Source organism: Deinococcus radiotolerans, from assembly GCF_014647435.1.
Lineage (GTDB): Bacteria > Deinococcota > Deinococci > Deinococcales > Deinococcaceae > Deinococcus > Deinococcus radiotolerans.
Map to the genome: position 1 here is coordinate 507081 of NZ_BMPE01000001.1, position 55314 is coordinate 562394.

Consider the following 55314-nt stretch of genomic DNA (forward strand, 5'->3'; position numbering starts at 1 on the left):
CTGGCCGCCGCCGCCATCGTGCGCGAGGCCCTGCCGGTCCTGATGAACCCCGCCCCGCCGGAGGGCGGCACCGGGCTGATCGGTCTGGGCGTGAACCTGGGCGCCAGCGCCCTGAACGCGCTGTGGGCGACAGTGCTGCTGCGCCACGGGCGGGCGCTGCGCTCCCCGGCGCTGCTGGCCGACGGCAGGCACGTCATGAGCGACGTGGTGACCAGCGTGGGCGTGCTTGTGGGCGTGCTGGCCGCGCGCCTGACCGGGCTGTACTGGCTGGACCCGCTGCTGGCGGTGCTGGTGGCGCTGAACATCCTCTGGAGCGGGTGGCTGCTCGTGCGTGACAGCGTGGGCGGCCTGATGGACGCCGCGGTCGACACCGACACCGAGCGGCGCATCCGGGCGGCCATGAGCACGGCGGGGGCGGGCGCGCTGGAGATGCACGACCTGCGCACCCGGCACGCGGGGAGCCTGACGTTCATCGAGTTCCACATGGTGGTGCCGGGCGACATGACCGTCACGGAAGCGCACGCCATCTGCGACCGGCTGGAGGACGCCATCCGGGAAACCACGCCCGACTGCTCGATCAACATTCACGTGGAACCGGCGGACAAGGCCAAGCATCACGGCGTCCTGGTGCTGTAAATCGTCCTGCAGCGCGCTGGCCCGGCCTGTCCTGCGCGGGGCCAGTTGCATGAACCGTACATGCAGCAGTGATTACGGCCGCGTTCCAGGGGCGCGCCTATACTCGCCGGGGTTTCAAGGGAGGACGTATGGGCGAACTGGACGTGCCGAACGACGCGCACATCCGCAGCGAGGTGGGGCCGACCCGGCCGCCGCGCGGGGCGCAGGTGCAGGTCATGGTGGACGGGGCCGCGCAGGCCGCGTGGGTGGGCGAGCCGCTGGTGGACGTGATCAACCGCGCGCAGATCGAGCTGGCGCAGGTGTGTTACCACCCGCAGCTGGGCCCCCTGCAGACGTGTGACACCTGCGCGGTCGAGATCGACGGCGTGCTGGGGCGCGCGTGCGGGACGCCGGTACGGGCCGGGATGGTGGTGCGCACGCAGACGAACGCGGCGCGCACGGCGCAGCGGGACGCGTACGACCGGATCGTGGCGAACCACGACCTCTACTGCACGGTGTGCGACAACAACAACGGGAACTGCACGGTGCACAACACGCTGGGCGTGCTGGGCATCGACCACCAGACCCGGCCCTTCCAGCCCAAGGGCTTCGAGAAGGACATGAGCAATCCCTTCTACCGCTACGACCCGGATCAGTGCATCCTGTGCGGCCGCTGCGTGGAGGCCTGCCAGAACGTGCAGGTGAACGAGACCCTCACGATTGACTGGGAGGCGGAGCAGCCGCGCGTGCTGTGGGACGGCGGCAAACCCATCGGCGAGAGCAGCTGCGTCAGCTGCGGGCACTGCATTACGGTCTGCCCCTGCAACGCCCTGCAGGAGAAATCCATGCTGGGCGAGGCGGGGCTGTTCACCGGGATTCCGCTGCCGGTGTGGAACTCGGCGATTGACGTGGTCAAGGGCGTGGAGGCCAGCGCGGGCCTAAAGCCGATCATGAACGTCAGCGAGATCGAGTCGGCCGCCCGGGACCGCTACATCAAGAAGACGAAGACGGTCTGCACGTACTGCGGGGTGGGCTGCTCATTCGACGTCTGGACGGACGAACGGCACATCCTGAAGGTCGAGCCTGGCCTGGGGCACGCCAACGGCATCAGCACCTGCGTGAAGGGCAAGTTCGGCTGGGACTACGTGAACAGCGAGGACCGCCTGACCAGTCCCCTCATCCGCGACGGGGACCGCTTCCGCGAGGCGAGCTGGGACGAGGCGCTGGCGCTGGTCGCGCGGCGCTTCACCGAGATCCGCGCGGCGAAGGGACCCGACGCGTTGGCGTTCGTGGCGAGCAGCAAGGCCAGCAACGAGGAAGCGTTCCTGGTGCAGAAGTTCGCGCGTCAGGTGATCGGCACGAACAACGTGGACAACTGCTCGCGCTACTGCCAGTCCCCGGCCAGCAAGGGCCTGTCCCTGACGGTCGGGATCGGCGGGGACAGCGGGACCATCAAGGACATCGAGAACGCCAGTCTGGTGATCACGGTGGGCAGCAACACCGCCGAGAGCCACCCGGTGCTCGCCACCCGCGTGAAGCGCGCGCAGAAGCTGGGGCACACGCGGGTGATCGTGTTCGACATCCGCGAGCATGAACTCGCCCGCCGCGCCGACGAGTTCCACCGCCCGAACCCCGGCACGGACTTCGTGTGGCTGGCGGCCGTCAGCAAGTTCATCCTGGACAACGGTCTGGAGGACAGGGACTTCCTCCATGAACGCGTGAACGGCCTGGACGAGTTCCGCGCGTCCATTGAGGAGTACACCCTGGAACGTGCCGAGCGCGAGACCGGCCTGAGTGCGGCGACGTTGGAGGCCCTGGCGCGGCGCATCGCGGGCGAGGAGCGGGTGTGCATCCTGTGGGCGATGGGCGTCACTCAGCAGTGCGGCGGGACCGACACGAGCGCCGCGATCAGCAACCTGCTCCTGATCACCGGGAACTACGGCCGGCTGGGGACCGGCGCGTACCCGCTGCGCGGCCACAACAACGTGCAGGGTGCGTCGGACATGGGCGCGCAGCCGGACGCGGTGAGCGGCTACCAGCGGATCGATGATCCGTTCGCCGTGCAGCGCCACGAGCGCGAGTGGGGCGTCACCCTCCGCCCCGAACGCGGCCTGGACAACACGCAGATGATCGACGCGGCCATCCGCGGGGACCTGCGCGCCCTGTGGATCACGGGCGAGGAGATGAGCCTCACCGACGCGAACGCCAACCACCTCCAGGAGGGCTTCGAGGCGCTGGAGTTCCTGGTCGTGCAGGACCTGTACTTCACGAACACGGCGCGCTTCGCGGACGTGGTGCTGCCGGCGGCGGCGTCGCTGGAGAAGGAGGGCACCTTCACGAACACCGAGCGCCGCATCCAGCGGCTGTACGAGGTCATGCCGCCCCTGAAGGGCACGAAGCCCGACTGGCAGATCTACACGGCGGTCGCCGAGCGCATGGGCCACCGCTGGGGTTACACGCATCCCTCGGAGATCATGGCGGAGATCGCGCGCCTCACGCCGCACTTTGCCGGGGTGAGCTACGACCGCCTGGAGGGCTACGACACGCTGTGCTGGCCGGTCGCGGAAGACGGCACCGATCAGCCGCTGCTGTACACCGAGCGCTTCAATTTCCCCGACGGGAAGGCGCGCCTGTACGCCGGGGAGTACCGGCGCCGCCAGCAGGCCCCGAACGAGACGTACGACCTGCACCTGAACAGCGGGCGCATGCTGGAGCACTTCCACGAGGGGAACATGACCTTCCGCGTGGCGGGGATCGCCGCAAAGGCCCCGGACGCGTTCGTGGAGATCAGCCCCGAACTGGCCGCCGAGCGCAGCATCCAAAGTGGACAGTGGGTGCGACTGGTCAGCGAGCACGGCGCGGTGAGGCTCCAGGTGCTCGTGACCGGGCGGGTCAGTGGGAATCAGGTGTTCGTGCCCATGAACGCCCGCAAGGCGGAGGACGCCGTGAACCGCCTGACCGGCTCGCAGGGCGACGCGACCACGAACACCCCGGCGTACAAGGACACCCGCGTGCGGCTGGACGTGCTGCACGACGTGGGCCCCAACCCGCTGCCCGCCACGAACCCGCGCTGGGGGCACCCGACGCCGCAGCAGGGCGTGGAGGTCGAGCGCAAGTGGGCGCGGCCCGACTACGTGTTCCCGGGCGGGCTGCTGCCCATGCACGGCGACAGCCTGAACGCGCGCGCCGACGCGCTGGGCGCCGATGACTGAGCGTTTCACACCCACGGAGGAGTCCTGAATGGCGAAACCACTCGAATTCACGCCCCGCACGCCCACCCCGCAGGAGCAGCTGCACACCGAGGTGGCGGATTCCACCGAGGCGCTGCTCGCGGGCCTGCACCTGCTGCGGCAGCTGCACGAGCACGGCGTGCTGGACGTCGCGCAGAAGACCGTCCGGGGCGGCGAGGGCCTCACGGCGTCGCTGCTGCACATCCTGGGCGGGCAGAGCAGCACTGCCCTGCTCCGCAACGTGACGGAACTCGGCAAGACCCTCTCGGAACTCGATCCGGGCGAGGTCAGCGTGCTGGGGCACGCGGTCACGGTGGGCGTGCACGAGGGCGCGCGGCACGTCGCGTCCGGGAAGGGCATCGGCCTGGGTGAACTGCTGGGGCTGCTCAAGGACCGGGACGTGCAGGTGGCGCTCGGCGCGATCTTCGCGCTCCTCAAGGGCGCGGGGCGGGCGCTGCGCGAGGCCAATGAGGCCGTGCCGCAGACCGCGAATCAGGCCGAGGTGGGCCGCTGACCCCAGACGGCGGGCCGGGCGGGGAGGCGACGACCGGCCTCCCCGTCGTGCTGTGGCGGAGCGGGGCGCCAGCGGAGCGGGTGGACGCCGTGGCGGTCGAGGAACCGCTGGAACTGCGCCTGCACACGCCGGACGGCCCGCTGCCGCTGGGGGTGCTGATGCGCACGCCCGGCCACGACCGCGAGCTGCTGCTGGGCTGGCTGGTCTCCGAGGACCTGCTGCCTGAGGTCTTCACTCTGGAACCCGATCACGAGAACCGGAACGTATGGCACCTGCACACGCCGGACTTCGCGAGGCTCGCGGCGGGCGCGCGGCTGGCCGTGTCGTCCAGCGCGTGCGGGGTGTGCGGGTCGGGCAGCGTGGAGCGCCTGATGGCCCGCGCCTCTCCCCCATCCTGGGCGGGCGGGCCGCTGGACGTGGCGTGGCTCTCGGGCCTGCCGAAGGTGCTGGTGGCGGCCCAGCCGGGCTTCGCGGCAACCGGCGGCCTGCACGGCGCGGCCCTGTTCTCTCGGGACGGCACGCGGCTGGCGGCGTTCGAGGACGTGGGGCGCCACAACGCCGTGGACAAGCTGGTGGGCTGGGCGCAGGCGCAGGGCCGCCTCCCGCTGTCGGACGCCACGCTGGTGGTCAGCAGCCGCGCGGGCTTCGAGATCGTGCAGAAGGCCGTCACGGCTGGTGTGGCGGTGGTCGTCACGGTGGGCGCAGCGACCAGTCTCGCGGTGGACACGGCTGCGGCCTTTGGGGTGACCCTGTGCGGCTTCGCGCGCGGCGACCGGCTGACCGTGTACGCCGGAGCAGACCGGTTTCCGGACTTCCTCCAGACCAGTTCTTCTCCAACACTCTGAACGTCTCCGAGCCTGGTGTGGAGGTCCCGTGCGGCCTTCTCAGGAGTGGAGGCTGGCCAGGACCAGCGCTCAGGCCAGGGGGGCGGTGAGGCCTTTCAGGGCGCGGCGCAGGTACGGCGCGGTGCGGCTGTCCTTGGCCTGCGCGACCTGTTCGGGTGTGCCCTGCGCGACGATCCGCCCGCCGTCGTCACCCGCGCCGGGACCGAGGTCGATGACCCAGTCGCTGGCGGCGATCAGGCCCAGGTCGTGCTCGACGAGCATCACGGTGTGCCCGGCGTCCACGAGGCGGCGCAGCTGCGCGTGCAGGCGGTCCACGTCGCTGGGGTGCAGGCCGGTGGTGGGCTCATCCAGGAGGTACACGGTGTGGCCGCGCGTGGCCTTCTGGAGTTCCGAGGCGAGTTTCACGCGCTGCGCCTCCCCGCCGGAGAGTTCCGTGGCGGGCTGACCCAGCCGCAGGTACCCCAGGCCGACCTCCTGCAACGTGCTCAGGGCGCGTGCCACGGGGGGCTCGTCCGCGAACACGTCGGCGGCAGCGTCCACGGTCAGGTTCAGGACCTGCGCGATGTTCAGGTTCGCCCACGTCACTTCCAGCGTGCTGTCGTTAAAGCGCGCGCCGTGGCAGACGGGGCAGGGCGCGTATACGGACGGCAGGAACAGCAGTTCCACCATGACCCAGCCCTCACCCTGGCAGTGCTCGCAGCGGCCGCCCTTCACGTTGAAGGAGAAGCGGCCTGGCCGGTAGTGCCGCCGCCGGGCCAGGGGCGTGGCGGCGAACAGGGTGCGGACGTGGTCGAACAGGCCGGTGTACGTGGCGAGGTTGCTGCGTGGCGTGCGCCCGATGGGACTCTGCGTGACCTGCACCAGCCGCTTCACGCTGGCCACGTCGCCGCCCAGCGTGCCGCCGGTGGGCGCGGGCGCGTCGTCGGCGCTCAGCAGGTCGGCGGGGTCGGTGCTGCCCTCCGGTGCGGGCGGCGTGACGCCCAGGTGCGCGCCCAGCAGGTCCGCGAGGGCCTGGGTGATCAGGCTGGATTTCCCCGAGCCGCTCACGCCGGTCACGGCGGTCAGGACGCCCAGGGGCAGCCGCACGTTCAGACCTCGCAGGTTGTTGCGGGTCACGCCCTGCACCTCCAGCCAGCCCTGCGGCTCGCGCGGCGCCGGGCGGGGTGGGGTGGGCGGCGCGAAGAGGTGGCGCGCGGTCTGCGAGGCCGTCACGTCGCGCAGCCCCGCGGGTGGGCCGCTGTACAGCACCTCGCCCCCGCCCTTACCGGCGGCCGGGCCGACGTCCACGATCCAGTCGGCGTGGCGGATCACGGCGAGGTCGTGCTCGACCACGAACAGCGAGTTCCCCCCGGCCTTCAGATCATCCAGGGCGCCCAGCAGCGCCTCGGTGTCGGCGGGGTGCAGCCCGGCGGACGGTTCGTCGAGGACGTACACCACCCCGAACAGGTTCGAATACAGCTGGGTCGCCAGCCGCAGCCGCTGGAGCTCCCCGGGCGACAGGGTGGGCGTGCTGCGCTCCAGGGTCAGGTACCCCAGACCCAGGCGCCCGAGCACCTCGATCCGCGCGCACAGGTCGCCCGCGAGGCGGGTCAGGGCCAGCGCCTCCTCCTGCGGGCGGGGCGGGCCACCGGGGCGGTCCGTGTCCCCCCGGGCGGCGGGGGCCAGCAGCTCGGCGGCGCGGCTCAGCGGCAGGCGTGAGAAGTCCGCGATGTCCAGCCCGGCGAAGGTCACGCCCAGCGCCTCACGGGTCAGGCGTTTGCCGTGGCAGACGGGGCACTCGCGGATCACCATGAAGGACGCCGCGCGGCGCTTCATGCTCTCGCTGCCGCTGGTCGCGAAGGTGTGCAGCACGTGCCGCCGCGCGGACGTGAACGTCCCCATGTACGACGGTTCGGCGCGGCGCTTCAGGGCCCGGCGGGTCTCCTCGGGCGTGAAGCCGGGGTAGACGGGCACCTGCGGCTGCTCCTCGGTGAACAGGATCCAGTCGCGGTCGCGCTGCGGCAGATCCCGCCAGGGCGTATCCACGTCGTAGCCCAGCGTCACGAGGATGTCCCGCTGGTTCTGCCCGCCCCACGCGGTCGGCCACGCGGCGATGGCCCGCTCGCGGATCGTCAGGGACGGGTCGGGCACCATGCTTGCCTCGGTCACGTCGAAGACCCGCCCCAGCCCGTGGCATTCCGGGCAGGCGCCCTCGGGCGTGTTCGGCGAGAAGCCCTCCGCGTAGATGATGCCCTGCCCCTCGGGGTAGTCGCCCGCGCGGGAGTACAGCAGCCGCAGCACGTTGTTCAGGGTGGTCAGGCTGCCGACCGTGCTGCGCGCCGACGTCACGCCCCGCCCCTGCTGGAGCGCCACGGCAGGCGGCAGGCCCTCGATACGGTCCACATCCGGGGTGCCCAGTTGATTGAACAGCCGCCGCGCGTACGGCGACACGGAATCCAAGTAGCGGCGCTGCGCCTCCGCGTACAGCGTCCCGAACGCCAGGGACGACTTCCCGGAGCCCGACACCCCGGTGAACACCACCAGCGCGTCCCGGGGCAGGTCCACGTCCACGTTCTTCAGGTTGTGTTCCCGCGCGCCGCGCACCTGCACGAAACCGTCACGGGGGGTGGGGGCAGACCGGCTCATCCCGGCATGATCACCGCCCGCCCACCGGGATGGGTGCGGGCCACCTTCAGCGCTTGCCCATGCTCTGGCGCCACACCAGCGCCACTCCCCTGCGGCCCACGTGGGTCAGAACGGGAAGAAGATCAGCTGTCCGGCGGTCTTCGGAGAGGTCGCGTACAGGCTGTCGGCCTGGGGCTTGCGGTAGTGCAGGTGGTCCACGCCGCCCAGCGGCCCGATCTGGCACTCGGGGGCCAGACCAGAGGTCTCATCCGTGCACGTCACCTCGTGCGGGGTGCCGTCCAGCGTGCGGAAGGTCCCCGTGCGCAGCTGCGCGACCGGGAAGATGTTCGCGCGGGCGAACGCCGCCTGCAGGGCCGCGTCACTCCGGAAGGCGGCCAGGGTGGTCCCCCGCCCGGCCAGGAAGCGCGTGAGGGCCTCCTCGCGCTCAGTGTCCCCGTTGTTGGGCAGCAGGACGCTCACGGGGCCGCTGACGGCGGCCAGGGTGGGCTGCATGGCGCGGCACATGATGTCACTGCGGGCGCGGGCGCAGGAGCGCACGTAGTCCCGCGCGTCCGTCGGAGAGTACAGGTCCAGGCCCTGCGGGTCGCACCCGGCCAGCAGCGGGAGCGTCAGGGCCAGCGGCAGCAGGCGGCGCGTCATGCCGCAGGGTACCGGGTCAGCGCAGTCCGGTCAGGTAGGTCTGGACGGCGTTCAGGATGTCGCCTTCCGCCTGCGCGCGGTTCACGTCCGGCTGTCCGTCGCCCTGCTGCGGGCCGTAGCGGCCGAAGAAGGCGTGCACCGCGCCGGGAATGACGGTCAGGGTGGTGCCGGGCGGCAGGCGGTTCAGGCCGCCGCGCACCGCCTCGGGGGCGGCCACGCCGTCGCGCTCGGCCAGCAGGGACAGGACGGGCAGCGCCTGGTCCTTCAGCGTCATGTTCCCGGCGGGGTACGCGGCCATCAGGATCAGGCCCGCGACCTTGCCGGGGTGCCGGGCGGCGTACTGCGCGGCCATCGCGCCTCCCAGCGAGTGCCCGGCGATCACCACGCGCTTCCCGCCCCCGTACGCGCCGATCAGCGCGTCGGCGCGGTTGGCGGCCGTGACGGCCAGATCGAGTGGGAAGGCCGGGATGACCGTCTCGACGCCCTGATCGGCCAGGGCGCGGCCCAGCCACTCGTACGCCTGCGGGCGCACCAGCCCGCCGGGGTAGAACACCAGCAGCGTCCGCGCCTCGCCATTCTGCGGTCGGATGCGGATGACCGGGCCGCCCGCCTGTTCCAGCGTCACGCGGGCCTCCCGGCTCTGCGGGGAACTGACCGCGTCCTGCCCCAGCACCAGCGGGGGCCGCACCGCCACCTGCCGCGCCGTTGCGATCACGTACCCGCCGAGTAGTGAAAGGCCCGCCACCAACCACGTGCGGACGCGCGGCGAGAGGCGGGCGGGTCGGCGGGCGCGAACGGGCGGCTCGGAGGTCACGCCGGTCAGCATAGGAGGGCGGGGTGCGGCGCGAGGGCAGCCGATCCCACAACCTCACCCGGAGGTGGGGTTACACGAAGGCGCTCAGGCCGGTGATGGCGCGGCCCACGACCAGGGTGTTGATCTCGTTGGTGCCCTCGTAGGAGTAGATGGCCTCGGTGTCCGCGAAGTGCTTCGCGACCCCGTACTCGAGGAGGATGCCGTTCCCGCCGAAGGTCTCGCGGGCCAGCGCGACCGTCTCGCGGCAGCGGGCGGCCGTGACGACCTTCGCCAGGGCGGCGTGTTCGTCGCGCATGTCGCCCGCGTCGGCGAGGTGGCTCAGGCGCAGGCACAGGGCGAGCATGCCCGTCACGTTGCCCAGCATGTGCACAAGGTGATTCTGGATGAGCTGGAATTCCCCGATGCGCTTGCCGAACTGCTCGCGGGTCTGCGCGTACGCGAGGGCCAGTTCGTAGGCGCCCATGGCGCAGCCTACGCCCTGCCACGCGACGCCCGCACGGGTGAGTTTCAGGACCTCGGCGGTGGTCCGCCAGCCCTGCACGTTCTGGAGGCGGTCGCTGTCGGGCACGGCGCAGTCGTCCAGGGTGATCAGGCCGTTCTCGACGATGCGCAGCGCGGTCTTGCCCTGGATCTTCTCGACGCTGTACCCGGGGGTGCCGGCGCGGACGATGAAGCCGCGCACCTCGCTGCTGTCCTCGTCCCGCGCCCAGATCACCGTGAAGTCGCTGAAGGTGCTGTTCCCGATCCATTTCTTCTGCCCGCGCAGGATCCAGCGGTCCCCGTCGCGGCGGCAGGTGGTGCGCATGCCCTGGCTGACCTGACTGCCGCCCTCGGGTTCGGTCAGGCCGAACGCGCCGATCACCTCCAGGTCCAGCATCTTCGGCAGCCACTCGGCCTTCTGCTCGTCACTGCCACCCAGTGCCACGGACGCGAACGCCAGTCCCGCGTGCACGCCGAAGAACACGGCGGTGCTGACGTCCACCCGGCACGCCTCCATCGTGATCAGGCCCTCCAGCACGGTCGCGTTGGGTGTGCGGGTGCCGTCCTCGTTCCAGATGCGGCGCAGCAGGTCCAGGCGGCGCAGCTCCGGGATGAGCTGGCGGGGGAACTCGTCGCGGTTCCAGTACTCGTTCATGATCGGCGCGACGTGCGCCTGCATGAAGTCGCGCACGTCCACGGCAGTCTGCCGCTCGTCCGGTTGTAGCGTGTTCAGCTGTCCCAGAAAATCACCGTCCGGCGCGGGCAGGTCCTCCGGGTCATCCTGCGGACCGCTGAGCATGCGGGTCAGCTGGCCCAGCTGCCGGTCGTTCAGGCGGGAGGCGGCGCCCAGCAGCGCGGGCAGGTCCACGCGCTCGCTCAGCGCGGCGAGGGCCTGTGGATCCAGGCCGGCCAGGAGGGCGCTCGGGTCAGGCGTGCTCGTCATGCTGTCCTTGTACCGCGTTCAAGGACGCCCGGACTGCGAGGACGCGCGCGGTTCCGCTTCACGTCACCTTCACGCACCCCCGGCGCGCGTACGATGCACGCGTGCCCAGCCCCGCCAGTGAACGCCCCACCCGGCCCCTCCCGCAGAAGCCGGCGGGGCACGTCGAGCTGGCCCGCTACTCCAGCCTGGGTCGCCTGTGGGCGCTGCTGGGCGGCGCGGCCCGCGCGGGGCGGCAGGTGACGCTGGTGCGCGGCGACAGCCCCGACCTGTGCCGCCGCCGCGTGAGCGGGTACGTGCTGCCCGGCGCGGGCATCTTCCTGGACGCCCACCGCACCGCGCGGCATCTGGAGGACGGCTTCGCGCCGCACCCGGCCCTCGTGGCGCTGCTCGCGGGAGACCCGGACCCGCTGCGCGCCGAACTGAACGCGCACTTTGAGCTGCGGGTGGATTTCACGCTGGCCCTGACGGCCTCGCGGGACCTGATCTGCCGCCCCGAGCTGCGCTTCGTACCGATCGTGGCGGGCCTGAGCGACCTGCCCGGTGACCTGCCGCTGGAGGTGCGCCGCCTGGGCCGTGACGAACTGCACCTGCTGGTGCAGCGGGCCTGCGGCCTGGCCTGAGTCCACATGAGGTCAGGCGGCCCCAGGGCATGATCCCGGGGCCGCATTCAGATAGTCGGGTCAGCCGTCGCTGGGGGTGCGTTTCTTGGGTTTGCTGGCCGCGAACGCCGCGAGGCGCGCGGTAACCTGCGGGGGCGTGCTGGTCAGCAGGTGGCGGGCGCTGGGGTGCGTCTGCGCGAAGGCCTCCACCCGGTCGAACATCGTGGTGAACACATCCTGCGGCATGTCGAGCGCGGGGGTCAGGCGCACGGTGCGTTTGCTGCTCAGCGAGAGGTTGGCCATGACGCCCCCCTGGTGCAGTTCGCGCAGCGCCAGAATGGCGGTCGCCTCGAATACCAGTTCCTTCAGCGCGCCGGGCAGCGGCACGCCCACCATGGGGCGGAACTGCATTGCGAACAGCATGCCCTGGCCGCGCACGGCCTCCAGCAGGTTCGGGAATCGGCCCTGTACGCGCTTGAGTCGCGCGAGGCCCTCCTGGCCCATCTGCGCGCTGCGGGCGGGCAGGTCGTTCTCGATCAGGTACTCCAGGCTTTTCAGGCCGACAGCCATGGCGAGCGCGCCGCCGCCGAAGGTGTTGCTGTGGCGTTTGCTGCTCAGGCCGCCCAGCATCTTCTTGTAGATGGGCGCGCGGACGATGGTGGCGCCCACGGCGGTCATGCCGCCGCCCAGCGGCTTGGCCAGCGTGATGATGTCCGCGTCGAGGCCCTGCGCGGCGGACTCGAACCAGTGGCCGGTGCGGCCCAGGCCGGTCTGGATCTCGTCCGCGATGACGGGAATGCCGTGCCTGCGGCACAGTTCGCCCACGCCGCGCAGGAACCCGGCGGGAGGAATGTTCACGCCGCCCTCGCCCTGGATGGGTTCCACGACCACGCAGGTCACGTTGTCCGCGCCGACCCGGCGGATCAGGCGGGTCAGGGCGTCCAGGTCACCGTAGGGGCTGGTCAGCGCGCCGGGCACCAGGGGGCGGAAGATGTCCTGGTACTCGGGGTTCGGCGTGAGGCTCAGGCTGCCGAGCGTCTTGCCGTGGTACCCGCTGGCGAACGAGATCTGGTACTTCGCCTTGGGTCGCCACGCCTTGGCGAACTTCAGGGCGCCCTCGATGGCCTCGGTGCCGCTGGAGCAGAAGAACACCTGACTGTCCGCGTGGCTGGGCAGTTCCCGCGCGAGCAGGTGCACGAGGTTGGCCTGGAGGGCCGCGCGCCACGGTCCGGTGGACTGCTGCGGGAGGCCCATGGCGCGGTTCTTCCGAAGGAACTCGTGCATGAACTCCGTGATGGCGGGCGGCATCTCCCCGAAGGGCATGGCGGCGTACCCGCTGGCGTTGATGCGGCGCACGCCGCGTTCGTCCTCCAGCTCCCATGGGGTGACGCGGGAGAACGGCCCGGCGAGACCCAGCACGTCCAGACCGTACAGGAGTTCCTCGTTGCCGTACTTCAGCTCCAGGCGGCGGACGTCCGCGCCGCTGAGGCGCTCGTCGAGCACGTCACGGGTCGAGATGAAACCGGGGGGCAGGGCACTCATGGCGGTCAGTCTAGAGCCCCCCGGCGTGAGAGGCGTCCCCGCCCGGTCATTTGCCGCCCGCCTCATCCCCCTTCAGGGCCGCGCGCAGGGCAGGCACGCCGCCGGGGTACGCCCGGGCGTCCAGCCCGTCGGCGCTCAGGTAGCGGGTGGCCAGACCGGAGCGCACGCCGCGCTCGCAGATCACGAGTAGCGGCCCCAGGTCCGGGGTCAGGCCGTGCGCGCCGTCCTCAATGGCCTGGAGACTCACGGGCCGCACGGGCAGCGCGGTCAGGTCACTCAGGGGTTCGGCGGCGCGCAGATCGTCGGTCCGCAGGTCGATCACGGTTACGCCGTCAGGCAGGGTCATGCGCGTAGGATACGCGGCTGGGGCACATTCCGACCCGTGCGCTCGGGTATGCTGGGCCGCATGGAAGATGTCACCCCACAGGAAGGACTGCGCCGCGTGCAGCAGGGCGCGCTGCTCGTGGACGTCCGCGAGCAGAACGAATTCGACGAGGTGCACGCTGAGGGCGCCCAGCTGATCCCCCTGAGCGAGTTCGAGGCCCGCTACGCGGAACTCCCGAAGGACCGTGAACTGGTCATGATCTGCCGCAGTGGCGCGCGCAGCGCCCGCGCGGGCGAGTTCCTGAAGGCGCAGGGCTACGGTCAGGTCGTGAACCTCGCGGGCGGCACGATGGCCTGGGTGCAGGACGGCCTGCCCAGCGTGCAGGGGCAGAACTGATGACGGCTCCTGAGAACGCACCCGCCCCGGCGGCCGGTCTGCCCAGCGAGGCGCAGGTGCTAGAGGCGCTGAAGGTCGTGAAGGACCCGGAAATCCCGGTGAACGTGGTCGATCTGGGTCTGATCTACGGCGTGGAGATTCAGGAGTCGGGTCTTGTGGACATCACCATGACCCTGACGAGCGTGGGCTGCCCGGTGCAGGATCTGATCCGCAGTGACGCGGAACTCGCGGTGGGCCGCTTGGACGGCGTGAGTGAAGTGAACGTGGAGTTCGTGTGGACGCCGCCCTGGGGTCCGGACAAGATGACCGAGGACGGCAAGCGGCAGATGCGCATGTTCGGCTTCAACGTCTGAACCCCACGAACTAATAAACCGCCCCAGCATTTGGCCGGGGCGGTTTGTCTGTTGGGTCAGTCGTCGTTGCGGGCGATGCTCAGCACGTTCAGGAACTGCGCCAGGGCCATGGCGAAGCCCGCGACGTAGGTCAGGGCAGCGGCGGTCAGGACGCTGCGGGCGCCGCTGGTGGCCTCGGGGCTGCCGCTCAGGCCGGTCTGGTTCAGGTAGGCCAGGGCGCGGCGGCTGGCGTCGAACTCGACGGGCAGGGTGATCAGGTGGAACAGCAGGGCGGCGCCGAAGAGGATCACGCCCAGCCAGATCAGGCCGGTGAAGTGCAGGAAGACGCCAGCCATGAACAGCAGGGGCGCGAGGTTCATGCCGAGGCTGAGGGGCACGGCCAGGCGGCCGCGGGCGACCAGGGCGGGCATGCGCACGCGGTCCTGGATGGCGTGGCCGACCTCGTGCGCGGCGACGGCCATCGCGGCGACACTGGGGACGCCGTACACGCCCTCGCTGAGGTTTACGGTCCTGCGCATGGGGTCGTAGTGGTCGCTGAGGCTGCCGGGCACGGCGTTCACGGGCACGTGGGACAGGCCGTTGGCGTCGAGCATCTGGCGGGCGATCTGCGCGCCCGTGAGGTTGCGGGGGTTGCGGACGCCGCTCCAGCGGCGGTAGGTGCGGGTCAGGGCGCCCTGGATCAGGAAGGACGCGACCAGCAGGATCAGGATCAGCGGGGTGTAGGGGCCGAAGAATTCCATGTCAGAGTGCCTCCTCCCTATATCTTAGCGAAGCACACTCAAGTTTTATGAAAATCCGTAGGACAGGATTGAGGTCTTTTTGAAGCACACACCGTGCTGCCCCAGGGTCTCTGACCTGACGCCGACTGCCCCTCTACGGCTGCCACCCCGCAGGTCAGACCCCAGCCTCCCACGAGGAGGTTCGCCTCTTGCGGCGCCGCAGCACTGGTTGAACAGCTGCGAAAGTCGGGCGGCGCGCCCCAGCGGGTGCTGGCACGCGCCGCCCGGACGTCCGGTTCAGCTGCTGGACGCCGCAGGGGCCGGGATGCCCTGCACGAAGAACCGCACGGCGGTGCGTTCCTCCTCGTGAACGTCAAGCTTCACGAATTCCGGCTGGGTGTACAGGTCGAGGTGGTCGCCCACCAGATAACCGCGGGCGATGGCGAGGGCCTTGACCGCCTGGTTCACGGCCGTCGGGCCGATCGCCTGAATCTCCACCTGCCCCTGCGAACGCAGTAGAGCGGCAATGGCACCGGCGATGGCGTTGGGACGGGACGTGCCGGACACGCGCAGGGTTTCCAAAATCATGCTCCTTTCCGACCTGCCGCCAGAAGCGGAGGTTGAAACAGTTTCATATTAAGCGTGGCAGTCCCCGCGCGACACCTGAAATGTGTCCCCCAATGGCAGCCCCCGTATGGGGGCAGTGCCGTGAGCCCGGTTCACTGCCGAGTGGACCATACCCACCTGAACCTGACAGGCGCCTGACACTGAATTGACCCTTACGTCACAACAGCGCGACATTCTCTGCGCATGACCTCACAGGACACGGGCACCGCCAGCTTCTGGCACCGACTTCTGGACACCAGACTCACCCGCCGCAGCGCACTGGGCAGCGCCGCCGCCACTGCCGCCGCCGTCACGCTTCCCCTGACCATCAGCGAGGCCGAAGCCGTGAACAACGGCGGCCCCAGCACCGTTGATCCCAAGACGGTCAAACCGCAGACCGTGCCGCCGTTCCGCACCATTCCCAGCGGGAACGCCGACGCCCTGACCCTCCCCGCTGGGTACCGTTACCAGCTGCTGGCCCCCTGGGGTGAGGTCTTCACGGACGCCGGGCGCGAGATCGGCTTCAACCACGATTACGTGGGTTTCTTCCCCATCGACCTGCTGGAGGGTAGCCAGAGCAGCACGGACGCGCTGCTGACCATCAACCACGAGTACGTGAACGCCCTGTTCGTCGGTGGTGACACGAAGAACCGCACACCCGCGCAGATCAGGGCCGAGATGGAAGCCATGGGCGTCAGCGTGGTGCGCGTGCGCAAGGAAGGCGGCAAGTGGGCCATCGTGCCCGACCCCCGCAACCGCCGCATCGACGCGCTGACCGACATCGAACTGACTGGCCCGGCACGTGGTTCGGCCGCCGTGAAGGGCGCCACCATGGTCAAGGGCACGGTCGGGAACTGCTCCGGCGGGCAGACGCCCTGGGGGACCCTGCTGACCTGCGAGGAGAACGTGGACGGCTACACGAAGTCCTGGGCGGGCAGCGGGTATGAGGCAATGCACCAGGGCTGGGTGACCGAGATTGACCCCTTCGACCCGAAGTCCACGCCCAAGAAACGCACCGCGATGGGCCGATTCCGGCACGAGAACGTCGCCGTGACCGTCGCCGCGGACGGCCGCGTGGTGGGCTACATGGGGGACGACATGCAGGACGCCTGCGTGTACAAGTTCGTGTCGCGCGGCAAGTACAACCCGAAAGACCGCGCCGCGAACCTGACGCTGCTGGAAGAGGGTGACCTGTACGTCGCGAACTTCGGCAACGGCAGCTGGGTGCTCCTGGACTACGACCGCAACAAGAAACTCCAAGAGGCCAAGGGCGCCGACGGCAAGGCCCTGTTCGCCAGTCAGGCAGACGTACTGGCCGACGCGCGCGCCAGTGCCCTGGCGGTGGGCGGCACCCCGGTCGACCGCCCAGAGGACATCGAGATTCACCCCCGCACCGGCGAGGTGTACATCTCGCTGACGAACAACAGCAAGCACGGCAACTACTTCGGGCAGATCATCAAGTTCCGCGAAGACAAGGACGACTGGACCGCGCAGACGTTCCTGTGGGAGGTGTTCGCCGTGGGCGGCCCGCAGAGCGGCTTCGCCAGCCCCGACAACCTCGTGTTCGACCCGTACGGGAACCTCTGGATGGTCACGGACAACAGCGACCTGAGCACCAACCCTATCAAGGGGTTCCACGGAAACAACGCCATGTTCTTCTTCCCCACCGAGGGCCCCAACGCGGGCAAAGCGTACCGCTTCGCGATCGGCCCGGTGGACGCCGAGATGACCGGCCCCGTCTGGTCCCCAGACGGCAGGACGCTGTTCGTGTCCATCCAGCACCCCGGTGAGGACAGCGAGAGCCTAGACAAACTCCGCTCGAACTTCGGCGCGAAGGCCGGCAGTAACGTGCCGCGCCCCACGCTGGTCGCCATTGAGGGCTTCCCCGGGTGGCGCGCGTGACGACCGGCCTGCCCCCCGTGAAAGCCCCGTGGATCGTGGGCCGCCCCGCGCTGCTGGAACACGCCGCCGCCGACTACCTGAACGAACTGGCCCGCCAGCGCCCCTGGACCCGCGCGCGCGCCGAGGAGCTGCTGGAGCGCCTGGAGGCCCACCTGGGCGAACCCGCCCCGCTGCTGGCCTACACGCGCCTGACGGGCGAGGCATGGCTGCGCAGCCTGCCCGAAGCCGAGCGCCCCGAGGCCGCCGAGCTGCTGACCGACTTCCGCGCGTACCTGCGCGACTGGGGCTGGCTGGATCAGGCCCGCCCGGTCAACCAGCCCGACTGACCCCACGCGTACAGGACGGCGCCCCAGCCACAGCCGGGGCGCCGTTCTGCGGCGGGTCACTTCGTGTTCAGGAAATCCAGGATGGCGCGCGCAATCGCCTGGGCCAGCACCTCGCGGTAGGCGGGGGTCGCCAGTTTCGGCCCCTCCACCGGGCTGGACCCGAAGCCCACCTCGATCAGGATGGCGGGCGTGGTGGGTGAACGGATCACGTAGAACGCGTCGGTCTGCACGCCACGGTTCACGGCGCCCGTCGCGCTGATCAGGCGCGCCTGCACCTTCTGCGCCAGCTGACGGCTGAACGCGATCTTCGCCTGCGCCAGGATGTCCCCCAGTTCCTTCTGTGCCGTGCCGGCCGCCTGCCGCGTGAGTTCCTCACCGACGCTGCCGCCACCGTTTTCCTGCACGGCAAGGCTGCGGTTGCCGCCTGCGAGCGGCTGCCCGAAGTAGTACGTCTCGATGCCCTGCGCGCCAGCGCCCGCCGAGTTCACGTGAATGCTCACGAACGCACTCACCGCGCCGTTGTTCGCGAGGCTGGACCGCGCGGCCAGGTCGCGTTTCTTGTCCGCGCTGAGGTGCTGGTCCGCGGTGCGCGTCATGACGACGTCCACCCCGTGCCGCGCGAGTTCCGACCGGGTCCGCAGCGCGACGTCCAGCGTCACGTCCTCCTCCTTGACCCAGCGGCTCACGGCGCCCGGATCAATCCCGCCGTGCCCGGCGTCCAGCACAATGCGCGGCCGGTTCGCCGCCGCCGTGGACGCCGGGCGCGTCACCGCGGCCGGGGCTGGGCGCGCCGCCGCGACCGGGCGGGCGGGCACGGCCGCGGCGGCCACGCTGCTGGGCACGTCGATGACCAGCCGGGCGGGCTGACCACTGCCAGCGGGCAGGACGCTGACCTTCGCGCTGGCGTGTCCCTTGGCCAGCGTGACGGTCACGGTGCGGCCCGCCACGGCGTAGGCCGTGACGCCCGACGCGCTCAGGGGGCCTTGTTCGGCCTTCAGGGCCGTGCCGAGGGTCACGGTGACACTCTGCGCCGCGACCTTGCTGGACGCCGTGGTCACGCCCGGCAGGTCGAACACCAGCCGCGTGTAGCCGTCATGCTGCCCCACGCGGGGCGCGGCGTGGGCGCTGCCCAGCAGCAGGCCTCCCAGCAGGAGGGTTCTCACGGTCCTGATCATGCGGTCCTTCGCGGGGCTGTTCACTGCCGGGAAGTGTACCGCCCGGCGCGCGTTTCCCGGATGGGAACGGCGTGCCGGGCGTCTCACACAGGCGGGCGCTGGGGGTGGTCACCCCGCCGGGTCGGTCAGGCGTTCGGTTTCAGCAGGTGCCCAAGGCAGTGGCCGTAACTGACGCCCTGCTGCGCGTCCAGCACGAGGTCCTGCACGCTGAATTCCTGTAGGACGCCCAGCATCGCGTCGCGCATGCGGGTGTAGATGGTGTTGCGGGCGTGACAGCGGGCCTCCTCCACGCAGGGCTCGTGCCAGTTCAGGCTGATGCATGACAGCGGCGCGACCGGTCCGTCGATGGCGCGCACCACCTCGCACAGGCTGATGAGGTGCGGCTTGCGGGCCAGGGCGTAGCCGCCGCCGATGCCCTTCTTGCTCTTCACGACGCCCTTGGCGGTCAGGGCGGCCAGAATGCGCACGAGGTACGGGCGGTGCACGCCGGTCGCCTCGCTGATCTCCTCGCTGGAGACCCAGCGGTCCAGGGCCTGCGACCCCAGGAATCCCAGGGCCTGGAAGGCGTACACGTCGGTGGCGGAAAGCCGCATGGGGCGCAGTGTACCGCGCCGTTAGCCTACCCGGGTGGGGTACTGGGCGCGCAGGTACGCCAACGCGACCGGATCGACCTGCCCGCCACTCACCCAGCGTTCCTCCAAATTCTCGGTGCCGAACAGCGCCCAGGCGGCTGCCTCTGTGTCGGCGTCCCAGGGACCGCCGGGCAGCGCGGTGGTGTGCCCCTGCGTCAAGAGCAGCGCCCGCAGCCACGCGAGTTCCTCCTCGGTCAGGGGTCGGGTGCTCTCGGGGCGGGTGAACAGCAGGTCGTGCAGGTCCAGCAGCCGCGCGAGTTCCCGGCAGGGGTCGGCGTGATCGTCCGCGCGGAGGTTCACCCAGTCGTCCGTCAGGCCACCGTAGCCGCGCCCCGGACCGGCGCACAGCAGGGCCGCCGACTGCCGCCCGCGCCGGTCCCCGCCCGCTGCGTCCCCGGCGTTCAGGGCGGCCAGCAGGCGCCGGGGCAGCGGCAGGGCCGATCCGGCCTCCCAGGCGGCGCGCATGGCCTCCACGACGCCCGGCCCGGCCAGGATGTTGCCCTGGATGGCGACGTCGGCGGCCGCGTACCCGCCCGCCCAGGCGTGGCAGTCCGGGCCCGTGAAGGTGACGCTGCTTCCGTCCGCGCCGACCAGCCCGAACTGACGCTGCGCGATGCCGGAGTCGGTCGCCTGGAAGTGCGCGCCCACGGCGGCGGCGTCCAGCCCGGTGTCCAGCAGACGCAGGCCCTCGGGGCCCAAGGTGGGATTCACGTAACTCTGCGTGGCGACGGCGCCCACGCCGCCGCGCACGAAGGGCACCAGCGCGCCCACGGCGAGGAACTTGCTGGCGACCGCCACACCCAGGTCGCCCGTGCGGGCGTCGCGGCCCACGATGGAAAAGGTCATGCGTGCAGGCTAGCGCCTCCCCGGCAGGGCGGCACTGTAGGCTCCGTGACATGACTGAGGGGACTGGGCAGGGCGGGCGGGGCGTGATCTGGGTGCTGAGCGGCAGCCCCGGCGCGGGCAAATCCAGCGTGGCACGGGCACTGCTGGCCCGCTTCCCGTTCGGGCTGCACCTGCCCATCGACGATCTGCGCGAGATGGTCGTGTCGGGCATCGCGCACCCGACGCTGGATCACCCGCCGGAGGCCGTGCGGCAGTTCGCGCTGGCCCGAACGGCGGCGGCGCAGACGGCCCGCCTGTACGCGCAGGAGGGCTTCGCGGTGGCCATCGATGACGTGCTGTGGCCCGCCGATCTGACGTTCATGGCGCGGCACTGGGAGGGCCTGGACGTGCGCCCGGTGCGGCTGTACACCACGCTGGAGATCGCGCACGAACGCAACCGGACCCGCACGAACAAGACGTACGACACGGCCACGCTGATCCCGCTGATCGAAGGGCTGTACCCGCAGATGCCCCCCGGGATCTACCGGGAGGCCGGTTGGGCGGTCGTGGACAGCAGCACCCTGACCCTGGAAGCCACGGTGGACGCCCTGCTGCGCCTGAAGTGGCCCGCGTGACGGAGTCGGTCGTGACCGGCACGTGGTTCGTGGTCCGCACCAGCCTGCCGCTGTGGCGCACACGGGACAATCCCAGCGTCACCTACGCGCCGCTCCCGGACGGCCGGGTGGTGGACACCGTGCGCTTCACGCGCCGGGGACGACCGGAGCTGATCATCGGCCTGGACACCCCACAGGCCGGTGGCGGCTGGGCGTGGCGCGGCGTGAGCCTCCTGACCCGGTTCACGGTCAGCCGCTGGCGGGTGCTGGCCGCCGGGGACGGCTGGGCGGTCACGGTGTTCGAACGCACGCCCTTCACGCCCGCGGGACTGGATGTGTACGCCCGCGCACCTGAATTGACTCCCGTGCAGCAGCGGGAGGTGGAAGCCGCCCTGGACGGCCTCCCGGCGGCGCAGCCGTTCCGCGCGGCGCTGTTCAGCCCCCGGCACGACGGACGCTTACGCTCAGCCGATGACGCTTCTGACCTTCGCGGCCATGTTCGGAGGGTACAGCACCGCGAACTGCCCGCGCTGGTCGGCCCACACGCGGTTCATGTCGTCGTAGCCCATGGCCACGTAGCCCAGCAGGGGGTCCATGATGAACACCTGCCGGGTCTGGTCGTTGTAGCCCATCAGGACCCGCCAGTGCGGGATGACCTGACCCTGCGCGGTGATGTGACTCTGGAGGGCAATGATGGGCAGGCCACTCCGGATGGCGGCCCGGGCGGTGTTCACGCTGCCGCCCGAGAACAGGCGCGCCTGCATCCCGACGCGCGGTGCGAAGTCCACAATGGCCTGCGCGGTCATGTAAGACCGCTCGGTGGGGCGGGTCAAGTGGCTCACGTCGGTCATGTTCACGCGCAACCCGAAGTACCCCAGCACCTGCGTGATGCTGGCCGGACCGCAGGCGTTGTATGACTGCCGGATCAGCGGCATGCCGCTCAGGACGTAGCCGGGCGGGGTGGGGGCCGCCTTGGTGGGCGCGGCGGCCTGCGCGGGCAGGCTCAGGGCGCAGGCGAGGAACAGCAGGCGGGCGAGGGGCACCCGCGCAGCATGCCACGCCTCACCTGACCGGAATGTCTCAAGACCGCATGAAGAAGGGAGAGGCCACGTGACCTCTCCGCTGTCCAGTGGGCTTACACCCGCGTGAGGTCTTTCGGGAGGGGCAGGAACTCGATCTCCGGGTGCTGCTCGGCGGTGTATTCCAGGTCGTAGCGGCTGCGGAACAGCATGACCGGGCGGCCCTGGTCGTCCTCGACGTGCCGGGCGAACCGGGCAACCTTCGTGGGGTCACCGGCCAGCCAGCGCACGAGCTGGTAGCTGGTGACGTGCATCTCGACCTCCACGCCGTATTCCTCCTGGAGTCGGGCCTGGAAGACCTCGAACTGGAGGGGACCGACCGCGCCCAGGTAGGGGTCGCGCGCGCCGTCGGTCGGGTAGAACACCTGCACGACGCCTTCTTCCGCCAGCTGCGTGAGGCCCTTCATGAACGCCTTGCGCTTGCCCACGTCGCGCAGGCCGATGGTGGCGAACGTTTCGGGCGTGAAGCGCGGGAAGCCGGGCAGGATCACCTTGGCGTCCACGCTGATCACGTCCCCGATCTGGAATACGCCGGGGTTCACGAGGCCGACGATATCGCCGGGGTACGCTTCCTCGACCTTCTCGCGGTCCTGCGCGAACAGCGTGTGCGCCTGCGACAGGCGCAGCTTGCGGCCCGTGCGGGTGTGCGTGACGTCCATGCCGCGCTCGAAGTGGCCGCTCATGACGCGCATGAAGGCCGTGCGGTCGCGGTGCTGCTTGCTCATGTTCGCCTGCAATTTGAAGATGAAGCCCGCAAAACCCGCCTCGGGGCTGCGTTCGCCCAGGTTCGTCTCGACCGGCCCGGGGGGCGGCGCGAGGTCCACGAAGTTGCTCAGGAAGTGCTCCACGCCGAAGTTGTTCATGGCGGAGCCGAAGAACACCGGGGTCAGCTCGCCGCTCAGGAACGCCGCCGCATCGAATTCCGGCATGGCGCCCTGAATGAGTTCCACGTCCTCACGCAGTTTCGCGGCGAGGTCCGCGCCGACCAGGGCGTCCAGTTTCGGGTCGTCCAGGCCGCTGGTCTGCATGGGCGCGCGGTGTTTGCCGCCGGACGTGCGCTCGAAGGCCAGCACCTGATGGGTCTGGAGGTCGTACACGCCCTTGAAGTCCGGGCCGTCCCCGATCGGCCACGTCAGCGGCACCGCCGTGATCTTCAGGATGCCCTCCAGCTGCTCCAGCAGTTCGAAGGGGTCCTGCGCGGGGCGGTCCATCTTGTTCACGAACGTGAGGATCGGAATGCCGCGGTTGCGGCACACCGCGAACAGCTTCTCGGTCTGCGCCTGCACGCCACGCGCGGCGTCCAGCACCATCAGGGCGCTGTCGGCGGCGGTCAGGGTGCGGTAGGTGTCCTCACTGAAGTCCTGGTGGCCCGGGGTGTCGAGCAGGTTGATGTGCCGCCCGCGGTACTCGAAGGTCAGCGCGCTTGAGCTGATGGAGATGCCACGCTGCTGCTCGATGCTCATCCAGTCGCTCTTGGTGTGGCTGCGGCCCTCCTTGGCGGTCACGCTGCCCGCCTCCTGGATGGCGCCTCCGTACAGCAGGAGTTTTTCCGTGATGGTGGTCTTCCCGGCGTCCGGGTGGCTGATGATGGCGAAGGTGCGGCGCCGGGCGATCTCGCTGGCGAGCGCGGCGGGGTTGATCTCGGGGCTGGTCATGGGAACTCCTGCGGGCCTGAAACGGTCGCGGCCCGGACTTGGCTGGGGATTGGAAACGCGGGTCTCGACTCTGCGCTACGGGGGCGAAAGGAGAACCGTCATTCCCCCATGATAACGGCAGCGGCCCCCGGGCGTCACATGCCCTCCGGGACAGGCGCGCCCTGCCGTACGCTGACCGCATGACCAGCCCCAACCGCGTGGGACTCACGACCGTCCTGGCGACCGCCATCGCGTCCGCCGCCTTCTTCCTGACGGGCCTGACCGTCGTGCGCGGCCTGGCGGACGTGAAGAACGCCAGTGACGTCATCAACGTAACCGGCAGCGCCCGGCGCAGCATCACGTCCGATCAGGCGGTGTGGCACTTCACGGTGCGCAGCGTGAACGACCAGAGCCTCCAGGCGGCGTACCGGTCCTTCCGCGCCACGCAGCCCGCCGTGGAGGACTTCCTGAAGGCGCAGGCGCTGTCCGGCAGCGAGCTGCGCCGCGAACCCGTGACCGCCGGGCCAGAGCAGTACACCGTGATCGAGACGCTGAACGGCGAGAACCGGGAGGTGGCCCGCACCCGCTACGTGGTCAGCGAGACGTACCGCCTCCAGTCGAACGACATCCAGAAGATCCAGGGCGCGGTGTCCGCGGCCACCTCCGCGTTCGTGGACGCCAGCACGGGCGGCGTGACCATCGAGAGCAGCGACATCGAGTACCTGTACACCAGACTCGCCGACGTACGCCTGGCGCTGCTCAAGGAGGCCAGCCAGGACGCGCAGCGCCGCGCGCAGGCCATCGCGCAGAGCGCCGGGAACTCGGTGGGCGCCGTCAAGAACGCCCGCATGGGCGTCTTCCAGATCACGCCCCGCTTCGAGACCAGCGTGGAGGACAGCGGCAGTTACGACACCAGCAGCCTCGAGAAGGACGTCACGGCCGTCGTGGAGATCGACTTCGTCGTGAGGTGAGCCGGGAACGGTGGACACCCTGGCCCTTCATGACCGCCCGCAGCCCCCGCCCGGCCGTCAGGTGAACACGCCGGTGCCGGCAGGACTGAAGGCCTCCAGCGCGGCGTCCAGGGTGTTCAGTCGGGCCTGGATCAGCTGCGCCGGGTCCCGGTGGTACCCGCCCGCCATGACGATCACAAGGGGCGTGCGGGTGCGGGCCGCCCAGCGGAACACGCGGCGGTCCCGCGCCTGCGCGCCGTTCAGCGTGAGGGCCAGTCGCCCCAGCTGATCCCCAGCGAGCACGTCCGCGCCCGCGAGGTAGAACGCGAAGTCCGGCTGGAAGGCCGTCACGAGCGGCGTGACGTGAGAGTCCAGCGCGTGCAGGTACGCGGCGTCACCGGTGCCGTCGGGCAGCGGGACGTCCAGGTCACTGGTCTCCTTGCGGAAGGGATAGTTGTGCTCGGCGTGCAGGCTGACGGTCAGCACGCGCGGCTCGTGCGCGAAGATCGCGGCGGTACCGTTCCCCTGGTGGACGTCCAGGTCGAGGATTAGGATGCGCCGCGCCTGGGCCGCGTCCAGCAGCCAGCGGGCGCTGATCGCCACGTCGTTCAGGAATGAGAACCCCTCGGCGTGATCGGCGTACGCGTGGTGGGTGCCGCCGCCCAGGTTCACGCCCAGACCCCGCGTCAGGGCGTCGTGGGTGGCGGCCAGCGTCGCGCCGCTGCTCCCCAGGCCCCGCTCGACCACCGCCGGGCTCCATGGGAATCCCAGGGCGCGCTCCTCGGCGCGGGTGACCTCCCCATCCCGCCAGCGGGTCAGGTAGGCAGGGTCGTGCACGGCCTCGGCCAGGGGCCAGTCGAGGCTGGGTGCGTCCAGCAGCGGCAGCCGCGCCTGCGTGCCGTCCAGCAGGGCCTGCACGGACTCGCGCGGCATGAACTGCCGTCTCGGCGCGGCCTGCGCCTGGTACGCGGCGCGCCGGAACGCGGTGAACGCGCGGAACGGGTGCGGGAACGTCACGCCCGCAGCGTACGCTGGGTGACATGACCCGACCGCGATCCTGGCCGGAATTGCTGGCTTCACTCCGCGTTCCGGTGGTCCTGGCCCCCATGGCGGGCGGCGTGGGCACCCCCGCGCTGGCCGCCGCCGTGACCCGCGCGGGCGGGCTGGGCAGCCTGGGCGGCGCGTACCTGACCCCGCACGCCCTGAGAGACGCGATCCGCGAGGTGCGGGCGCTGACGAACGGGCCCCTGCTCGTGAACCTGTTCGCGCCGCAGCCCATACCGACGGTCACGCGCGAAGCGGTCGCCCTGGCCACTGCCGAACTTGCCCCCTTCCACGCGGCTCTGAACCTCTCCCCGCCCACCCTGCCGGAGCGGGTGCAGGAGGACTTCACCGCGCAGCTGGACGCCGTGCTGGAGGAACGGCCCGAGGTGTTCAGCGTCGCGTTCGGCCTCATCCCACCGGACGCCCTGGCGGCGCTGCGGGCGCGGGGCGTCCTGACGGTCGGCACCGCCACCAGCCTCGCGGAGGCCCTGGCCCTGCACGACAGCGGCGTGGACGCGATCACCGTGCAGGGCGGCGCAGCGGGCGGCCACCGGGGCGGCTGGCAGGAGGACGCCCTGGCCGAAACTGTGACCCTCGTGCAGGAGGTCACGCGGGCCACGCCCCTCCCGGTGATCGCGGCGGGCGGCCTGATGACCGCCGGGGACGTCCGCGCGGCGCTGGCGGCCGGGGCGACGCTGGCCCAGTGCGGGACAGCGTTCCTCCTCGCCCACGAGGCGGGCATCTCCCCCCCCTACCGGCAGGCCGTTCAGGAGGGCACGCGCGACACGGTCCTGACGCGCGCGTACTCGGGGCGCGCGGCGCGGGGCCTGCGCACCACCCTCACCGACGCCGTGACGCACCCCCTCCCCTTCTCGCATCAGAACGCCCTGACCCGCCCCCTGCGCACGGCAGGCGCTCAGACCGGGCAGGCGGACGTCCTGAGCCTCTGGGCCGGCACCGGCTACCGGCAGGCCCAGGCGACCGGCGCGGCGCAGATCGTCGCAGACCTGACGCCGTGACCGTCACGCTGCGGCCCCTGCGCCCAGGGGATGAGGAGGCGGCGGTGCGCTGGGCGGCCGATCTGGTGTTCTGCCGCGCGGCGGACTGGACGCCGGGCCTCGCGCCGCGCGTGGTGCGGCGGCACTGGGCGGCGATCATCGCGGGGGGCGACCCGGCGTTCCTGCGGCTGGGCGCCGAGCTGGAAGGGCGGCTGGTGGGCTTCGTGGATCTGGCGGGCCTGGACGGCACGTCGGCGGAGTTCGGGATTGTCATCGGGGAGCGGGCGCTGTGGGGGCAGGGCGTGGCGCGGCGGGCGGGCGAGGCGCTGGTCGCGTACGCGGCGGGGCTGGGTCTCTCGCGGCTGACGGCGCTGGTGCACGCCCCGAACGCGCGGTCGCACGCGCTGATGCGCCGCCTGGGGTTCGTGGAGTCCGGGCACGCCGACCCGGAACCCTACGTGGGTGAGGTGGTGCCGGTCGTCCGCTACGAACGGAGCATCGCGTCCGACCTCAAGGCCCGCTGACCAGTCACTCGCGGACGGTGTGCCCGGCCTCCCTCAGCGCCGCCACGCTGCGGTCGAGGTCGGTGGCCGCGACGAGCACGTAGTCGGTGTTGAAGGTGGACAGCGCGAAGATGCCCACGCCCGCGTCCCGCAGGGGATTCAGCACGCTGGCGAGGATGCCGGTCAGCGTGAACTCGAACGGCCCGGTCAGCATCAGGGCCCGCCAGCCGAGCTGGGCGCGGACGTCCCCAGGCACCTGCCCGGCGGGGCAGACGACACTCAGTTCGTCGGGGGCGCCCAGCACGCACCACAGGTCGCCGCGGGTGGCCCAGGCGGGCACGGCACGCCCGCCGGGGAGCTGGGCGACGGCGTACTCGCCGGGCAGGACGGTCAGCGTCAGGGACATGCGGGCAGGATACGTCCCCCTGGCCGTTCGGAGGGGGCGACGGCCTGTGCGGCTGGGGGGCGTGTTTTCGTGGCGCGGGGCGCATCATGACGGCATGACGAATCTTTCTGATCTTTCAACGGCAATGGCGGACGCGGTCGAGCAGGCCGCGCGGAGTGTGGTGACGGTGCGCGCGGCACGCCCGGTGAGCGGCACGGTGGTGGGCGAGGATCTGGTGCTGACGCCCGCGCACCTGCTGCACCTGGACGAGATCCCGGTGGTCACGCCGGATGGGCAGACCCTGACGGGCGTGGTCGTGGGCCGCGATCCGGGCAGCGACCTGGCCCTGCTGCGCGTGGACGGCCTGAACGTTCCGGCGCTGACGGTGGGCGAGGCGGGCCGCGCGGGTGAACTCCTGCTCGCGGTGGGCCGCCCGCCGGTAGGCGTGCAGGCCAGCCTGGGCCTGAATCCGGGCCGGGCGCGGGACGGCTGGCTGCACGCCGGCGCCCAGCCCTTTCCCGGCGTGAGCGGTGGCGCGCTCGTGAACGCAAGCGGCGAACTCGTGGGTGTCCTGAATGCGGGTGTGCGGCGCGGGCAGCTGCTGGCCGTCCCGGCTGCCCGCGCGGCGCGGGTGGCGGACCTGCTGTCCCGCGAGGGCCGCGTGCCGCGCGGGTACCTGGGGCTGGCAACGCAGCCCGTGCACTTCCCGGCCACCGCGACGCCCGACAGCCTGGAGGACGAGGCAGAGTTCCCTGACGGACCATTCGGTGGCCGCTTCGGGCCGGGTCGCTTCCGGGGTGAGGGTGGCCCCTGGGGTGGTCGGCGCGGCCCTGGTCACGGGCCGGATCATGGTGGGCACGGTCGGCCGCGCGCGCCCTGGGCGCGGGACGGTCGCCCCGGGCCAGGCAGCATGGATGAGGCCCGCCTGGAGAAACTCCGCCGCTTCCGTGAGCGCTTCGCGGGCGGACGGGTGGGCCTGACGGTCGTGCAGGTCGAGGCGGGCAGTCCCGGTCAGGAGGCGGGGTTCCGGGTGGGGGACGTGCTGCTGGCCCTGGACGGTGAGGGCTTCACGCACCCGGCGGAGCTGCTGGCCCGCGTCCGCACCCGCGCGGGTGAGCGCGTGACCCTGCGCGTCCTGCGCGGCGGTGAGGAGCAGGACCTGGCGGTCAGCGTGGGTGAACGCTGACCATGCCGGACCGCGCGCCGACCCAGGTACGATCAGGCATGACGGCCGACTCTGCCCCGCCCACCGTGCTCGTCACGCTGGGTTCGGCGGTGCTGGCGGCGGGCGTGCGGACCGTGCTGGGCGGCGCGGGCCTCGCGGGCGCGCCGGAGGGCGCCGACCCGGACGTGCTGCTCGTGGATGACAGCTGGCTGGATGACCCGGCACCCCTGGACGGCGCGGCGGTCGTGTCCCTGGGGTCCCGCGCGTGGGCGGAGGTCCTGCCCGACCTCTGCCCGCACGGCTGGGCGTGCCTGCCTGCCGACGCCACGCCCGCCGAGCTGATCGCGGCGGTGCATGGCGCGGCGGCCGGTCTGGTCACCCTGCCGCCCGCGTGGCTGGTCGCTCCTGAGGGGGACGACGGTCTGGACGCCGGGGACGTGAGCCTCACGCCGCGTGAACGGGACGTGCTGGCGCTGCTGGCAGAGGGCCTGAGCAACAAGCGCGCCGCGCGGGATCTGGGCGTCAGTGAGAGCACCGTGAAATTCCACGTGCAGGCGCTGTACTCCAAGTTGGGCGTGCAGAGCCGTGCCGGGGCGGTCGCGCGCGGCATCGCGCTGGGCCTGATCACGGTGTAACTCACTCAACGGCGGCGCCGATCTGACCCTGATGCGCACAGCGCACCATTGCGCTGCCCGGTGTTGACGTCCCCTTCAACCCGGGCGTCCGGCCCGGCCCTCAGTCCCGGTCATCGTCCGGCCAGAGCGCGGCCCGCCGCGCGGCCACTGAACAGGCAGCCGCCCAGGAAGGTGCCTTCCAGCGCGCGGTAGCCGTGGTAGCCGCCCCCGCCGAAACCGGCGACCTCGCCCGCGGCGTACAGGCCAGGAATGACCTCGCCGCCCGGCCGGAGCACCTGCCCCTGGAGGTTCGTTTCCAGGCCGCCCAGGGACTTGCGGGTCAGGACGTTCAGTTTCACGGCGATCAGCGGGCCGCTGCCCGGGTCCAGGATCGGGGCGGGTTTCGCCACGCGGATCAGTTTCTCGCTGAGGATGGCGCGCGCGCCGCGCACGACGGCCAGCTGCGGGTCCTTCCCGGCGGGATTCAGGACCTGAAGGTCGCGGTCCAGGACCTCGCGCTCCACGGTGGCGTAGTCCACCAGCGGCTGCCCGGTCAGGTCGTTCATGCCGCGCACGAGGTCCGGCAGGGTCTCCCGGACGACGAAGTCCGCGCCGTGATCCAGGAAGGCCTGGAGGGCCGGGGCGACGTTCTTCCCCAGGCGTCCCGCGACGGCCTTCAGGTCGCGGTTGGTGAGATCCGGGTTCTGCTCACTGCCGCTCAGGGCGAATTCCCGTTTGATGATGGCGCGGTTGAGCAGGAACCAGGTGTGGGGGTAGCCGCGCGTGGTGATGTGCCGCAGCGTGTCGTAGGTGCTGGCGCCCGGAATGTGCGGGAACGGCAGGCGGCGGCCGGTCGGGTCGAGCCAGAGGCTGCTGGGGCCGGGCAGGATGCGGATGGCGTGCGCGGGCCAGATGGGATTCCAGTTGCGCAGGCCCTCGGTGTAGTGCCACATGCGGTCGGGGTTGATGAGGTTCGCGCCCTGCGCCGCGACCTGCTGTTGCAGTAGGCCGTCCACGTGCTGCGGCACGCCGGACAGCAGCGCGGCGGGTGCGGGCCCGAGCCGCTCGGTGGGCCAGAAGCGCCGCACGAGCTCGTGGTTCCCGCCGATCCCGCCGGACGTGATGAGGACCGCCCCGGCGTTCAGGGTGAAGTCCCCGACCACCACGCGGGAGCTGGGCTGGCCCCGCGCGGCGTCCGAGGGTTCCAGCACGTCCCCGCTCACGCCGTGCACGGTGCCGGCCGTGACGTTCAGGGTGCGCACGCGGTGCCGGAAGTGGAAGGTGATCCGCCCGGCCTGCTGGTGCTCACGGACGCGCCGCTCGAAGGGTTCCAGCACGCCGGGGCCGGTGCCCCAGGTGACGTGGAAGCGGGGGACGCTGTTGCCGGGCTGCCCGGCCCCGGCTCCGCCGCGTTCGGCCCAGCCGACGGCCGGGAACCAGCGCATGCCCTGGCGGTGCAGCCACTCGCGTTTCTCACCCGCAGCGAAGTGCAGGTAAGCCTGCGCCCACTGCCGGGGCCAGTGATCCTCGGGGCGGTCGAAGGCGGCGGTGACCTCCCAGTCGCGCCGGGCGAGTTCCAGCGAGTCCCGGATGCCCAGGCGGCGCTGCTCGGGGCTGTCCACGAAGAACAGTCCGCCGAAGGACCAGTACGCCTGCCCGCCGAGGTTCCGCTCCCCTTCCTGATCCAGCAGCAGTACGGACCGGCCCGCGTCGGCCAGTTCAGCTGCGGCGACCAGTCCGGCCAGTCCGGCGCCCACGACAATCACGTCCGCCTGAGGTGTCGACATGACCTATTGAACAGGGTTTGGCAGACCTGTTCAAGAGGTCGGGCTGGTCCTATGCTGGGCAGGTGCCCGCCCCCGCCACGGACAACCGAGCCGCCACTGTCGTGCAGCACGTGCAGCGCCTCATTCAGGTGGGCGCGCTGCCGCCGGGCGCGCCCCTTCCCTCCGAGGGGCAGCTGAGTGCCACGCTGGGCATCAGCCGCGGCATGGTCCGCGAGGGCTACCGCATGCTGGCTGCCACGGGCGCCGTGACCCTCCGCAACGGCCGCGCGCCCCGCGTTGCCGCCCTGAATGCCGATCCGATCGCCGCGATGTTCCGGCACGTCCTCGACACGCGGCAGGTGAGCGCTCCGGACGTGCTGGAATTCCGCCGCGCCACCGAACTGCAGGCTGCGCCACTGGCCGCACTGCGCCGCAGCGACGCGCAGGCCGCTGCCCTCCTGGCGGCCGCGGCAGCCATGCAGGACACGCCGGACCTCCTGCCGCAGGACCTGGCCTTCCATGAGCTGCTGGCCGACAGTTCCGGCAATCCGCTGTTCAGCGTGATCGCCCAGACCTTCCGCGTGCTCACCGAGCGGTCCATCCGGCAGGGCCAGCATCATTACACCGATCCCTTCCACCGGACCGCCTACGCCGAGGCGCACCTTGAGATCGCGCGGTCCATCCAGCAGCGTGACCCCACGCACGCCCAGCAGGCCATGCAGCGGCACTACGAGCAGGCGGAACTGGCCACCCTGCTCTAGGGCGTCAGGGCAGCTCGACCCGCGTGAAGTGCTCCACGGTCGGGAACGGGTCGTAGAAATGATGCAGGAGCCCGCGCCAGTCCTGGTACTCCGCGCTGCCCCGGAAGCCCACGGTGTGAGCCTCCAGCGTCTCCCACCAGACCAGCAGGGCGTAGCGGTGGTCGTCCTCCAGACAGCGCTGGAGCTCGTGCCGGACGTACCCGCGCATCCCCGAGATGAGGTGCTGAGCCTGCGTGAAGGCCACCTCGAACGCGCCGGTCTGGCCGGGGCGGATCTGAAGCAGGGCGATTTCCAGAATCATGTGTCCTCCAGTGGGCCTGGGGAGGCCGGTACGCCCGACCTCCCCGTTCATCAGCCGCGCGTCGGCAGCCGCCGGGCTGTTCAGATGCGGCCGGGGGCGAATTCACCCTGGCGGCGCTCGGTCCCCAGGCCCGCAACGACCATGTTGTGAATGCGGACCCAGGCGCGGGCGCTGGCCTCGACGACGTCGGTGGCGACGCCGCTGCCGTGCAGGGTGGTCTCGCCGTGGCGGGCGCCGATGTTCACCTCGCCCAGCGCGTCGCCGCCCTTGGTGACGGCCTGGATGCGGTAGCTTTCCAGTTCGGGGTTCAGGCCGGTGATGCGGTTGATGGCCTGGAACGCGGCCTCGACGGGCCCGTCGCCGTGCGCGGTGGCCTCGACGGCGCCGTCTGGCGTCTGGAGCCGCACGAACGCCACGGGGGTCATGTTCATGCCGCTGGTGATCTGGAACCCTTCCAGCGTGAAGGTCTGCGGGACGTCGCTGCGGGCCTCGACGAGGGCGCGCAGGTCGTCGGCGTAGATCTGGCCCTTGCGGTCGGCGAGGTCCTTGAAGCGGCCGAACAGGTGCTGGACCTTGTCGTCGGTCAGGTCGGTGTAGCCCAGGTCGTTCAGGGCCTTGCGGAACGCGGCGCGGCCACTGTGTTTGCCCATGACGAGCACGGCGGCTTCGCGGCCGACGAGTTCGGCGTTCATGATCTCGTACGTCTCGCGGGCCTTGATGACGCCGTCCTGGTGGATGCCGCTCTCGTGCGCGAAGGCGTTGTCCCCGACGATGGCCTTGTTGGGCTGGACGGGCATGCCGCTCAGACGGCTGACCATGCGGCTGGCGCGGTACAGCTCGCGGGTGCGGATGCCGGTCTCGAAGCCGTAGTGGTCGCGGCGGGTGTGGAAGGCCATGACGAGTTCTTCCAGGCTGGCGTTCCCGGCGCGCTCGCCGATGCCGTTGATGGTGCACTCGATCTGCCGCGCGCCGCCCTGCGCGGCGGCGATGGAGTTCGCGACCGCCATGCCCAGGTCGTCGTGGCAGTGGGCGCTGAGGATGACGTGGGCGGGCAGCGCGGCGCGGATCTCGGCGAACAGCGCGCGGATCTCCTCGGGCGTGGTGTAGCCGACGGTGTCGGGGATGTTAATGGTGGTCGCCCCGGCCTCCACAGCTGCCTGGAAGATGCGGATCAGGAAGGCGGTGTCGCTGCGGGTGGCGTCCTCGGCGCTGAATTCCACGTCGTCCACGAAGGAGCGGGCGTAGGTGACGGCCTGGATGGCGCGCTCGACGACCGCGTCGGGTTCCAGCTGAAGTTTCTTCGCCATGTGGATGGGGCTGGTGGCAATGAAGGTGTGGATGCGGGGTTTCTCGGCGGCCTCGACGGCTTTCGCGGCGGCCTCGATGTCGGGGCGGGCGGCGCGGGCCAGACCGGTGATGATCGGGCCGCGGACCTCGCGGGCGATGCGGCTCACACCTTCCAGGTCACCGGGGCTGGCGATGGGGAACCCGGCCTCGATGACGTCCACGCCCATGCGGGCGAGCTGGTGGGCGATCTCCAGTTTCTGCGTGTGGTTCAGGGCCACGCCGGGGCTCTGCTCGCCGTCGCGCAGGGTGGTGTCGAAGATGCGGATGCGGTTGGTGTCGGTGGTCATGGGAGCTCCTGAATCACGGGGTGGGGATGTGAGGGCCATAAAAAACCCCGGAGGGTGATTCCTCCGGGGGTTCAGGCATGCATCTTCTGCGCCGTTCACTCCACCGGAGGACGGGTAAGAAGAAGGCTGAACGCGGTCATGGGCTCAGCGTACGGGGCCGTGCAGGCGGGGCGGGCAGGTTGTCTAAAAACGAGCGTTCTGCCCTGCGCTTTACTTGGTGCCGTAGATGCGGTCGCCGGCGTCACCCAGGCCGGGGACGATGTACCCGTGGTCGTTCAGGTGCGAGTCCAGCGCGGCCACGACGATCTCCACGTCCGGGTGGTCGCGTTCGATCACGGCGACCCCCTCGGGCGCGGCGAGGATGCACATGAGCTTGATGGTGGTGGCGCCGGCCTCCTTCAGGCTGGCAATGGCGGCGCTGGCACTGCCGCCGGTGGCGAGCATGGGATCGGTGAGGAACACGCGGCGCTCGGCGATGTCGGTGGGGAGCTTGTTGTAGTACGCGACGGGTTCCAGGGTCTGCGGGTCGCGGTACAGCCCGATGTGCCCGACTTTCGCGGCGGGCACGAGCTGCACGATGGAGTCGGTCATGATCAGCCCGGCGCGCAGGATGGCCACCAGCGCCAGCTTCTTCCCGCTGAGCATGGGGAACTCGGCGGTGGTGATGGGCGTGGTGAGCTCCTCCTGGGTGACTTCAAGGTCACGCATGGCCTCGTAGGCCAGGAGCAGGCTGACCTCGCTGGCCAGTTCGCGGAATTCCTTGACGCCGGTGCGCACGTCACGCATGACCGAGAGTTTGTGCTGAACGAGGGGATGGGTAACGACAGTAACCATGCGTCCACCATACCCTGCCCCCCGAGGGGCGTCCGGCCCTGCGGGCGCGGCTCAGCCGGGCAGGCGGGCCAGGGCGTGGCGGGCGCGCGGCACTTTCTGGTCGCGCTGACCCTCGAACTCGTACGGTTCGTTCATCAGGAACCAGTACAGGTCGTGCAGGGTGGTCATGGCGAGGTACGCGCGGTAGCGGGTCAGGGTCGCGGGCGCCCGGTCAGGCAGGAAGCTCAGGGCCGCCTGAAGGCTCTCGTCGGGTGCGAGGAGGTCAAGGGTGCCGGTCTTGAGCAGCGCGAGGTCGCGCAGCGGGTCGTCCCAGTCGGCTTTCGTCCAGTCGATGATCAGCACCTCGCCGTGGGGTTCGCTGATCAGGATGTTGTCGTGCCACAGGTCTAGGTGGCAGAACGCGGCAGGCTGGTCCAGCAGGCCGCGGTCCAGGGGAATCTCGACCGCGTCGAACAGGTCGTCCAGGGGGTAGGCGGCCAGGGCGCTGCGGAAGCGGCGCAGGCGGTCCTGCACGCGCCGCAGGTTCACGCGCCGGTCGGTGGTGAGGTGCAGGGCGCGCAGGCGGTCGCGCAGTTGCGGCAGGGCGCGGGGCACGTCCGGCGCGCGCAGGGGGTGCCCGTCGAAGCGGCGCATGATCAGCGCCTCGATGCCGTCCACCTCCAGCGCGTCAATTACGCGGTCGCCCATGCCCGCGCGGCGCATGTTCTCGGCCTCCACGCAGTGCTCACCCTGGTGGTTGCGGTACACCTTGATGACGGTCTGGCGGTCCTCGGTGGCGTACACGCGGCTCTGCATTCCGGCGTCCACGGGCGTCAGCGGGCCGAAGCGGGCTTCGAGCACCGGGAAGCGCGGGGTGGGCGGCTCGCCGGGGTGAGGTGGGCGCAGGGTCATGCGACCTTCGCAGCGCCGCTCACTGCTGAAGTTTCTCCAGCATGCCGACCAGGCGCGCGTCGAGGCCCTTGCCCGCCTGGGGTCTCAGGCGGTCCATGCCGCCCAGCCTCACGAAGGCGTTCGAGACGGCCAGGATGCGGGCGTACAGGGGAATGTCGTCGCCGCTCAGCCGCTCGGGTTCGCCCTGCCCGTCCACGCGTTCGTGGTGGTGCCGGATGGCCTTCTGCGCCTCACTCAGGTGGGGCACGCCGTGCAGGAAGTTCGCGCCGACCTGCGCGTGACCCTGCTCGCCGTGGATCTTGCCGATGTCGTGCAGCATGGACGCGAACCACAGCTCCTCCAGTTCTCGCTCGGTGAGGCCCACGGCGCGGCCCAGTTTCAGGCTGACGTCCGTGACGGCCTGTGCATGGCCCAGCGAGTCGAAATCCTGACTTTCCACCGCTTCGACCAGCGCGCCGGTCAGCTGCCGGGACGCCTGCTTCCACTCCTCGCGGCCCTCCAGGATGCTCAGGACGGGGGCGACCGCGGCGGCCCACTTGGTGACGGCCTCCTGCGTGGCGGGCGTGATCCCCTCGGGCGAGGCGCGGTCGAGGATCAGGGCGCCCAGGTGGCGGCCCCGCACGCTCAGGGGGACGACCAGGCTGATCTGCGCGCCCCGCAGGCCCGCCTCTTCGAGCTGCGCGGTGATGTCCGGGCCGTTCGTTTCGAACAGTTCGCGGCTGCCGTCGGGCACCACGCGGGAGCGCATCTGCGCCCACGGGCCGGTCAGGGCGAGGCCCAGGAGGCTCTTGGGGTACGCGCCGAACACGGCGGCCACACGGTCCTGCCCGCGCCGGATCACGGCGTAGCCCTGCACGGCGCCTCCCATCAGGTGCGCGGCGTACGACAGCGCGCCTTCCAGCACGCCTTCCTGCGTGGGGCGGGCCACGAGGTCCGCCAGCACGCGTGTCGGGTCGAGCGGCTCCTGGTGAATCCCGGTCTTGCGCGGGTCTGGAGTGCCGGTCGGGGTCTGTGGAGTGCGGGGACGCCTGAACACGTTGCGGTCAGTATACGCACGGCGGGCGGTGAGCGCGGTTGCGGCGCGTCAGGAGCGGATGCTTTACCCTGCGCGGCATGAGGGACGAGGGGCAGGGTGGGACGCCAGCCGTGATGCGGGCCGTGCAGCGCGCCTATGAGCGTTACGGTCAGCGGGCGGGCGAGTGGATGGACCGGTACGCGCGCAAGGGCGGGCGGGTGTACTGCGCGGCAGGGTGCGTGGCGTGCTGCAACATGCCGATCCGCGTGAGTCTGGCCGAGGCGCTGGTCATGGCCGCCGAGCTGGATGACGCGCTGGCAGCGGCTGTGGAGGCGCACGCCCGCGCCGCGATTGCGAACGCCCGCACGGCCCGCAGTGACGACGAGTACGTGCAGCGCCACCGGCTGGAGGTGGGGTTCTGCCCGATCCTGGACCGGGAGACCGGCGGGTGCAGCCGGTACGAGGCGCGGCCCACCCGCTGCCGCGACACGTTCAGTGCGTTCCCGGCGCATTTCTGCGAGGCGGGGGTGTGGGAGCGCATGAGTGGCCGCGAGCGGGCCGAGTACCGCCGCGAGGTGGCCCGGACGCCCGGCACGGACGGTGAGCTGCATTTCATCGCGCCGCTGGAGCACCTGAGCGAGCCGGTCTGGGAGACGGCGTCGCGGGCGATGGTGGACGCCTGGGGCGTGGAGGTCTGGGGGGACTACTGGGTGCTGACGACCCTGGCGCGCGACGAGCGGTTCATGGCGGCCATCACGGCCGGGGATACGCGCGTGGCGTGGCAGCGGGCGTCCGGGCGGGGCCTGGCGCACCGCATGCTGCTGGAATTCGCGTGACCATCACGCGCCTGCCGCCGGGCACGCTGCTGCTGGTGCGGCACGCCCGCGCGGCCGGGCAGGAACCCGGGGCGGACCTGACCGTGGAGGGGCATGCGGGCGCGGCCGCGCTGGTGCCTGCGCTGCGCGGGCTGGGTGTGACGCGGATCGTCAGCAGCCCGTGGCGCCGGGCCGTGGATACGGCGGCCCCACTGGCGGCAGCGCTGGGCCTGCCGGTCACGCCCGATGACCGCCTGACTGAACGGGTGCTGAGTGGTGAGCCCCGCGCTGACTGGCCGGATCGCCTGCGGGACAGTTTCGCGGATGACACGCTGACCCTGCCGGGCGGCGAGTCCGGCCTGGCCGCCCGCGCGCGGGGCCGGGCGGCTCTGGACGCTCACCGCGATCCTGCGGGCGTGACGGTGATCGTCACTCACGGCAACCTCCTGGCGCTGCTGCTGGGCCTGGATTTCGGGGCCTGGGCGGCGCTGCGCAACCCGGACGTGTGGGTCTGGTCCCCGGACGGCACGCCGACCCGCCTGGACGTCCCGTCGTGACCCGCGCGGTCCACCCGGACGACCCGCACGCCACGCCGCTGGTGGGGGGCGAGCCGTACAGCGTGGAGCGGCGCGTGCTGGCGGGCGTGCCCTGCCTGATCGAGCGCCCCGCGCCGGAGCGGGCGGTGCAGGCCATCTGCGTCGTGTACCACGGCGCGTGGGCGACGAAAGAGGGAAAGCTGGGCGTGTACGCTGCGCTCGCCCCGCAGGGAGTGGCGGTGGTCCTGCCGGACGGCGCGCTGCACGGCGAGCGGCTGGCCGACACTCCGCCGGGCCTGAACGCGCGAGAGTACGTGTGGGAGAGCGTGCGCCGCACGGTCGCGGAGGCCCCGGCGCTCCTTGACGCCGCGCAGGAGCTGTTCGGGCCGGTGCCGGTGTGGGTGGTGGGCTCCAGCATGGGCGGGTACGTGAGTCAGACCCTGGCGCGCACGGAGGCGAGGGTGGCGCGCGCAGCGGCCCTGATCACCTCCGGCGTGTGGCGAGAGCCGGAGGTGCGCCGCCCTGACCTGGACGCCTTCCTGGACGCGCACCGGCCACTGGAACACGCGGCCGACGCCTCACCGGTCCCCCTGTTCCTCGGCAGTGGCGGGGCTGATCCGGTCTTCCCGGTTGCGGAGCATCACGCGCCCACGGCCGCTGCCTACCGCGCGGCCCGCGCAGGGGCGGGCCAGCCGATGGCCTTCCGCGAGGCCATCTACCCTGGCGTCGGCCACTACACCAGCGTGAGGATGCGGGATGACACGCTGGCGTTCCTCCGGTCGGGTCTGCCCTGCTAGCCTCGGGCGGATGACTGAGCCTGACCGTGAACCGCAGCCCAACCTGACCGGAGCGTGCAGCGCCGGGCCGGAATCCGGCGGAGCTGGATGGGGGTCCGGTGCTGGTCCGGACGTCCGGGAGTCGCAGCCGCTCCCGGGTCCCCGCGTGCTGCTCGTTCCTCCTGATACCCGCCCGCCCACCCTGGACCTGCCGGTGGGGCTGGGCCGCATGACCGGCGCGCGGGTCCGCGTGCCGCCACCCGAGGCGCTGCCGGACTTCTTCACGCCGGGCGACACCGGGACGCTCGCGGCGTGGCTGCGGTCCGGGGCGGGGGACGCGGACGTGCTGGTGGTCTGCCTGGAAACGCTGTGCCTGGGCGGGATGATTCCGGCGCGGCGGGTGTCCGACCCGCTGGCGGGCGCGCTGGAACGGCTGGCACTGCTGCGCGAGCTGAAGGCGACGAACCCGGCGCTGCGCATCTCTGCGTTCGGGGTGATCGTGCGGGTCGCGCATGACAACGACCCGCACGAGGAGAAGGCGTACTACGGCGAGTGGGGCCGCGAGCTGCGGGCGTACTCGACGGCGTTCGACCGCCACGCGCGCCACGGCGAGGCGGAACGCGCAGGGCTGGACGCAGCCCGCGCGGCGGTCCCGTCGGACATCCTGGCGGACTGGGTGGGCACCCGCGAGCGCAACCGGACCCTGCATCTGGCGGCGCTGGACCTGCTCGCAGAGGGCGTGCTGAGTCACCTGTGCCTCACCCTGGACGACACCACGCCGTACGGACTGGCAGCCTTCGACCGCCGCCTGCTGGAAGCCCGCGCGGACGAACTGGGCGTGTGGGACCGCCTGGACGTGTACCCGGGCGCAGACGAGGTGCCGTGCGCGCTGCTGGCCCGCGCGCTGCGCCCGGAGGAGGTGCCGGTGTGGGTGCGGTTCAGCGGGCTGGGCGGCGCGGGCGCCGAGCTGCTGTACGAGGACCGCCCGGCGGGGGAACTCGTGCGGGCGCACCTGCGCGCGGCCGGATGCCGGCTGGCGGACAGCCCGCAGGAGGCGGCGTTCGTGCTGGCGGTGAACACGCCCGGCACGCGGCAGGCGCACCGGCAGCCGGACTTCGCGGCGGTGGACACGCCGCACCGGCACCTCCCGGCGTTCGTGGACGCCCTGCGCGCGGACCTGCGGGCCGGGCGGGTCGTGAGCGTGGCGGACATCGCGTACCCGAACGGCGCCGAGCGGCGGCTGTGGACGCTGATGCAGACGCTCCCATTGGCGGACCTGGCGGGCTTCAGCGCCTGGAACACGGCGGGGAACACGTTGGGCTCAGCGGTGGCGTTCGGGAAGCTCGCGCCCCTCGTGACCGACCGGGCGGCGCAGGCGGGCGCGCTGCTGTCCCGGATTGCGGACGACGTGCTGTACCAGGCGGAGGTGCGCACGCTGATCCGCGAGCGGCTGGGCAGTCCCAGCCCCTTTGACCTGGGTGCGCAGCGCGCAGAGGCCGAGTCGGCCCTGCAAGAGCTGATGCCGCCGCGCGTGCAGACCGTGTGGGACGCGCACTTCGTGGGGCGTGGCCTGCGACTGGAGCTGGGAACACCGCACCTGGCGTGGCCGCGCCTGTTCACCGGGGTAGTGCCGCTGACGGTCACGGACGCCGAACCGTCCAGCGGATCGTGACACCTGCACCAAACGGCTGATGCCTCCAGGACACTTCCGGGGCACACTGAAGGTATGAACGCGCCCGCGCCCACCGCCCGCACCCGGCCTGCCGCCCCCTCCCCTGCCTGGTCGGTGGCGGGCGGCCTGCTGGGCCTGGGGACACTGGTGGCGTGGGCGTGGCTGCTGTTCGGCGTGGCGGGCGGCGTGGAGGTCGTCAACCGCAGTGGCGAGGTGCTGTCGGGCCTGCGGGTGTGCGGCCCGGCCGGGTGCGTGGAGCGGGCGCGGCTGTGGCCGCACCAGTCGTGGCGGGTCCCGGTGGATGGACAGCAGGCAACAGTGCAGGTCAGTGGCGCCGAGGTGGCCCTGGACGACCTGCATGACCTGCCCACCCGGGTGGTCGTGAGCGAGGGCGGCGCGGTTCACACCACCGCCCAGTAGGTCACCTGGGGCGGCGCGCTACCCTGTCCGGGTGAAGTTCGCCGTCCTTTCCACCAGCCTTGATCCGGACAGCCGCAGCGCGTGGCTGTGCGACCTGACTGCCGCGCAGCTGCGCGGGCAGGGGCACGAGGTGACGCACGTCGACCTGCGCGCCACGCCCCTGCCGCCCTTCGACAACGACCAGGGCCCGCAGGGCTGCTACGCGCACCCGCACGCGGAGGTGTACCACCGCGCCATCCGTGAGGCGGACGGCGTGTTCCTGGGTGTGCCCGTGTACAACTGGGGGCTGGGCTCGGGCGTGAAGGCGCTGGTGGAACTGACCGGCAGCAGCGACGCGGCGCGCGGCCTGCACGGCGCGTGGTTCGACCGGCCCGTGACGTTCCTGGTGTCCGGCGGACTGGATCATGGGTACCTGAGTCATGGGGCGTTCGCGTTCGGGCTGATGGTAGATTTCCGCTGCATGGTGAACCCGCACTTTGTGTACGCGACGTCCGCGCACTGGGCCGCGCCGGGCGTGCCGGGCGACTGGCTGCGCGAGCGATTGAACCGGACGGTGGACCGCGGGGTGGACCTCTCGGCGCGCCTCCGGGGCCGGGATTACGCCAGCGTGTGGGAACTGTGACCGCCCGCGCGCCCCTGCTGCCGCCCACCGAGAAGCCCCGCATCATCCTGGAGCACCCGGATTTCTTCGTGGTGCACAAGCCCGCGCTGTGGCTGACGCATCCGGTGCGGGCGCGGGTGGACGTGCCGGACCTGCTGACGTTCATGCAGCGCGAGACGGGCGAGGCGGACCTGGCGCCTCCGCACCGGCTGGACCGCGAGACGAGCGGCGCGCAGGTTCTGTCGCGGGACCGGGAGGCGGCGCAGCGGTTCTTTACGCTGTTCAAGACGCATCTGGTCGGTAAGACGTACCTCGCGCTCGTTCACGGCTCGCCGGACTGGGAGCGGCGCACGCTGGACGCCCCGCTGGGGGATCTGGGGCTGGGCGGCGCGAACCGCATCGCGATCCGGCAGGGGGTTGTGCCGGACGGGCGGCCCGCCGTGACGGACTTCCGGGTGGTGGCGCGCCGCGCCGGACACGCCCTGATCGAGGCGTATCCCCGCTCGGGGCGGCTGCATCAGATCCGGGCGCACCTCTCGCACCTGGGCCTGCCGATGGTGGGGGACAAGATCTACGGGCGGGACCCGGGCGTGTTCCTGCGCTTCATGGAAGAGGGGCAGACGCCGGAACTGACGGCGCGGCTGGGGCTGGCGCGGCAGGCGCTGCACGCGGCGCGCGTGGCGTTCCCGTGGGCGGGGGCGCAGGTGGTCGCCGAGGTGCCCCTGGCCCCGGATCTTCAGGCGTACTGGGACGCGCTGCCGGAGGGCGTTTAGGCGGCGGGGCGCGGCGGGCGCACGTATACTCGCCGCACATGACCCCTGCCTCGTCTTCGCGCCCCCGGGTGAGTCCCTGGGTGCTGTCCGCCTTCTGGTTCGGTTCGGCGTTCCACTGGCTGCTGCTGCTGCTGATCCTGATGCCCGAGAACGTCGTGACGTTCGTGGGCGAGGACCGCAAGGGCACGTTCCTGGGCCTGCTGGCGGGCATCGGCGCGGTGATGGCCCTGGTGCTGCCGCCGCTGGTGGGCGCGCACAGCGACCGGACCGGCAAGCGGCTCCCGTACCTAAGGATGGGCCTGATCGTGAACCTTATGGGGCTGGCGGTGATGGCGCTGGCGGCGTCTGCGCTGGGCGGCATGGCGGGCTTCTGGGTGTACCTGCTGGGCTTCCTGCTGGTGCAGTTCGGGAACAACTTCGCCACGGCGCCCTATTCGGCGCTCATTCCGGAACTGGTCGCGCCGGGCGAGCGGGGTCGCTACAGCGGCGTCATGGCGATGCTGCAGGCGCTGGGGCAGCTGCTGGGCGCGGTCTCGGCCGTGGTGGTCGGCCTGCTGAAGCTGCCGGTGCTGGTGTCGTTCGTGCTGATCGCCCTGCTGCTGATCGGCCCGGCGCTGGTGACGCTGCGCGGCGTGCCGGAGCCGGACACAGTGGTCACTCGCCCGGCGGGCGGGCCCACGATGTCGTGGCGGCAGCTGTTCGCGCACCAGCCGTTCCTGTGGGTGTTCGTGACCCGCGTGCTGTTCTCGCTGGGGCAGTACAGCGTGCAGCCCTTCTTGCAGTACTACAACAAGGACGTGCTGCGCCAGTCGGACGCGGGCACGAGCACCAGCGTCATGCTGCTGTGCATCATCGTGGGCAGCATCGCGTCGGCCAGTCTGGGCGGGCGGATCAGTGACCGGGTGGGTCGCAAACCCGTCATCTACGTGGCGGGCACGCTGATGGCCGCGGCGGCGCTGCTGCTGCTGGTCGCGCCGTCGTTCGGGGCGGCGCTGGCGCTGGCCGGGGCGTTCGGGCTGGGCTTCGGGGCGTTCACCAGTGTGGACTGGGCGCTGGGCAGTGACGCGATGCCCAGCCAGAGCAGCTACGCGCGGGACATGGGCATCTGGCACGTGGCGTTCGTCGCGCCGCAGATGAGCAGTGCCCCGCAGGGTGCGCTGCTGGACTGGGGGAACGCGCAGGGCGGGAACCTGGGGTACACGCTGGTGTTCGGTATTGCTGCCGTGTGCTTCATCCTGGGCGTGATCCTGATCCGGAATGTGCCGGACACCCGCCGCGCCGCCGCGACCTGAACCCGGACGAACATCGGCCCCCATCCTCAAACCAGAGGTGGGGGCCGGTTCGTGTGGCGGGTCAGCCGACGTCAGTGATGATCGGCGAGCGGAAGTTGGTGTCCTCGGTGTACACCCAGCGGCGGCGGCTGAGCAGCGCCACAGTCAGGCTGACCAGCGCCACGGCGCCCATGCGGCCCATGAAGGTCCAGTACTGGCCCTCGAACGCGCCGAACATGGCGTGCCGCAGCGCGTTGATCACGTCGGTGACGGGAATGAATGTGTGCAGCGCCTGGAAGAACGGCGAGCTGAGCTCCACGGGGTAGCTGCCGCCGCTCGCGGCGAGCTGCACGATGAGCAGCACGAGCGCCAGGATGCGCCCGGCCGGCCCGATCAGGAGGTTCAGGGCCAGGATCACGAGCAGGAAGGTCACGCTGCCCGCCACGGTGGTCAGGACGACCTGGGCGGGGTTGCCGAACTGCACGCCCATCAGGCGCACGCCGAGCACGACGATCAGCGCCTGCCCCAGCACGAGCAGCAGCGGCTGCGTGAGCTTGCGGGCCACGCGGGCGGCCTGCCGGGACTGGCGGCCACTCTCGGGCAGCAGCAGATACGGGAAGATGAAGGTGGTCATGGTGGCGCCCACCCACAGGGCCAGCGCGATGAAGTACGGCGCGAAGGCGTTGCCGTTGTTGGGGACGTCCGCGAAGTTGGTGGTGCGCACCTGCACGCTCTCGGCGAGGCCGGTGGGATCGCCGCCCAGCTGCTCGATGTCAGCAGGGATCTTGTCGTGCAGTTCGTTCAGGCCGTCGGTGAGTTTCTGCGCGCCGCTCAGCAGGTCACCGGTGCCGTTTTTTAGGGTGCGGGTGCCGTCCTGGAGGCTGGCGGCGCCGTCCGCGAGCTGACGGGCGCTGCTGGCGAGGGTCTTGCCGCCGCTGTTGAGGCTGTTCAGGTCCTTCTGGGCGGGGAGGTTCGAGGTGATCTGGCCCAGCGCGCCCTTGATCTTCTCGTTGCCGTCGGCGAGGGTGTTCACGCCCGCCTGGAGGTCTTTCGCGCCGCCCGCGAGGCTCTGGGCGCCCTGCGCGGCCTTGCGGGTGTTGTCCGCGAGGGACTTTGCGCCACTCTGGAGACTCTGGGCGCCGGTCTGCACCTGCTTGCTGCCCTGCGCGAGCTGCTGCGCGCCGGTCACGGCCTTCTGCGCCCCGGCCTGAGCGCTGGCGGCGCCCTGCACGAGTTTCTGGGCGCCACTCTGCACCTGCGCGGCGCCATCCTGAAGACTCTTGCTGCCGCTGGTCAGGCCCGCCTGCAACTTGTCGGCACCCGCCTGAAGCTGGTTCGCGCCGGTCTGGAGGTCCCCCAAGCCGCTCACGAGTCCGGGAAGCTGCGTGGCAAGGGCCTGGGCGCCGCTGCCCGCGGTCTGCGCGGCCGCCTGCGCCTGACCCAGTCCGCCTGCGAGCTGCGTGGCGCCGGTCTGGAGGTTGGCCGCGCCGGGGGCGGCGGGCGTGCCTTTCACGGCGGTGCTCAGCTGCCCGGCGCCGCTGGCGAGGGTCTGCGCGCCGGTCTGGAGCTGCCCGAGGCTCGCCCCCAGTTTCGGCAGGCCAGCGGCGAGCTGACCGGCGCCGTCGGCGGCCTTCTGCGCCCCCGCGCGGGCCTGCCCCAGGCCGCCACTCAGTTTCTGCGCGCCCGCCTGGAGCTGCGCGGCGCCGTCCACGGCGGGTTTCAGGCCGCTGGCGACGCCACTGCGCAGTTGCGCGGCGCCGCCGCTGAGCTGCTGGGCGCCCTTGTTCAGTTCTCCCAGGCCGCCCGCGAGCTGCGGGAGTTGCGTGGCCAGCTGGGCGTTCCCGCCCGCGACCTGGGCAGCTCCGGCGTTCAGTTTCCCGGCGCCTGCGGCGAGCTGGTCGCCCCCGGCGGCGAGTTTGTTCAGGCCGCCGCTCAGACTGGTCGCGCCGGCGGTGAGTTTCGCGGCGCCGTCGCGCAGGGGTTGCAGTTGCTGCTTGCCTGGGGCGGCCTGTTCGAGCTGCCGCAGGCCACTGCTGAGCTGGGTGACGCCGCCGGTCAGGCGCGTGACGCCGCCGCTGAGGGTTCCGGCGCCGTCGGCCAGTTTGTCCGCGCCACCGGCGAGTTTGCCCGCGCCGGTCTGGAGGTCGCCCGCGCCGGTGTTCAGCTTGCGGGTGCCGTCGGTGAGGCTCTGGGCGCCGTCAGCGAGCTTGCCGGTGGCGTCGCGGATGTCCGCAAAGCCGTCCTGTACGTCTTTCAGGCTGGTCTGCACGACGTCCCAGCGGTTCTCGCCGAGTGTGGCGTTCAGGTTGGTGGCGATGGTGCCTGCCACGCGGTCGGCGACGGTGCTGGCGTAGTAGTTCAGGCCCGGCGCGCGGTACAGCTGGAGCAGGCCGTGCTGGCTGCTGCTGCCCGCCACGGCTTTCTGGCTGAAGTCGGCGGGGATGGTCAGGGCGAAGTACACGTCGCCGTCGCGGACGGCCTGCTGGGCGGCGGCCACGCTGGGGTAGGTGCGGAAGTTCACCGGGGGATCGTCCCGGAGTTCCTTGACAAGGTCGCGGCCCACATTCACGGTCTTGCCGCGTGACACGGTGCCCTGGTCGAGGTTCACGAGCGCGGCGGGCAGCTGGTCGAGGTTCCCGGCAGGGTCCCAGACGCTCATGAGGTACACGCCGACGTAGGTGATGGGAATGAACAGGAAGGCCAGCGCGGCGGCCCACATGATGGGGTAGCGCCACAGGCTGCGTTCGGCGGGGGTCAGGGCGCGGTAGCTGTCTTTGAGGCTGAGTTGGGGGGGGCGGGGTTGGGTCATGGGTACCTCGGGGGAGCGGGTTTCTGACGGTTCGTCAACTGTGCACAGTCTGGAACTTTACCGACACTATGTCAAGTGACATAATGTCATCAGTGAGGTATACTGCGGGCATGTCCGGTCCCGTCTCCCCCACCCAGCGACGCCGACTTCCCTCGGCCGACCGCCGCCAGCAGATCCTGGACGGCAGCGAGGACCTCTTCACCCACCAGGGCTTCGAGGCCATCAGCATGGGCGACATCGCCGCGCACCTCGGCATCTCCCGGCCCACCGTGTACGCCTACTTCACGTCCACCGCCGACATCCTCGCCGAACTGCTCGACCAGCGCCTCTCCGAATTCGAGGAGCGACTGGCGCCTTTGCTGCGCGACCTGCACGAGCAGCCCCGCCCCTTCGCCACCATCCTGGGCCAGCTCATCCAGGAACGGCCCCTGCTGACCCTGCTTCAGAGCGGCAGCGGCCCCGCCTTCACCGAACGCCGACTGGCGGTCTTCCGGGACCTGGAAACGCGCCTGCACCAGCACGTGAGCCCCCCCGCAGGCCGCGCCCGCGTGCCGTACCTGCTGACCTGCCTGACGCTGCTGCTCCAGGCCACCGCCACGCACGCCATCACCGCGAACCTGACCGCCGAGCAGACCGGCGCACTGGCCGAGACCCTGGACCGCTTCGTGCAGGCTGGCATACAGGGCGCCGCGCCGCGCGACACATGAAGGTCAAGCGTGAAGAACGACTTCACTCAGGTGTGACACTCCTGTGACCCGCGTGGCGTACTCTGGAGGAACCAGCGCACAAGTGAATACGCGGGCCGGGTGAAGTCCGCAGCGCGAGAGGCCGGACTCCCAGAGTTAGGCCTCTCTTTCCTGCGGCTCCACTGTTGCCCGGCACGCCCTTCCGGGACGCGCGCGGCCACTATCCTGAGCGCATGACGAACAGCATGCACGGCCGCCGCGTCCTGATCACCGGAGCGACCGGCGGAATCGGCCTGATCACCGCCCGTGACCTCGTCACGAGGGGCGCGCACGTAACCATCGTGGGCCGCAACCCCGACAAGACCGCGAAGGTCGCCCGCGAGATCGGCGCCCAGGCCACCCTGCTGGCCGACCTGAGTGAACTGGCGCAGGTCCAGCGCGCCGCGCAGGAATTCACGGCGCGCGGGGAGGGCCTGGACGTGCTGATCAACAACGCCGGGGCGTTCTTCACCACCCGTCAGGAAACCCGCGAGGGCACCGAGCAGACCTGGGCGCTGAACCACCTCTCGCCGTTCCTGCTGACCCGCGAACTGCTGCCCCTCCTGCGCGCCGGGCACGCGCCACGCGTCGTGACGGTCGCGTCCGCCGCGCACGCCATGGGCCGCATCCGCCTGGACGACCCGGAATTCCGCCGCGGGTACGGCGGGTGGGCCGCGTACGCGCAGAGCAAACTGGCGAACATCCTGTTCGCGCGGGAACTCGCGCGGCGTGAGAGCAGCATTCAGAGCAACAGCCTGCACCCCGGCATGGTCGCCACGGGCTTCGCCCACAACAACGGCGGCTGGGTCAGCCGCGCCTACCAGCTCGTGGACCGCTTCGCCATCACGCCCGAGCAGGGCGCGCAGACCACCCTTCACCTCGCTGCCGACCCGGTCAGTGTCAGTGGCCGGTACTTCAGCAACTCCCGTGAAACCACGCCCGCCCCGCAGGCGCAGGATGATGGGACCGCGTACCGCCTGTGGACGCTCAGCGAAGCTGCCGTCAACGCGCACCTGTCCTGACGCCGCGCCAGTTGAACGTGGGAAGCGCACCGGGCCGGAAAACCCACTACCCTGAACGGCGATGACCACCCTCGCCTTCCTCGGCCTGGGCGCCATGGGCGCCCCGATGGCCGCGCACCTCGCCACCCACGCCCGCGACCAGCAGGCCCGCGTCCTCGTGTGGAACCGCACCGCCGGGAAAGCTGAAGCGCACGCCCAGGCCCACGGCACACAGGCGGCCACGCTGGCGCAGGTGGCCGCCGCCGACGTGATCTTCACCTGCCTGCCCACCAGCGCCGAGGTGGACGAGGTGCTGGACCAGATGCGCCCCCATCTGCGCCCCGGCGCCACCTGGGTGGACTGCACCAGCGGCCACCCTGAGGCGGCCACGCGGCAGGCCGCCGAGCTGGCCGCCCAGCAGGTGACCTTCCTGGACGCGCCGGTGAGCGGCGGTACCGTCGGCGCGCAGCAGGGCCGGCTGACCGTCATGGTGGGCGGCAACGCCGCAGCACTGGACGCTGTCCGGCCTCACCTCGCATTCGCGGGCAAGGTCGTGCATGTGGGCGACACAGGCACGGGCTTCGCAGTGAAGGCCGTGAACAACGCGCTGCTGGGCGTGACCCTCTGGGCCACCGGTGAGGGCCTGGCCGTGCTGGGCCGCGCAGGCGTGAACCTGAGCGCGGCGCTGGAGGTCATCAATGCCAGCAGCGGACGCAGCAACTCCAGCGAGAACCTGATCCCGCAGCGCGTCCTGACCCGTGAATTCCCCGCCACATTCGCGCTGGGCCTGCTGGCCAAGGACGCTGGCATCGCCACGGACCTCACGCAGTCCGTGCAGGGCAGCGCGCCGGTGCTGGCGCAGGTGGCCGCCCTGCTGCGCGCCGCGCAGCGTGTCGTGGGCGCGCAGGAGGACCACACAGCCGCCCTGAAATTCATCGAGGCGATGAACGAAACGGTCATTCAGTAAGAAGGTGGCGCTACCAACCTGGGGCCACTTAGACCCGTCAACCGACCCTGCTGCCCCTGAGCTGAACACCCCCGCTGGTGCACGTCCGTGTGCGCCGCGGGGGGTGTCGCTTTCTTGCCACGAGTCCGCCCGGTTTCTTCAGGCGCGGCAGACTTTCACATTGAACGCGGCAGGTTGCAGGTCAGGTCCACGCCGCCCTGCGGGGTCCTGGCCTGGAGCCTGGGGACCGCTCCAGACGTTGACGAGCGCCTCGGCGCAGGTGGCCTCTGCCTGGGTGAGGGGCGACACGAGGGTGGCCTGGCCGCCAGGGGTCAGGGTCGCGAGCTGACGGGGGTTGCTGCGGGCCAGCTCCTTGCGGTCCGGCCCGGTAACCAGCAGCACGCCGTTTGCCACGGCGGGCCCCTTCAGCGTGCTGGTGAATCTGGAACGGGCCTGCACGCTGCTGCCAGTCCGGATGAGTTCCACCTGCACCGTGTAATGGCCCACGACCTCCCCGGCGGGCGTCTGGGCGTCCTGCGTGGCAACGCGCGAGACCAGGACGGTCGGTTCCGGCGCGGGGGCGGTGAGCATCAAGGAGCCCAGCAGGAGCGTGCCGAGCACGGCGTTGATCACGGCGGGCATCAGTCCCCGGCCTGCACGCTGACACTGTGGGTGGGCGAAGAGTTGGGCATCTGAATGCCCACGCGGGGCAGCTTGTTCCAGTGGATGCGGCGGCGCGAGAGAAACGCGGCGCAGGTCATAGCGATCACCAGCATGGCAAAGGGCCGCTGAAAGAGCCGCTGAGTGGGCGTGAGCAACAGGGGCCGCAGGGACTGACGGCCCAGGATCAGCGCCACGCCCGCCACAAGGAGGTCAGCAGAGACGTTCAGGATGAGGGGCAGCAGGACGTTGCTGGAATTCCCGAGGATCAGGGCCAGGGCCGCGAGATCGAAGGCGGGGCCAGCGCCACCCAGCACCAGGCCGTACACGAGCACGTAGGGCAGGGTCAGCCAGCCCAGGCGGCCGCCACGGGCGTTCATGATCAGGTGGCGGTACTTGGCCATGACCTGGAAGGTGCCGTACATCCAGCGCATCCGCTGACGCCACAGGCTCTTCATGGCGATGGGCGGCTCGGTGTAGCTCACGGCATTGGGTTCGAACCGCACTTGGTAGCCGGCCTGGGCAATGGCAATGGTGAGGTCCATATCCTCGGTGAGGGTGTCGCTGCTGTACTGCAGGCGGCGCAGAAGGTCGCTGCGGAACGCGCCGGCAGCGCCCGGCACGACGCTCAGGGCACCCAGCATGTCCTGGGAGCGCCGCTCCATGTGCTGACCGATGGTGTACTCGAGGCTCTGCATCTGCGTGAGTGACGTGACGGGCCCAGCGACGCGCACGTCGCCGGCCACGGCGCCCACCCGGGGATCATTAAAGTGCTGGGCCAGGGTAGCCAGGGTGCCCGGGGCCAGGGCGGAGTCGGCGTCCACGCTCACCGCGACCGGGTAGCGCAGGTGCTGGGAGGCGAGGTTCAGGGCGCTGGCCTTGCCACCGTTGGGTTTGCGCAGGACCAGCACGCGCGGGTCGGCCTGGGCGAACTCCTCGGCGATGCGGGCGGTGTCGTCCGTGGAGCCGTCATCCACCACGATGACCTGCAACTCGGGGATGTCCTGCGCAAGGACAGAACGGATGGTGTCGGCAATGCCGACTTCCTCGTTGTACGCGGCGATCATGGCGCTCACACCGGGCAGGCGCTGGCCGGCCACGCTGAGCAGCCGCTGACGTTGACGGGCACGGTGAACCAGGGACAGGGTGATCGTCAGGACGGCTTTGAGCAGCAGCAGGCTGCCGATGATCAGCATGACCTGACCGAGCAGGGTAGATGGCAGCGCTGGAATAACAGTCATGGTGAGTCCTCCCTCGGGGCGGTCTCACCACTGGCTCCTCTCGTCTCGTACAGGTGACCGATTCAAAGACGAGGATCGACGCCTCCCGGCAGTTGCGGGGACAGTCCGGCACGCGGCTCGGCTGTCCCTCTGCGATTCAAGGTAGGCCGATGTGATTGCGCGTCGATGAACGGGAAGCCTCTGAAAATTTCGGTCAATGGGGGGCGTTGGGGGTGTGCCGAAATTGCAATTCAGCCCGACCAGTACGGCCTTTTCATTAATACGGGGCCACTGTGCGTTCATCCGGATGAATCCCGCCGGAACTGGGCACGCCGCCAGAATGAGGCACACGTGAGACGCTACCTGTCCATCCTGCTGCCCCTGACACCGCTGATCCTCCTGAGCAGTCAGGCTGCACCCAGCTCCCGCCTGCCCAGCTGCGGCATTTTCGGCCTGACGGTCAACAGCCTTGAGGTCCTGACTGCGGTGGAACGCAAGGTGAACTGCACCTTCACGTCCGTCCGCTGGTTCCAGGACTGGAACGTGCCCTTCCAGCGGGAGTACGCCAGGGCACTCACGGGACAGAAGCGTGAACTGGAACTCTCCTGGCAGCCCCGCATCCGCAAACCGGATGGGACTGCCGTGGGCGTGCCCTACCGTGACATCGCCTCTGGCCGCCACGACGCCTACCTGAAGAAGTTCGCGCGGGACATCCGCAGTGGCGGCGCCACGGTCAAGATCACGTTCGCCCCGGAGATGAACGGCAACTGGGGCACGTACCAGCTGACCCGCACCAACACGCCCGCCGACTTCATCCGCGCGTGGCGGCACATGGTCAACGTCTTCCGCGCGGAGAAAGCCCCGGTCCGCTGGGTGTGGACACCGAATATCCTCTTCCCCGGCGCCCTGAGTTCCTACAAGGCGCTGTACCCCGGCGGAGCGTGGGTGAATGAAGTGGGCCTGGACGGCTACAACTGGGGCACCACGAACCCCTGGAACCGCTGGCTGAGTTTCCGGGACACCTTCGGGCCGTCCTACGCGGAGCTCAAGCGCGTGGCGGTGGGCAAACCCGTGCAGCTGGGCGAACTGTCCAGCGTGGAGCAGGGGGGCAGCAAGGCCGCGTGGATCCGGTACATGTGCGCGGACCTGCCGGGCTTCGGCAAGATCCGCCGGGCGTTCTGGTTTCACCTGAAAGACGGTCGGGTGGACTGGCGATTGACGACCAGCGAGGCCGCACTGGGGGCCTTCCGCCGCTGCGTGAAGTGAACCGCCGGAATCCCTTGACGGCGTCTGCACCGGCGCCCCAGGGCTGTTGAGGCGCGTGCCGAGGTGCAGGCCACGTCCCCCCTCTCACCCCCTTTTATTAAAGCCGCGCACCCCCAGATGGGGGTGACACGTGAGGCGTTCATGTAAGAACCTTGAAGGACTGTTTTCGCGAAACTCGCCGGACAGTCAGAGCATCCCAATGCTCAAGGCAAAACCGTTGCAAGACGGTGACGCAAAGCCACGGAACCCACAGGGTTGGCCGGGCCGCCAGAGGGAGATTCAGCATGCTCATTCGCCGTACCCTGTTCACTGCCCTGCTCAGCCTGAGCCTCGTCGCCTGCAGCGGCGTCACCAAACCCGAATCCACCGCCACGCTGCGCCCCGCGAGCGTCACCTGGTCAGAAAACTTCGATACCCTCGACGCGGGCAAGTGGATCAAATCCAGCTGGGCGGGCTTCTGGCAGCAGCCCGGCCTGACCGGCGCGTTCGACTCGTCGCTGGCCAGCGTCAAGAACGGCCACCTGCTGCTCACGCTGAACGTGCAGAACTGCGCGACCGGCCTGTGTGCCCGCGCCGCCGAGGTGCAGAGCGCCCAGACCTTCGGCTTCGGCCGGTACACCTACCGCTTCCGCGCGGCCAGCACCAGCGCCAGCCCCACCAAGAGCGGCAAGGTCCTCAGCGGCAACATCAGCGGCGCCTTCAGCTACGTCGACAACAGCGCCACCGAAATTGACTTGGAAATCGAGGGAAACCGTCCCAAGACGCTGAACGCCGCCGTGTGGAACACCGTCAACAGCAAGGACTACAGCGTCATGCCCACCGGCGTGAGCTTCGGGCAGAACTTCCAGACGATGACCTACGAGTGGCGCCCCGACCGCATCACGTACTACCTGAACGGCTCGAAAGTCTGGGAGACCACCAAGAACGTCCCGCAGCAGCCCGCGCACATCATGCTGAACGTGTGGCCCACCAACAGCGCCGGGTGGGGCGGACAGGCCACGACGGGCACCGTGTACATGCTCGTGGATTCCGTCCAGTTCGAAGCCTTCTGACACACAAGAGCAGCCCCGCCCCAGAGCATGCAGGGGCGGGGTTACTCTTGCGGTTTACGCGGGGAAGGGCAGCGTACCCGTCGCGCGGCGCTCCGCGCGCAGCCACGACAGGATCGACTGGCGCGCCTCTGGCTGGAATCCGTAGGTGATCAGGGCCGGGGCGTCCACGTCCAGCGCCGCGTAAGGGTTGTACAGCGCCAGGTGCAGGTCGGGCTGGGCGCCGCGCAGCGCGGCGTGCCGGTGCCGGGACGTGGTCGCCAGGATCACCGGCCGTTCCTGCCCGCGCAGCGCCGCCCAGTCCAGCTCGGCGGGGTCCTCGAAGGCGTGCAGGTGCACGTCGTACACGCCGCGCAGTTCATCCGCGAGGGTCTGGGCGTCCACGCTGGCCTCGCTGACATTCTCACGGGGCACCTTCGCCTGCGCGACCAGCAGCACCCGCGATCCGGGCGCCGGCGCCACCGGGTTCCGGTACGCGCTCAGGCCGCGCGCCCAGGCGTCCGCCAGCAGCGGCGCGTCATCCATCGGGTTCAGGGTCGGGTCGGCCTGCGCCGGGTAACGCTCAGCCAGGGCCTCCAGCCGGCGCACGCTGGCCTGCATCTGCGCGGCGTCCAGCGCGCCCCGGTCCAGCGCGGCCTGAATGGCGTCCAGGGTGGCGTCCTGCGCCTCACGGCGGCCCAGGGCCATCACCAGGTCCGCGCCAGCCTGCAGGGCCAGCACGCCCGCCTCGCCCCGGCCGTAGTGGTCGTCGATGGCCTTCATGCCCATGGAGTCCGTGACGACCACGCCGTCGAAGCCCCACTCGTCGCGCAGCAGGCCGGTCAGCACCCGGCGGGACAGCGTGGCGGGCCGCTCCGGATCCAGGGCCGGGTAGATGATGTGCGCGGTCATCATGGCGGGCGAGCGCGGCAGCAGCGCTTGGAACGGCGCGAACTCCGCGGCGTCCAGCGCCTCTCGCGGCTTGTCCACGCGCGGCAGAGCCAGGTGACTGTCGAGGCTGGTGTCCCCATGCCCCGGGAAGTGCTTCACGCACGCCGCCACGCCCGCGCGGTCGTGCCCGGCAAGCGCCGCACCACCCATGCGGGTCACCACGTCCACGTCGGCGCCGTAGGCCCGCTCGCCGATCACGGGATTGGCGGGATTCACGTTCACGTCCAGGACAGGCGCGAAATTCCAGTTGATGCCCACGCTGCGCAGCTGCCGCGCCAGCGCCGCGTTCACGTCCTCCGTGAGTCCCTCGTCCCGCGCTGCGCCCTGGTTCATGGCGCTGGGCGCGAACGGCCAGAACAGCGGGCGCAGGATCGCGCCGCCCTCGTGATCCAGGGCGATCAGGGCGTGCTCACCCATCACGGCGCGCAGGTCCGCGCACAGGGTCCGCAGCTGAGATTCAGATTCCACGTTCTTGCGGAACAGGCACACGCTGCGGATGCCGCGCCGCCGCAGGTGCTCGGCCGTGTCGTCGTCCAGGATGGGGCCGGGGATGTCCACCATCACCAGCGCGCCGCTGGACAGGGTGCTGTGCAGGGTTGGGCTCACGCCGCTCAGGGTACGCCACCGCGCGCCGGGCCACCGCTGGCGGTGGCGTGCACCAGTCCGGCCGGGTGTCCGGTAGGCTGTCGGGCGTGAATGACGTGCTGATGCGCCTGCGGGGCGTCCTGATCGTGAGCGTGCAGGCGGATGACGGCAGCCCGATGCGGGACACGGGGATCATCGCGGCGATGAGCCGCGCGGCGCTGCTGGGCGGCGCGGGTGGCCTGCGGCTGCGCAGCCCGGAGGACATCCGCGCGGTGCGGGCGCTGACGGACGTGCCGCTGATCGGGCTGACGAAGCAGGCGCAGCCGGGCTCGCCGGTGTACATCACGACCACACCGGCAGAGGTGCGCGCAGTGGCCCAGGCTGGGGCGGACGTCGTGGCGTTCGACGGCACGGACCTGCCCCGCCCGTACGCGGTGGCGGACCTGATTGCCGAGGCGCACGCCTGCGGAGCGCTGGCCATGGCGGACGTGAGCACGCTGGCCGAGGCCCACGCGGCCTACGCGGCGGGCGCGGACATCGTGGGCACGACCATGAGCGGGTATACACCGCACAGCCCGCAGCAAGCGGGGCCGGATTTCGAGCTGATGCGCGCCCTGAACAGGGCGGGGCTGCCGTTCATCGCGGAGGGCCGTCTGAACACGCCGGAACTGGCGGCGCAGGCCCTGGCGACCGGCGCGCACGCGGTAGTGGTGGGCAGCGCGATCACCCGGCCGGATCACGTGACCCGCTGGTTCGCCCAGGCCCTAGGGGTGGGCTCGAAACGCTCCAGCTGACGGGGTGGTGAGAGTGAGGCCCTCAGGTTCTCAGACGCGCTGGCCTGAAAACCGCTACATTCGGCGCACATCCTTCTCAAGTTCCCCTGCCGGAGCCGTTCCCGCGCGCACCGGCGTGTCTCACCCCAGGAGTTCAAGCATGAAACACCGCGTCCTCACCACCCTGATCACC

Annotated in this window: 56 protein-coding genes and 2 riboswitches (2 of these 58 running past the window's edge); of the genes, 31 read left to right on the top strand and 25 right to left on the bottom strand. The window is 70.9% G+C overall.

Translation table 11 applies throughout. The annotated features are described in order from the left end of the window. From mntE to IEY63_RS02465, 4 genes are all read left to right on the top strand, one after another. A protein-coding gene (mntE, locus tag IEY63_RS02450; RefSeq protein WP_189067363.1) for a manganese efflux transporter MntE crosses the window boundary here: on the top strand, positions 1–636 show its 3' portion. It extends 288 nt beyond the left edge of the window; the window shows 636 of its 924 coding nt (coding positions 289–924); the start codon falls outside the window, past its left edge; it ends in the stop codon at positions 634–636. A 128-nt stretch (positions 637–764) separates the two neighbouring features. After that, entirely contained in the window at positions 765–3827 is a 3063-nt protein-coding gene (fdhF, locus tag IEY63_RS02455) for a formate dehydrogenase subunit alpha (RefSeq protein WP_189067364.1), read from the top strand. Positions 3828–3855: 28 nt separating this feature from the next. Further along, positions 3856–4359, top strand: a complete 504-nt coding sequence (locus tag IEY63_RS02460) for a helical membrane plugin domain-containing protein (RefSeq protein ID WP_188842867.1) — start codon at positions 3856–3858, stop codon at positions 4357–4359. Between the two features lie 47 nt (positions 4360–4406). Then, complete coding sequence (locus IEY63_RS02465; RefSeq protein ID WP_189067365.1) at positions 4407–5204, top strand: formate dehydrogenase accessory sulfurtransferase FdhD; 798 nt, start codon at positions 4407–4409, stop codon at positions 5202–5204. Between the two features lie 69 nt (positions 5205–5273). On the opposite strand, the gene IEY63_RS02470 is transcribed toward IEY63_RS02465, so the two are convergent. From IEY63_RS02470 to IEY63_RS02485, 4 genes are all read right to left on the bottom strand, one after another. Further along, positions 5274–7829 carry an excinuclease ABC subunit UvrA gene (locus IEY63_RS02470; RefSeq protein ID WP_189067366.1) on the bottom strand — a complete coding sequence of 852 codons (2556 nt, stop codon included), beginning with the start codon at positions 7827–7829 and terminating at the stop codon, positions 5274–5276. A 105-nt stretch (positions 7830–7934) separates the two neighbouring features. Then, on the bottom strand, positions 7935–8468 hold the full coding sequence (locus IEY63_RS02475; RefSeq protein ID WP_189067367.1) for a hypothetical protein: 534 nt from the start codon (positions 8466–8468) through the stop codon (positions 7935–7937). A gap of 16 nt (positions 8469–8484) precedes the next feature. After that, positions 8485–9282: an alpha/beta fold hydrolase gene (locus IEY63_RS02480; protein WP_229784430.1), complete on the bottom strand. Its 798-nt coding sequence runs from the start codon at positions 9280–9282 to the stop codon at positions 8485–8487. Positions 9283–9352: 70 nt separating this feature from the next. Beyond that, on the bottom strand, positions 9353–10705 hold the full coding sequence (locus tag IEY63_RS02485; RefSeq protein ID WP_189067369.1) for an acyl-CoA dehydrogenase family protein: 1353 nt from the start codon (positions 10703–10705) through the stop codon (positions 9353–9355). A 101-nt stretch (positions 10706–10806) separates the two neighbouring features. Between IEY63_RS02485 and IEY63_RS02490 the strand changes: the two genes are divergently transcribed. Beyond that, entirely contained in the window at positions 10807–11325 is a 519-nt protein-coding gene (locus IEY63_RS02490) for a hypothetical protein (protein ID WP_189067370.1), read from the top strand. A gap of 60 nt (positions 11326–11385) precedes the next feature. On the opposite strand, the gene IEY63_RS02495 is transcribed toward IEY63_RS02490, so the two are convergent. Further along, positions 11386–12846 carry a class-III pyridoxal-phosphate-dependent aminotransferase gene (locus IEY63_RS02495; protein WP_189067371.1) on the bottom strand — a complete coding sequence of 487 codons (1461 nt, stop codon included), beginning with the start codon at positions 12844–12846 and terminating at the stop codon, positions 11386–11388. Between the two features lie 46 nt (positions 12847–12892). Beyond that, positions 12893–13192 carry a rhodanese-like domain-containing protein gene (locus tag IEY63_RS02500; RefSeq protein ID WP_189067372.1) on the bottom strand — a complete coding sequence of 100 codons (300 nt, stop codon included), beginning with the start codon at positions 13190–13192 and terminating at the stop codon, positions 12893–12895. Between the two features lie 60 nt (positions 13193–13252). Between IEY63_RS02500 and IEY63_RS02505 the strand changes: the two genes are divergently transcribed. Together IEY63_RS02505 and IEY63_RS02510 are read left to right on the top strand one after the other, a co-directional pair. Continuing rightward, positions 13253–13567, top strand: a complete 315-nt coding sequence (locus tag IEY63_RS02505) for a rhodanese-like domain-containing protein (RefSeq protein ID WP_229784431.1) — start codon at positions 13253–13255, stop codon at positions 13565–13567. Beyond that, positions 13567–13920 (top strand): metal-sulfur cluster assembly factor, encoded by a 354-nt coding sequence (locus IEY63_RS02510; RefSeq protein WP_189067373.1) that lies wholly within the window; start codon positions 13567–13569, stop codon positions 13918–13920. Before IEY63_RS02505 ends, IEY63_RS02510 begins: the two co-directional genes overlap by 1 nt. A 56-nt stretch (positions 13921–13976) precedes the next feature. Here the strand turns inward: IEY63_RS02510 and IEY63_RS02515 are convergent, their stop codons facing one another. Next, on the bottom strand, positions 13977–14660 hold the full coding sequence (locus IEY63_RS02515) for a zinc metallopeptidase (RefSeq protein ID WP_189067374.1): 684 nt from the start codon (positions 14658–14660) through the stop codon (positions 13977–13979). A 276-nt stretch (positions 14661–14936) separates the two neighbouring features. Further along, entirely contained in the window at positions 14937–15221 is a 285-nt protein-coding gene (locus tag IEY63_RS02520) for a stage V sporulation protein S (RefSeq protein ID WP_189068027.1), read from the bottom strand. A gap of 228 nt (positions 15222–15449) precedes the next feature. Between IEY63_RS02520 and IEY63_RS02525 the strand changes: the two genes are divergently transcribed. Beyond that, positions 15450–17147 (top strand): PhoX family protein, encoded by a 1698-nt coding sequence (locus tag IEY63_RS02525; protein ID WP_189067375.1) that lies wholly within the window; start codon positions 15450–15452, stop codon positions 17145–17147. After that, positions 17144–17473, top strand: a complete 330-nt coding sequence (locus IEY63_RS02530) for a type 2 periplasmic-binding domain-containing protein (RefSeq protein ID WP_229784432.1) — start codon at positions 17144–17146, stop codon at positions 17471–17473. Before IEY63_RS02525 ends, IEY63_RS02530 begins: the two co-directional genes overlap by 4 nt. Before the next feature lie 56 nt (positions 17474–17529). Here IEY63_RS02530 and IEY63_RS02535 read toward each other — a convergent pair whose 3' ends face one another. The 3 genes from IEY63_RS02535 to IEY63_RS02545 form a co-directional block, all read right to left on the bottom strand. Beyond that, the gene (locus IEY63_RS02535; protein ID WP_308425085.1) at positions 17530–18672 is read right to left on the bottom strand and encodes an N-acetylmuramoyl-L-alanine amidase family protein; all 1143 of its coding nucleotides are present in this window, start codon (positions 18670–18672) and stop codon (positions 17530–17532) included. Positions 18673–18773: 101 nt separating this feature from the next. Then, the gene (locus IEY63_RS02540) at positions 18774–19241 is read right to left on the bottom strand and encodes an Rrf2 family transcriptional regulator (RefSeq protein WP_189067376.1); all 468 of its coding nucleotides are present in this window, start codon (positions 19239–19241) and stop codon (positions 18774–18776) included. 21 nt (positions 19242–19262) lie between these two features. Continuing rightward, positions 19263–20126: a DUF1028 domain-containing protein gene (locus tag IEY63_RS02545; RefSeq protein WP_189067377.1), complete on the bottom strand. Its 864-nt coding sequence runs from the start codon at positions 20124–20126 to the stop codon at positions 19263–19265. 50 nt (positions 20127–20176) lie between these two features. On the opposite strand from IEY63_RS02545, the gene IEY63_RS02550 reads away from it, so the two are divergent. Then, complete coding sequence (locus tag IEY63_RS02550; RefSeq protein ID WP_189067378.1) at positions 20177–20740, top strand: phosphotransferase-like protein; 564 nt, start codon at positions 20177–20179, stop codon at positions 20738–20740. A gap of 443 nt (positions 20741–21183) precedes the next feature. On the opposite strand, the gene IEY63_RS02555 is transcribed toward IEY63_RS02550, so the two are convergent. Both IEY63_RS02555 and IEY63_RS02560 read right to left on the bottom strand, forming a co-directional pair. Further along, a complete protein-coding gene (locus IEY63_RS02555; RefSeq protein ID WP_229784433.1) occupies positions 21184–21762 on the bottom strand; it encodes a C39 family peptidase in 579 nt (192 codons plus the stop codon). Positions 21763–21854: 92 nt separating this feature from the next. Beyond that, positions 21855–23453, bottom strand: a complete 1599-nt coding sequence (locus tag IEY63_RS02560) for a peptide chain release factor 3 (protein ID WP_189067379.1) — start codon at positions 23451–23453, stop codon at positions 21855–21857. Positions 23454–23632: 179 nt separating this feature from the next. Here IEY63_RS02560 and IEY63_RS02565 point away from each other — a divergent pair, with 179 nt between their 5' ends. Further along, the gene (locus IEY63_RS02565; RefSeq protein WP_189067380.1) at positions 23633–24403 is read left to right on the top strand and encodes an SIMPL domain-containing protein; all 771 of its coding nucleotides are present in this window, start codon (positions 23633–23635) and stop codon (positions 24401–24403) included. Positions 24404–24460: 57 nt separating this feature from the next. On the opposite strand, the gene IEY63_RS02570 is transcribed toward IEY63_RS02565, so the two are convergent. Then, on the bottom strand, positions 24461–25399 hold the full coding sequence (locus IEY63_RS02570; RefSeq protein ID WP_229784434.1) for a histone deacetylase family protein: 939 nt from the start codon (positions 25397–25399) through the stop codon (positions 24461–24463). Between the two features lie 23 nt (positions 25400–25422). Between IEY63_RS02570 and IEY63_RS02575 the strand changes: the two genes are divergently transcribed. Continuing rightward, positions 25423–26445 carry an NAD(P)H-dependent flavin oxidoreductase gene (locus tag IEY63_RS02575; protein WP_189067381.1) on the top strand — a complete coding sequence of 341 codons (1023 nt, stop codon included), beginning with the start codon at positions 25423–25425 and terminating at the stop codon, positions 26443–26445. Further along, positions 26442–26948, top strand: coding sequence for a GNAT family N-acetyltransferase (locus tag IEY63_RS02580; RefSeq protein WP_189067382.1), 507 nt, complete (start codon positions 26442–26444; stop codon positions 26946–26948). Before IEY63_RS02575 ends, IEY63_RS02580 begins: the two co-directional genes overlap by 4 nt. 4 nt (positions 26949–26952) lie before the next feature. On the opposite strand, the gene IEY63_RS02585 is transcribed toward IEY63_RS02580, so the two are convergent. Next, complete coding sequence (locus IEY63_RS02585) at positions 26953–27333, bottom strand: ACT domain-containing protein (protein ID WP_189067383.1); 381 nt, start codon at positions 27331–27333, stop codon at positions 26953–26955. A 94-nt stretch (positions 27334–27427) separates the two neighbouring features. Here IEY63_RS02585 and IEY63_RS22415 point away from each other — a divergent pair, with 94 nt between their 5' ends. Beyond that, entirely contained in the window at positions 27428–28498 is a 1071-nt protein-coding gene (locus tag IEY63_RS22415) for a S1C family serine protease (RefSeq protein WP_268239629.1), read from the top strand. A 38-nt stretch (positions 28499–28536) separates the two neighbouring features. Further along, a complete protein-coding gene (locus IEY63_RS02595) occupies positions 28537–29112 on the top strand; it encodes a response regulator transcription factor (protein WP_189067384.1) in 576 nt (191 codons plus the stop codon). A gap of 110 nt (positions 29113–29222) precedes the next feature. Here the strand turns inward: IEY63_RS02595 and IEY63_RS02600 are convergent, their stop codons facing one another. Next, positions 29223–30878: an FAD-binding dehydrogenase gene (locus IEY63_RS02600; RefSeq protein ID WP_189067385.1), complete on the bottom strand. Its 1656-nt coding sequence runs from the start codon at positions 30876–30878 to the stop codon at positions 29223–29225. 62 nt (positions 30879–30940) lie between these two features. Between IEY63_RS02600 and IEY63_RS02605 the strand changes: the two genes are divergently transcribed. Further along, positions 30941–31618: a FadR/GntR family transcriptional regulator gene (locus IEY63_RS02605; RefSeq protein WP_189067386.1), complete on the top strand. Its 678-nt coding sequence runs from the start codon at positions 30941–30943 to the stop codon at positions 31616–31618. A 4-nt stretch (positions 31619–31622) separates the two neighbouring features. On the opposite strand, the gene IEY63_RS02610 is transcribed toward IEY63_RS02605, so the two are convergent. The 5 genes from IEY63_RS02610 to IEY63_RS02630 all read right to left on the bottom strand — a co-directional run bounded on the left by IEY63_RS02610 (position 31623) and on the right by IEY63_RS02630 (position 36314). Further along, positions 31623–31919, bottom strand: a complete 297-nt coding sequence (locus tag IEY63_RS02610; RefSeq protein WP_189067387.1) for an antibiotic biosynthesis monooxygenase family protein — start codon at positions 31917–31919, stop codon at positions 31623–31625. Positions 31920–31999: 80 nt separating this feature from the next. Next, positions 32000–33553 carry a 2-isopropylmalate synthase gene (locus IEY63_RS02615; RefSeq protein ID WP_189067388.1) on the bottom strand — a complete coding sequence of 518 codons (1554 nt, stop codon included), beginning with the start codon at positions 33551–33553 and terminating at the stop codon, positions 32000–32002. Positions 33554–33763: 210 nt separating this feature from the next. After that, positions 33764–34387: a uracil phosphoribosyltransferase gene (gene upp / locus IEY63_RS02620; protein ID WP_189067389.1), complete on the bottom strand. Its 624-nt coding sequence runs from the start codon at positions 34385–34387 to the stop codon at positions 33764–33766. Between the two features lie 51 nt (positions 34388–34438). Next, positions 34439–35278, bottom strand: a complete 840-nt coding sequence (locus IEY63_RS02625; RefSeq protein WP_189067390.1) for a phosphotransferase family protein — start codon at positions 35276–35278, stop codon at positions 34439–34441. Positions 35279–35297: 19 nt separating this feature from the next. Further along, positions 35298–36314, bottom strand: a complete 1017-nt coding sequence (locus IEY63_RS02630; RefSeq protein WP_189067391.1) for an HD-GYP domain-containing protein — start codon at positions 36312–36314, stop codon at positions 35298–35300. A 77-nt stretch (positions 36315–36391) separates the two neighbouring features. Here IEY63_RS02630 and IEY63_RS02635 point away from each other — a divergent pair, with 77 nt between their 5' ends. The 8 genes from IEY63_RS02635 to IEY63_RS02670 are packed head-to-tail and all read left to right on the top strand — an operon-like array spanning position 36392 to position 43178. After that, positions 36392–37129, top strand: a complete 738-nt coding sequence (locus IEY63_RS02635; RefSeq protein ID WP_189067392.1) for a YkgJ family cysteine cluster protein — start codon at positions 36392–36394, stop codon at positions 37127–37129. Further along, positions 37126–37665 (top strand): histidine phosphatase family protein, encoded by a 540-nt coding sequence (locus IEY63_RS02640; RefSeq protein WP_189067393.1) that lies wholly within the window; start codon positions 37126–37128, stop codon positions 37663–37665. Before IEY63_RS02635 ends, IEY63_RS02640 begins: the two co-directional genes overlap by 4 nt. Then, complete coding sequence (locus IEY63_RS02645; protein ID WP_189067394.1) at positions 37662–38441, top strand: serine aminopeptidase domain-containing protein; 780 nt, start codon at positions 37662–37664, stop codon at positions 38439–38441. Before IEY63_RS02640 ends, IEY63_RS02645 begins: the two co-directional genes overlap by 4 nt. Before the next feature lie 10 nt (positions 38442–38451). After that, the gene (locus tag IEY63_RS02650; RefSeq protein ID WP_189067395.1) at positions 38452–40092 is read left to right on the top strand and encodes a DUF4127 family protein; all 1641 of its coding nucleotides are present in this window, start codon (positions 38452–38454) and stop codon (positions 40090–40092) included. 54 nt (positions 40093–40146) lie between these two features. Next, positions 40147–40512, top strand: a complete 366-nt coding sequence (locus IEY63_RS02655) for a hypothetical protein (RefSeq protein WP_189067396.1) — start codon at positions 40147–40149, stop codon at positions 40510–40512. Positions 40513–40543: 31 nt separating this feature from the next. After that, positions 40544–41134 (top strand): NADPH-dependent FMN reductase, encoded by a 591-nt coding sequence (locus IEY63_RS02660; protein ID WP_189067397.1) that lies wholly within the window; start codon positions 40544–40546, stop codon positions 41132–41134. Beyond that, entirely contained in the window at positions 41131–41886 is a 756-nt protein-coding gene (locus tag IEY63_RS02665; protein ID WP_189067398.1) for an RluA family pseudouridine synthase, read from the top strand. The genes IEY63_RS02660 and IEY63_RS02665 overlap by 4 nt, the downstream gene beginning before the upstream one ends. A gap of 38 nt (positions 41887–41924) precedes the next feature. After that, a complete protein-coding gene (locus tag IEY63_RS02670) occupies positions 41925–43178 on the top strand; it encodes an MFS transporter (RefSeq protein WP_189067399.1) in 1254 nt (417 codons plus the stop codon). Between the two features lie 61 nt (positions 43179–43239). Here IEY63_RS02670 and IEY63_RS02675 read toward each other — a convergent pair whose 3' ends face one another. Continuing rightward, complete coding sequence (locus IEY63_RS02675; RefSeq protein ID WP_189067400.1) at positions 43240–45966, bottom strand: YhgE/Pip domain-containing protein; 2727 nt, start codon at positions 45964–45966, stop codon at positions 43240–43242. A 110-nt stretch (positions 45967–46076) separates the two neighbouring features. Between IEY63_RS02675 and IEY63_RS02680 the strand changes: the two genes are divergently transcribed. From IEY63_RS02680 to IEY63_RS02690, 3 genes are all read left to right on the top strand, one after another. Beyond that, positions 46077–46673, top strand: a complete 597-nt coding sequence (locus IEY63_RS02680; RefSeq protein WP_189067401.1) for a TetR/AcrR family transcriptional regulator — start codon at positions 46077–46079, stop codon at positions 46671–46673. A gap of 212 nt (positions 46674–46885) precedes the next feature. Beyond that, positions 46886–47713 (top strand): SDR family oxidoreductase, encoded by an 828-nt coding sequence (locus IEY63_RS02685; RefSeq protein WP_189067402.1) that lies wholly within the window; start codon positions 46886–46888, stop codon positions 47711–47713. A gap of 61 nt (positions 47714–47774) precedes the next feature. Next, positions 47775–48659, top strand: a complete 885-nt coding sequence (locus tag IEY63_RS02690; protein ID WP_189067403.1) for an NAD(P)-dependent oxidoreductase — start codon at positions 47775–47777, stop codon at positions 48657–48659. Positions 48660–48797: 138 nt separating this feature from the next. On the opposite strand, the gene IEY63_RS02695 is transcribed toward IEY63_RS02690, so the two are convergent. Together IEY63_RS02695 and IEY63_RS02700 are read right to left on the bottom strand one after the other, a co-directional pair. Further along, a complete protein-coding gene (locus tag IEY63_RS02695) occupies positions 48798–49280 on the bottom strand; it encodes a hypothetical protein (protein WP_189067404.1) in 483 nt (160 codons plus the stop codon). Next, positions 49280–50539 carry a glycosyltransferase family 2 protein gene (locus IEY63_RS02700; RefSeq protein ID WP_189067405.1) on the bottom strand — a complete coding sequence of 420 codons (1260 nt, stop codon included), beginning with the start codon at positions 50537–50539 and terminating at the stop codon, positions 49280–49282. Before IEY63_RS02700 ends, IEY63_RS02695 begins: the two co-directional genes overlap by 1 nt. 7 nt (positions 50540–50546) lie before the next feature. Beyond that, a riboswitch (cyclic di-GMP riboswitch) is annotated at positions 50547–50634 on the bottom strand. 235 nt (positions 50635–50869) lie between these two features. On the opposite strand from IEY63_RS02700, the gene IEY63_RS02705 reads away from it, so the two are divergent. Together IEY63_RS02705 and IEY63_RS02710 are read left to right on the top strand one after the other, a co-directional pair. Beyond that, positions 50870–51784: a glycoside hydrolase family 26 protein gene (locus IEY63_RS02705; protein ID WP_229784435.1), complete on the top strand. Its 915-nt coding sequence runs from the start codon at positions 50870–50872 to the stop codon at positions 51782–51784. 197 nt (positions 51785–51981) lie between these two features. After that, a riboswitch (cyclic di-GMP riboswitch) is annotated at positions 51982–52056 on the top strand. A 12-nt stretch (positions 52057–52068) separates the two neighbouring features. Then, the gene (locus IEY63_RS02710; RefSeq protein WP_189067407.1) at positions 52069–52836 is read left to right on the top strand and encodes a glycoside hydrolase family 16 protein; all 768 of its coding nucleotides are present in this window, start codon (positions 52069–52071) and stop codon (positions 52834–52836) included. Positions 52837–52890: 54 nt separating this feature from the next. Here the strand turns inward: IEY63_RS02710 and nagZ are convergent, their stop codons facing one another. Further along, positions 52891–54369: a beta-N-acetylhexosaminidase gene (gene nagZ / locus IEY63_RS02715; RefSeq protein WP_308425086.1), complete on the bottom strand. Its 1479-nt coding sequence runs from the start codon at positions 54367–54369 to the stop codon at positions 52891–52893. Positions 54370–54455: 86 nt separating this feature from the next. On the opposite strand from nagZ, the gene IEY63_RS02720 reads away from it, so the two are divergent. Next, a complete protein-coding gene (locus tag IEY63_RS02720; protein WP_229784436.1) occupies positions 54456–55142 on the top strand; it encodes an N-acetylmannosamine-6-phosphate 2-epimerase in 687 nt (228 codons plus the stop codon). Between the two features lie 139 nt (positions 55143–55281). Next, a protein-coding gene (locus tag IEY63_RS02725) for an ABC transporter substrate-binding protein (protein WP_189067408.1) crosses the window boundary here: on the top strand, positions 55282–55314 show its 5' end (the start). It continues 1206 nt past the right edge of the window; 33 of the gene's 1239 nt are visible here — the first part of the coding sequence; it begins with the start codon at positions 55282–55284; the stop codon falls past the right edge of the window.

Excerpts from the sequence above, each read along its gene's own strand:
- fdhF (WP_189067364.1), top strand. The coding sequence starts at position 765 with ATGGGCGAACTGGACGTGCCGAACGACGCGCACATCCGCAGCGAGGTG.
- IEY63_RS02460 (WP_188842867.1), top strand. The coding sequence starts at position 3,856 with ATGGCGAAACCACTCGAATTCACGCCCCGCACGCCCACCCCGCAGGAG.
- IEY63_RS02470 (WP_189067366.1), bottom strand. The coding sequence starts at position 7,829 with ATGAGCCGGTCTGCCCCCACCCCCCGTGACGGTTTCGTGCAGGTGCGC.
- IEY63_RS02475 (WP_189067367.1), bottom strand. The coding sequence starts at position 8,468 with ATGACGCGCCGCCTGCTGCCGCTGGCCCTGACGCTCCCGCTGCTGGCC.
- IEY63_RS02485 (WP_189067369.1), bottom strand. The coding sequence starts at position 10,705 with ATGACGAGCACGCCTGACCCGAGCGCCCTCCTGGCCGGCCTGGATCCA.
- IEY63_RS02495 (WP_189067371.1), bottom strand. The coding sequence starts at position 12,846 with ATGAGTGCCCTGCCCCCCGGTTTCATCTCGACCCGTGACGTGCTCGAC.
- IEY63_RS02500 (WP_189067372.1), bottom strand. The coding sequence starts at position 13,192 with ATGACCCTGCCTGACGGCGTAACCGTGATCGACCTGCGGACCGACGAT.
- IEY63_RS02505 (WP_229784431.1), top strand. The coding sequence starts at position 13,253 with ATGGAAGATGTCACCCCACAGGAAGGACTGCGCCGCGTGCAGCAGGGC.
- IEY63_RS02510 (WP_189067373.1), top strand. The coding sequence starts at position 13,567 with ATGACGGCTCCTGAGAACGCACCCGCCCCGGCGGCCGGTCTGCCCAGC.
- IEY63_RS02515 (WP_189067374.1), bottom strand. The coding sequence starts at position 14,660 with ATGGAATTCTTCGGCCCCTACACCCCGCTGATCCTGATCCTGCTGGTC.
- IEY63_RS02525 (WP_189067375.1), top strand. The coding sequence starts at position 15,450 with ATGACCTCACAGGACACGGGCACCGCCAGCTTCTGGCACCGACTTCTG.
- IEY63_RS02540 (WP_189067376.1), bottom strand. The coding sequence starts at position 19,241 with ATGCGGCTTTCCGCCACCGACGTGTACGCCTTCCAGGCCCTGGGATTC.
- IEY63_RS02545 (WP_189067377.1), bottom strand. The coding sequence starts at position 20,126 with ATGACCTTTTCCATCGTGGGCCGCGACGCCCGCACGGGCGACCTGGGT.
- IEY63_RS02550 (WP_189067378.1), top strand. The coding sequence starts at position 20,177 with ATGACTGAGGGGACTGGGCAGGGCGGGCGGGGCGTGATCTGGGTGCTG.
- IEY63_RS02560 (WP_189067379.1), bottom strand. The coding sequence starts at position 23,453 with ATGACCAGCCCCGAGATCAACCCCGCCGCGCTCGCCAGCGAGATCGCC.
- IEY63_RS02565 (WP_189067380.1), top strand. The coding sequence starts at position 23,633 with ATGACCAGCCCCAACCGCGTGGGACTCACGACCGTCCTGGCGACCGCC.
- IEY63_RS02575 (WP_189067381.1), top strand. The coding sequence starts at position 25,423 with ATGACCCGACCGCGATCCTGGCCGGAATTGCTGGCTTCACTCCGCGTT.
- IEY63_RS02585 (WP_189067383.1), bottom strand. The coding sequence starts at position 27,333 with ATGTCCCTGACGCTGACCGTCCTGCCCGGCGAGTACGCCGTCGCCCAG.
- IEY63_RS22415 (WP_268239629.1), top strand. The coding sequence starts at position 27,428 with ATGACGAATCTTTCTGATCTTTCAACGGCAATGGCGGACGCGGTCGAG.
- IEY63_RS02595 (WP_189067384.1), top strand. The coding sequence starts at position 28,537 with ATGACGGCCGACTCTGCCCCGCCCACCGTGCTCGTCACGCTGGGTTCG.
- IEY63_RS02600 (WP_189067385.1), bottom strand. The coding sequence starts at position 30,878 with ATGTCGACACCTCAGGCGGACGTGATTGTCGTGGGCGCCGGACTGGCC.
- IEY63_RS02610 (WP_189067387.1), bottom strand. The coding sequence starts at position 31,919 with ATGATTCTGGAAATCGCCCTGCTTCAGATCCGCCCCGGCCAGACCGGC.
- IEY63_RS02615 (WP_189067388.1), bottom strand. The coding sequence starts at position 33,553 with ATGACCACCGACACCAACCGCATCCGCATCTTCGACACCACCCTGCGC.
- upp (WP_189067389.1), bottom strand. The coding sequence starts at position 34,387 with ATGGTTACTGTCGTTACCCATCCCCTCGTTCAGCACAAACTCTCGGTC.
- IEY63_RS02625 (WP_189067390.1), bottom strand. The coding sequence starts at position 35,278 with ATGACCCTGCGCCCACCTCACCCCGGCGAGCCGCCCACCCCGCGCTTC.
- IEY63_RS02635 (WP_189067392.1), top strand. The coding sequence starts at position 36,392 with ATGAGGGACGAGGGGCAGGGTGGGACGCCAGCCGTGATGCGGGCCGTG.
- IEY63_RS02650 (WP_189067395.1), top strand. The coding sequence starts at position 38,452 with ATGACTGAGCCTGACCGTGAACCGCAGCCCAACCTGACCGGAGCGTGC.
- IEY63_RS02655 (WP_189067396.1), top strand. The coding sequence starts at position 40,147 with ATGAACGCGCCCGCGCCCACCGCCCGCACCCGGCCTGCCGCCCCCTCC.
- IEY63_RS02670 (WP_189067399.1), top strand. The coding sequence starts at position 41,925 with ATGACCCCTGCCTCGTCTTCGCGCCCCCGGGTGAGTCCCTGGGTGCTG.
- IEY63_RS02675 (WP_189067400.1), bottom strand. The coding sequence starts at position 45,966 with ATGACCCAACCCCGCCCCCCCCAACTCAGCCTCAAAGACAGCTACCGC.
- IEY63_RS02680 (WP_189067401.1), top strand. The coding sequence starts at position 46,077 with ATGTCCGGTCCCGTCTCCCCCACCCAGCGACGCCGACTTCCCTCGGCC.
- IEY63_RS02685 (WP_189067402.1), top strand. The coding sequence starts at position 46,886 with ATGACGAACAGCATGCACGGCCGCCGCGTCCTGATCACCGGAGCGACC.
- IEY63_RS02690 (WP_189067403.1), top strand. The coding sequence starts at position 47,775 with ATGACCACCCTCGCCTTCCTCGGCCTGGGCGCCATGGGCGCCCCGATG.
- IEY63_RS02695 (WP_189067404.1), bottom strand. The coding sequence starts at position 49,280 with ATGCCCGCCGTGATCAACGCCGTGCTCGGCACGCTCCTGCTGGGCTCC.
- IEY63_RS02700 (WP_189067405.1), bottom strand. The coding sequence starts at position 50,539 with ATGACTGTTATTCCAGCGCTGCCATCTACCCTGCTCGGTCAGGTCATG.
- IEY63_RS02710 (WP_189067407.1), top strand. The coding sequence starts at position 52,069 with ATGCTCATTCGCCGTACCCTGTTCACTGCCCTGCTCAGCCTGAGCCTC.